This is a genomic window from Methylomonas lenta (genome assembly GCF_001644015.1).
Classification (GTDB): Bacteria; Pseudomonadota; Gammaproteobacteria; order Methylococcales; family Methylomonadaceae; genus Methylomonas; species Methylomonas lenta.
This window is the reverse complement of the sequence record NZ_LUUI01000055.1, coordinates 1-57,671: the sequence shown is the minus strand read 5'-3', so window position 1 is coordinate 57,671 and position 57,671 is coordinate 1. Positions and strand designations below refer to the sequence as shown.

Below are 57,671 nucleotides of genomic sequence, written 5' to 3'. Positions count from 1 at the left end.
TTTCGGCTTCGCAGAAAAAACCGGCTGCCTTGGTTGCGACATTGAAAACACCGATGATCTTTCCTTCCATTCGAATCGGAAACGAACTACCTGAATTCAGCTCCCATTGCTCGGGTATGCTGGGCCAGGAAGGATGACATAAATCAGACGGTGTATCCTGGTCGATAAAAAAGACTTCGGCATTAAGCGCGGATACATTGGCCTGTTGACTTGTCTCCGCTTTGTGTAACTGCTTAAGCTGGGTAACGGTCGCCATTCCGGCAGAGGCGACCGGCACCAGACCCCCATTATCCGGATTAATCAAGCCTATCCAGGCCAGCGCGAAGCCACCGTATTCGACTGCGATTCGGCAAGCCGCTATATAGATATCCTGAGAGTCTTTGGTTCGCACTATGGCTCTGTTGATATGGCTCAGCATCGCATACAGCTGATTCTGACGTTCCAGTTCGACCTGCAGCTTGTTCAATTCGTTGGGCGATTGAATAGCATCCATATTAGTCTCCCAATAGTTTGTTGATACAGGCTTGCAATGCCCAACGGTCTAGTGGTTTGGTGATGATATCGAAGACTTCGGCTGCCGCCAGACGGGCGCGGGAGCCGTCATCATCCAGCGCCGTTACCATGATGATCGGTATTTCTGCGCTGGCTGGATCGGCTTTCAGGTGTCTTACTACTTCAAAACCATCCATGCCCGGCATCATCAGATCCAGCAGGATCAGATCGGGCGGATCGAGCGCAACTTGTTCCAGGGTTGCTTGTCCCGATGCAACGCTACAGACTTGATAGCCATAGGTTTGCAACAGCGTTACTTCCAGTTTTCTATTAAGTGGGTCGTCATCTGTAACCAGAATTTTCTTGGGCATTTTCATCACCTTGCATCCTATGGGCTAGTACCAGCAGCCAAATACTGCGCCACTTCGGTCAGAAAGTTTTTGTATGCGATCGGCTTGGCGATATAACCATCGCATCCGGCGGCCATGATTTTTTCCTCGTCGCCCTTCATGGCGAAAGCGGTCAAGGCCACAATTCGAATATGCCGGGTTGCTTGGTCGGTTTTCAATAAGCGAGTCGCGGTCAATCCATCCATGCCGGGCAGCTGGATGTCCATCAAAATAAGATTGGGTTGATGGCATTGCGCCAGTGCAATAGCATCTATGGCATTGTCGGCTTGTAACACCCTATAGCCGGCTTTAACCAGTAACATGCTGACCAATTTCATATTGGCCGGCGTATCTTCTACCACCAGTATTTGCGCCGTCATATTGCTTGTTTGTTCATAATCAGCGCACGCCTGACTTCGTTGGCAAAGCGACCGTGATTGAAGCAGGATTTTTCCAGGATGGCCGCGACATTGCCGTTGAGTATGGCATGATCCTGGTCCGTCAATAGTTTAGCCGTCATGACTACGATCGGAATCATTGCCGTATCCGGATTATTCTTCAGCGCCTCCACCACATCGAAACCATTCACTTCCGGCATCATCAAATCCAGCACCAACAAATCAGGTAGTTCTCGCCGTGCTAACGTTATGCCTTCCTGACCACTGTGGGCTCGCAATACAGTATAGCCGGGCTCTAACAAATAGGCCGAGAGTAATTCAACCGCTTTGGGATCATCATCAACTATCAATACTTTCAGGGACCGGTTGTTCCGAGTCAAGCCCAGGTTTTTCAAGGTATCGATCAAGTCGGCTCTACTGACCGGCTTTTGTAGTACGGCACTGGCTCCCAATGAAAAGCCTTTTTCAGTATCGGCCACGATAGAAACGATCACCACCGGCACCCCAGTCGCTGGATCTGATTGCTTGATGCGCGACAGCAAATCCCAGCCGTCCATATCCGGTAATAAAATATCCAGAATAATCACGCTGGGCTGCCGGGTTTTCAGTAGTTCTAGCCCTGCTTCGGCATTGGCGGCAATGACTATCTCGAAGCCTTCAGGCTCCAATTGCAGACGTATTAGTTCGGCAGCGCGTTCACTGTCCTCTATCACCAACGCCAGCGGATGATCAGGTGTGTGTTCATCTGATCGCGTCGCCAGCTGTTGTTTTATCTCGAAGTCCGTTGCATCCCGCCAGGGTAACCAGACGATAAAGCGGCTACCCTGTCCCGGCTTACTAGCCAAAGCCATGCTGCCTCCGTGCAGTTTGGCCAATTTAAGCACTAGCAGCAAGCCCAGCCCGGTACCTTCCGATTGCCGGGATAGCGACGAATCCAGTTGTGAAAAGGCATGAAACAGGCGAGGGGCATCCTCGGCCGCAATCCCAATTCCACTATCTTCGACCGTGATTTGCAGAAATTCTTGGTATTCATTGATCGGCAGCGGCATACGCAAACAGGTGATTTCTGTCGTCTGCCAGTTTTCGATATCAGAGTGCCCGACCTTGCAGGCCCTCAAGCTGACACTGCCGCCTGCTGGGGTGAATTTGACGGCATTTGACAGCAGGTTATAAACAATCTGTTTGGCCTTACGCGCATCCACAGTGACATTGCCCAAGCCGGAGCCAAGATCACTATATAGTTGGATACGGTGAGCCGCTGCCTTTTCTTTGATGATGGACAGACTATTATTCAGCAACAAATCCATGTCCAGCGGTTCCAAATCCAGCGTCATTTTGCCGGCTTCGATTTTTGACAAATCCAGGATGTCGTTGATCAGTGATAGCAGATGCTGGCCACTGCCGAAGATGTCGCTCATATATTCCTGCTGCTCCGCTGATAAATCGCCTAACAGGCCATCCTTCAACACTTCGGAAAAACCGATGATCGCATTTAGCGGCGTACGCAGTTCATGCGACATATTGGCCAGAAATTTACTTTTGATGCGCGTGGATTCTTCTGCTGCCTCCTTGGCCTGCCGTAAGGCCTCTTCCGCCCGTTTACGATCGGTGATGTCAAACAAGGTTGTCCGGCTCGACAGATAATGTCCGTCCTGATCCCGGATCGCGGTGGCATTCAGCAGTATCGGTAAGGTGGAGCCGTCACGTCGTACCATCTCGAATTCCAAATCGCTAACAGAGCCCTTGGCCTTGAACAATGGAAACTCCCGCCAAAATAGATTCTGGCTGGCCGGGGTCAACAAATCCACAAAGCGCATTTTATTGACGATTTCTTCGCGTCTATAACCCAGCCAAGCCAAGTGAGTGTCGTTGATACGAACGAAACAGCCTGCCGCGTCCAGCGAATGATAGCCGCAAGGGGCTTTGTTATAAAGATCTTCGATTTCATCGGCTTGCCGGCTGCGTGCCTGGTCGCGCAACCGGCAAATACCATAAGCCAGATCGGCGGCGGCTTCATTCAGCAATTCGATTTCACCGTCGTCGAAGGCATCGACATCGCTGGCATAGATACTCACCATGCCGAGGGTCCCGTGCGAACCTATCAGCGGCAAGGCGATACAGGAATAAAAACCGCACTGCAATGCAGCTTGACGCCATAGCTTAAATTCAGGAGCCGAAGCGATGTCGCGTACCACCACAGTCCGCCCTTCAATGATTGCTGTACCGCACGCGCCGTGGCATTCGAAATCATCTCCCCAGCTGAGATTCAGATGGTCAACATAATCTCGATTCGAACCCGCATGGGCAACGGGTAAGATACTTTTTTCGGCATCCCGGCAGGCAAAGCCAACCCAGACCATACGATAACCGCCCTTGTCGACTATCATCCGACAAATATTATCCAACAAGCTCTGCTCATCCTCGGCTCGCAGCATCGCCCGGTTACCTGCGCTGAGTACCATCAGCGCCCGGTTGGCGTGCGATAGCGCTCGATCGGCTTCCAGTAAACGAGCCTCGCGCTGCTGCAGGTTGTCCGCCGTTTGGTCGAAACTCCGTGCCAACTGGCCGATTTCATCATCCGATAACGGTAAATTAGTCCGAACACTCAGGTCTCCCTCGCCCAAACGGCGCGCGGCATCGGTCAGTTTAGACATACGTCGTAGTACCAGCCAGTTGCTGCCGACCCAGGCTATGGTCCACTGCCATTAAGTTAAGGAAGAACAATCCCTTCTCCCTCCGGGAGAAGGTTAGGATGAGGGGATTAAATAAAGCTTTTTTGCCTTATTATAAATCTCCTCTCCCCAACCCTCTCCAGCAGGAGAGGGAGCTTTTTCTTAACTTAATGGCATTGAGGCTATGGTCAGCAACAGTATCGTCATGATCAGTAAAGCCGTGATGTCGCGCAGGGTGCGTGTTTCGATAGTGCCATAGACTGCGTCCTTGGGTACGCCGACACGCACATAACTACAATGTTCATCGATCCATTGCAGCGGTTCGAAGGCATACAAACGTAAGACATTATCCTGGCCCTTAAACTCCGCAAACCCTTGGCAATTACCGGCCAATAGGTCGGCTAACTCAGCACGTTCCGGTGCCGGTTGGCCTGTCCATTCATGCTTGAGATCGGGCAGGCGCGCCAAGAAAGTGCCGTTGACATCGACCATGGCCACCACGGTCCCGGCCGGCATGGTTAATGTTTTGACTGTGTCTTGCAGCCAGCCTAGATCAATGCTGGCATATAGGACTCTGAGCAACTTAGCGTCCTCGCCATAAACCGGAAACGCCATACCTAAACTGGACACCCTCGACAACCGGCCGACCAGATAATCGCCGACGGCAAAATCATGACTTTCAATGGCGCGTTGGAATTCCGGCTTATCGGCGATATTGATGGGCTTATCGAAGCCTATGCCGCTGCATAGTAAATTACCGTCGGCATCCGCCATGCCAATATTGGCGAACAACGGGTTGTGCTTGTGAATGCGGACAAGCAAGTCCCGGCAACGCGGCAATAACCCAGGCTCGGTAACGAACGGAAGAGTTGAAAGGATAACCAGCATTTGCCGCGATTCATCGATAAGGCGATTTTCCTTTTCGACTATCAAGGCGGCAAGTTCCCTGGTTTTGCGCTGGGCTTCCGTCTCGGCGGCCGCCCGCTGCTCCATGGCGGAATAAACGATCAAGCCCAAAGCCGGAGTCGCAGACAAAATTACCAGCAGCAACAGGCGGCCACGCAGACTAGCCATAAACCTCATTACAGCACTCGGGCTGGGTGGCAGTTGACAGGACTCGATCCGAAACACACCATGCTGTCTCCATGCTGGGCAGTGCTTTGATAAGTGGGATTTACCGAATGAATCAAGTCAATTAAAACAGTTGTTTTTTAACAAACTGATTCGCCTGTTGGCAGAGCACGTTACTGAAATGCTGTCTATAAAGTGCTTTCCTTAACGTTAATTCTCATGCTGACAACAATGAAATGCAAGCATTTTTTCCTTGGAAAACTTTGGTGTTTTTTTATGAGTCAGTTTTCAAAAATTGGTGGCGTCTGAAGCCCGGGGCGCCAATCCGAATAATTAGGTTAATACCTGACATCCGGGCTATACATACTAATTCTGCAGCGGCCAAATGAACGGAATCAAGCCTATCGTGGTAATGCCTACGATAATATTCATAGGAACGCCAACCCGAATAAAATCTTTGAAGTGGTAACCACCCGGCCCATAAACCATTAAATTGGTTTGATAACCCAGTGGCGTTGCAAAACTGGCCGATGCGGCCATCATGGTTGCAAATACAAAGGGTTCGGGATTTAAACTTTGATTTCCGGTAATGGCCAATACTATCGGCAGCATCAACAACGCTGCCGCATTATTGGTAATCACTTCAGTAAGCAGGGAAACGGTAATATAGGTTAATCCCAGTAATACCCATGGATTACCATCAGCAATCGACAATATATGCCGGGCAATAAAATCAGCTGCACCGCTAACTTGTAGGGCATTACCCAAAGCAAAACTTGCCGCAATACTAATTAGCACAGTCAAATCCAGGCTGCGTCTAGCCTCGTTGATACTGCAACATCCTGTTATCACCATAAGCCCGGCACCGACCAATGCGGCGTTCAACATACTGCTCACACCTGTTGTTGCCGCCAGAATGACGCCGAGTAATAGAGCCCAAGACAATTTAGCGCGTTGATGATTGGGTCGGGTTTCTGCCAAATCGTTGATCAATAAAAAGTCTTTTTGCACTCTTTGTCGAGTAATAAAAGCAGGTCTTGCTTCCAATAACAACAGGTCGCCCGCTTGCAGCTCAATTGAGCCTAAATTACCCTGAATAGCTTCCCCATCTCGGGCAACTGCCAACACGACTGCACCATATCGATCACGAAAATGGCTGTCTCGAATGGCCTTGCCAATGCTGTCGCAACTTTGTGAAACGACCGCTTCAACCAGGCAACGTTCTGGCGCATCCTTTTCTATGACTGGGGTTTGGTTATCGGATGAAACCAGTCCGTTGATACGCAAAATATCAAAAATCGCACTGGTTTCGCCAACGAACACCAAGCGATCTCCGCCTTGTAATTTTTCTTCTGAGGAAACCGCGGTGACAATACTGCCGTGTCTTTCAATTTCGACCAGATAAATGCGTTGTAAATTTCTCAACCGGGCTTTAGCAATCGTCACCCCCTCTAAAGGGCCATTATTGGCAACCGCGACTTCAAAGGTAAATTTTTTACGATCGGCAAATTGTTCGGCAGCGCTTTTATTGTTGGGCAATAGCGCAGGCAGTATTGTAATGATAAACAAAATTCCTACCAAGGCTACTGGTAAGCCAATCCAGGTAATATCAAACAGTTCAAAGCCTTTTTTACCCGTCATGGCTTGGTATTGACCATTAAGGACTAAATTAGTACTGGTACCAATCAGCGTCAAAGTGCCGCCCAGAATGGATATGTAACTAAGCGGTATCATTAATTTAGAAGGTGCAATGCCAATGCGTTTAGACCAACGGCTTACAGCCGGTATCATGGTGGCGACCACCGGAGTATTATTCAGAAACGCACTTAAGGGTATTAGTGGCAATGCCAATCTAAACAAAGCACCGCGGGTGGTTTTTGGATTACCCAGCAAATTATTGACGACAATTTCTACACCTCCGGTCGAACTAATACCGGCTGCAATAACAAACATAGCGGCTACAGTAATTAACCCCTCATTACTAAAACCCGCTAACGCTTGTTTTGCATCTAATACACCTGCCACACTCAAAATAGTGAGTGCCAGCATCAGTACCATATCCGGTGTAAACCGGGTAAAAACCAATGTCAGTAAAACACTAGCAGTCAATAAAACTGTAAGCCAGCCATGCCAATCCATATGTTCTCGCTAATTTGTGAGCCTGATTTTTTATCTTTGATTTTTTGCCTAAGAACTTTGGGTATCCAATATCAATTAGCTGGCAAGTCTGCATGCCTTTAACCTGCTTCGTCGATATCTAAATTGGGTAGGCTTACACCATTACAAACTTTACCCCAATCACTAACAACAAGGTTGCCAAGGCTGGGCGTAAAAAGTATTCAGGTATTTTGGCGCTTAAATGACTGCCTATCCAAATACCTGGCACTGACCCTAAAAGCAAGCTGCCCAATAATTGCAGATCGAAATTACCCAGGCTTAAATGCCCAAGGCCGGCCACTGCGGTTAAAGGAATGGCGTGCGCCAGGTCAGTACCGACTATTTTTAATGTGCTCATGCGTGGATATAAAAACAACAGCGCCACGGTTCCCAAGGCACCCGCACCCACAGATGATAGTGTCACCAACACCCCTAAGACGGCGCCTATAGCAACGGTAGCAATTTTTTCCCAACCCGGGGAAAAGCGCCCGCTATTGTCGGCATCGCTGATTTTATCATCCAATTGTAGTTTGGCTGCTCGATGTAACAACACACTACGTACGAATAAAGCACAAGCTGTTAGTAACAAGGCAATACCCAAAGTAAAGGTAATCATGCCGGAGATATCCTTATCCAATGCCAGAAAATTTTTCAACACATACAAAGTGATACCGGCAAACGGCAGACTGCCTAACGATAAAAAGCAGACAATCTTCCAGTCTACAGATTTGTGCTTACCATGATGAACAAATACTCCGGCTGATTTAGTAATGGCGGCGTATAACAAGTCTGTGCCTACTGCCACAGCCGGTTTAAAGCCAAACAAAAACACCAGCAAGGGGGTCATCAAAGATCCGCCGCCCACACCGGTTATGCCTACTAATAATCCCACCGCAAAACCGGATGCGGAATACAGTAAATTCATGTTTATCATTCCATCAATAAGATTAAGTTGGCGCTACTATATCAAGCAAAATTGTTAAACTTTAATGATAAAAAATTTATAAGCATCTAATTATTAGATAAATAAAGCTGGTTTGCATATATTCTGTATATCACTCGGGCTGTGGATGCCACGAAAATTATCAAGCTGGTCTGACAGAATGCATATTCGATGCCGAACAACTGCTGACGCAGGAGATTTCAGTCGACATATCAACAATGATTGAGCGCCACAAACAGGTTGATGTTAATTAACCTTAAGGAAGAAACTGCATATAACCTGGATGTGGGCTATCGCTTCAAAACCGATTGGCTGCGGGCTGAATTTGATTTATTCCACAACCGGGCCAATGATTACATCTATCAGCAACGTGACGGTGAATTCGTCAATGGCAGCGATGTGCCGCGCATGCCGCCGCTACGCTACGGCTTTCAACTGGATTACAACTGGGACAAACTCTCCAATATCTGCGTCTGACGCGTGCTGAAGACCAGCCTTATGCTGGCGAATTTGATACCTCAACAGCAGGCTATTTCCTGTTCAATGTGGGCACTAACTATCAGGTTAAAGCCTATCAAGATGCCAAACTGATGGTATTTGCCAAAGGCAACAACTTGCTGAACAAAAATATTCGAAATTCGACCTCGTACTTGCGCAACTTTGCCCCCGAGGCCGGACGCGGAGCGGAAGTAGGCTTTAGGTTGAGTTATTAAAATTGCTCGTTAAGCATCGTTGGAGTGCATATAAAAATAGTCGCAGTTGATGGTTTTTTCAGCTTGAGGTATTTAATGCGTTCGATCGGTTATTAAGCAGCCTGATAGGTGCGCTAAGTGTATACATTCATTTTTGATTGTTGCGACGCCTACCAGGTTATCGACGTAGATCCGCTCAGTATACGAAGGGAGGTTCACCGATAAATCTCGACTTCGAATACTGTTCCCTTTACCGCTACCACTTTCACTTTAGTATCTAAAGGGCAATCTTCACCTTGGACTAACCAGAGGCTATCACCGATTTTAATCTTGCCATGACCGTTTTTTATCGGCGCGACTAGAGTAAAAGTTCTGCCAATATATTGGGCACCACGTTTATTCAGAAATGGGTGATCGGTTTTCTCGACTTTTCGGGTTCGCGCATAGTGTCGCCAGCCCAATATAGACGACACTGCCAGCACGGAAAACAGAAACAACTGCACATCAAAACTAGTGGACGGAATTAGCCAATATTCCAGGCCGACGATGAATGCTGCCACCGCCAACCACAAGAAAAAGAAACCGGTGACGATGATTTCCAAGGCTAAAAAACCAACAGATATTACCCACCAATACCAGAATACGATGTCTTGCTCGGCCATGATTTATCCTTTTTTAGCTAGCGCTTCTTTAGCCAATTCACCTATGCCGCCCAATGCGCCGATCACGCTGGAAGCTTCCAGCGGCATGAAGATCAACTTGCTGTTGTTGGCGGTAGCCACATCCTTAAGCGATTCGATGTATTTTTGTGCCACGAAGTAATTGATGGCCTGCACATCGCCCTTGGCTATCGCCTCGGAGACCATCGTGGTAGCTTTGGCCTCGGCTTCCGCTAATCGTTCGCGAGCTTCAGCATCGCGGAAAGCGGCTTCTTTACGGCCTTCTGCATCCAATATTGCGCCCTGTTTCAGGCCTTCGGCTTTCAGGATTTCTGCTTGTCGCATGCCTTCTGCTTCAAGAATTTGGGCGCGTTTTTCCCGCTCTGCTTTCATTTGTCGGGCCATGGAGTCGACCAGATCTTTAGGCGGGGCAATGTCTTTGATTTCGATTCGGGTGACTTTAATTCCCCAAGGTGAAGTAGCCTCGTCGACCACATTCAACAAACGGGCGTTGATTTCATCGCGGCGTGACAGAAGTTCATCCAGATCCATAGAGCCCATCACAGTACGAATATTGGTCATAACCAGATTGATAATGGCCATATCCAGATAAGTAATCTCATAAGCCGCCTTAGCGGCATCCATGATTTGGTAAAATACTACCCCGTCGACTCGCACCATAGCATTATCTTTGGTGATGACTTCCTGTGAAGGCACATCCAATACCTGCTCCATCACATTTAATTTTCGACCTATCCTATCGATGATAGGCATGATGATACTCAAGCCCGGAGTCAGGGTGTTGGTGTATTTGCCAAAACGTTCGACAGTATATTCCATGCCTTGCGGCACCGATTTGACACTCATGAATACCATCAGTATCGCAAACACAAACAGCATAGTTACAAATAAGCCAAAGCCGCCCATAGCGCCTCCTAAATTTAATGAATTAAAATTATTGTTTATTGCAAACTGTCACACGACTCATAATAATGCATCCCTTTCAAACTTGTAGGTTACAGGACAGGATTTATGAATACCTTGATATATTACGCCTTTAACGTTTTCGTTCTTTCTTTAATTGTGCTGGGTGTCGGCATGTTTAAACCCAAATGGATTCTGCTGTGGATGGATAAGCCTACTCGTCTGCCTGTTGTGATGATCGCCGGGGTGTTTTTTATGATAGCGGCCGTCATGTTTGGTGAGGGCAATAAGCAAATGCAACAAGAAAAAGCTCAAGCCAGCAAACAACAAAGCCTGCAAAATACGGTAGAGGAAGTACCCGATCTGCATTAACTAATGCGCAGACTAGCAACACAGGCTTTTAAAGATTGCAAATCGCCTGCTACTGTATCGGCTTGGTAACGCAGACGAATAAAGAGAGTGGTGATTTGTTCAATCTGAGCCGTTAAATCCGGGCGCTGTTTTTTAGCGCGTTCGGCATAGTCTCTTGCGCCCTCACCCGATTTTTTTACGATACCCGCTTTGGCTAGCTTGGTGCAATAACGCTGGTAGTATTTAACGGCCTTATTGGTTGTGATAGATTTTTGCCTTAATAGCCACCAAGCCAGCGGTAAGCTAATCAACATAATGCTGCTGATTAGCCATTTGGCTAAGGCGGCTATGTCGTCTATTCCTAGTGAGTGCAAAAACTGCATCTGGTTGGCGCCATGGTAATTAATCACCCAGCGTTGCCAGTTGTAATCAATACTTTGCCATAGTTGCCGACTGCGTTTTAACCAGCTTAAAGTCGCAGCATCGCCGATCAACGGACTGAAATTGACTGCGCCGCTGGCAATTTGCAAATCTATGTTGACCCCGCGTTCGATGCGCTCGGGTGCGATTGCGGCGGTGGGGTCAAATCTGACCCAACCTTTATTGTCCAGCCAAACTTCGGCCCAGGCGTGCGCATCGGCCTGCCGAACTTCCAAAAACTTGCCCACTTTATTAATTTCGCCGCCTTGATAACCACCCACCACTCGGGCTGGAATTTTGGCAATTCTTAATAGGTATACAAAAGCTGTGGCGTAATGACTGCAGAACCCACTGCGGGTTTCAAACAAAAACGTATCAATTGGATCTTCCGGCATCAACGGAGGCGTCAGGGTGTAATAAAATTTTTCCTGACGAAAATGATTTAGCAAATTTTGGATGAATAGCTCTGGTTTGGCATCGAAACCGTGCAAAGTTTTAATCAATTCAAGCTGTCTTTTTGATGCGGCAACCGGCAATTGCAAGTTAGTCTTATGCTCGTCTTGGCTGATGGCACCGGTGTTATAAAAGGGTCTGGATGTGATGTTGTATTCAGCGCGTTCCGCCAACCTTTTGCTGGTTTGCAACTGGAATATGCCATTTCTACGTAAGCTGGCATCAAAGGCTTCCGCCATATCCAGGGCAAACACCCAGTTTTCTTTCTGTGGCTCCATCAGCAAGGTGTATGCATAAGCTAGCCCAGTAAAAATGGGTTCGGCAGACTGTTGAGTGTTTTTATCGTTTGCCGTCCAGCGTACACCGTCAGTTTGCGAATATACCGGTCCGCGCCAGTAGCGCAATTTTGGCGGCGGTGCTTCACCGTTAAATCGTACTCTGAATACCAGCTCTTCAGATAAGCTTAAATCGCTGATAGAACCCGGCTCCAGGGTATTACTTAGGCCTGATAAGGCTTTGTTATCATCTTGCAACCACATCCAGCGTGGCGCTTCCAGGCGTGGAAATAACACAAAAATGACAATAGTCAGTGGCAAGGCTTGCAAGATAATGCTGCTGGAGGTTTTAATTGCTGCAAGAGGTCGTGTCTGACTGGCATTTTGAGTGATTAAAGTCGCCAACAATACACTGCAAACCAGCAATATATAGCCCGCCATCAAAATGCTTTGTTCGTATAAAAATTGTGAAGCGGCAACAATAAACGCCAAATAAACGATTAAATAAACATCGCGCTTACTGTGAATTTCTAACAGCTTCAACCCCAAAGCCACCACAAACAACGTCGTACCCGCATCCCGCCCAAACAAGCCGCGATGCTGTATTACCAGCAATGAGATGCCGAACAACGTTAACAAAAAAAGCACAAATCGATTTGGCAGCCATTGATTTTGCCAGATACCTACAAAGCGCCAGCCCAGTAATACTGAGAAAAACCCGAACAACGGCAAAGGGATATGCCAGGCATGCGGTAGGGTAATCAAGCCAATTGAACTCAGCAGGAAAATCAGGCTGCGCTGGTTCAGGGTAATCTCAAGCATCAATTGGCCTAGCTCCTTGCCCATACAAATCTTTATATCCGAAGGCTACAGGTTTTTATGGTGTTCGACAATCAACTGACAATAGAAAAACGAAAATGGGTGTATTTATAGATCGGACATAAAGTAAAAAGCCCATTTGCCGCCATGGCAAATGGGCTTTTTAGATTGAGTTGGAAATAGTGAATTTATATCAACTGTGCTTCAGGCTTTTTTCGGCTTATAGCAATAAAACCAAACAGGCTAGAGCCGAAAAGCCAGAAAGCGGCAGGTAGAGGAACAGGACGGAAGGATGTTAGTGTCATTACATTGCCCAAGCCTTCGTTGGTTGCTATATGAAAATATGATCCGTCACTACTGGGCGCACCCGACCCTGCCGTAGCAAAGATATTGAAGTCCCCAGTCTCGCCATTCACGAATTCGGTACCCCAACCACCATTGCCTGTCTGTTGCCCAACGAGTTCTTGCGACAGGTCAAGTGTTACCATAGAATCCCAGCTAAACGCGTCAAAATCCGTAAGCTGGTAGCTGCTAACACTGCCTAAAATCGTATCGTACACAGTTAAGGAAAAGCTGACAATTTCGTTGCCAGGAGTAAGAAAAGCTAAACCATTGCTGGGGTTTGGAAACAACGCATTATTTATTTCCAGCGTAGCGTGGGCTTCGGCGCCATTAAACCCAAGCCAATCCAGATAAAAGCTACTGGTCTCCGGTATGGCAACAGCAGCTTGTGCCGGTATAGCAGTAAAAAACGTCAGTATGCAAAATACGCCTGCCAGCAAATTTGTAAATGTCTTTTTCATCTCTTGCTCTCATTTTTGATTGATACCGGTGTCGTCATAAATAGACTGGGCCACCGATATTGTGGTTCTGATTAAACTATCAGCAATGATCTTAAGTTAGCTGAGCTTGGCGTTTGAAACCGATCCTGGATAGCCCTAACAATGCCGACCCGAACAACCAGAAGGCAGCTGGAATGGGTACGGGTCGAAATGAGGTTAAATTTAAGATGTCTCCATTTCCCCCGTTAGTTGCTATTTGGAATGCCGCACCATTTGAATTGGGGGCGGCAGGATTCAATAACAAATTTGCGAAGAGATTGAATTCACCACCCGAGGCATCGATACTATGATTGCTGCTCCATGGTCCGCCGGTGGTTGCTTGGTTAACCAATTCATGCGCCAAATCCAATGGCCATTCAGCGGTGGTCTTTGTACTCCAGATAAAGAAATCAAAATCAGTTAATCCAAAGGTACCATTTCCTGAGCTTGCGCCAGTAATGGTAACGGAAAAATCGACGACATCTTCAAACGGAAACAGCCAGGCATCATCAGCCGAATTTGAAAATTTACTGCCCTCATCGTTATAAACGGTAAGCCAGCCATGGGCTTCCGCTTCGTTGAAGTGGGCCACCCCGCTCCAGTCCACATAAAAACTACTGGTAGTTGAAGTAGGTACCGCCATGGCCTGATTGGAGGCTAGAAATAGCAAACCGATCAGAAAAGTTCGTAATATGTCCATCATAAAGAAAAGTCCTCGCTAGTCATTATCGGAAAGCGAGGCGCACTAAGGCGCCTCGGAAATGGTTTATAGTCCGATTTCAGCACAAGAATACAAGAACATATCGGATGCATCATTAGCAGGATTTGCCGAATAGCCTGGCACTTTTCTGACTAACGGAGCATTCGCATCCGGTATAGCCGCATTTGAATTGCACTCAGCAATCATATTTCTGGCGGCCGCTTGTTGATTAAGGGCTTGGGTCAGCATGCTGGTACGCAAGGCTTTCACCGGTGCCAATTGGGCTAGTCTGAGGAAATAATCTGCTTTTTCCAGCTTTTGTACCGCACTCCAATTATTCCCCAACTTGCCTTCTTTCAGCACTTCAATCGCATCCATATTTTCCTCTTTAGCCAAGCTGACCAAATCGCGTGCAGTGGCATTGTTGCTGATCTGTTTTGCCTGATTTGCTAACTGGTTCGACATGCGGACGTTTTCGATTGCGTTAATAGTGCGTAAGAACGATGCCATTGCCACGATTTGCGTGGAATCCAGCTTGACTCTTCGGCTCTTGCCGGATGACAACGATCCAGGAGAGGTGTTGAACGCATCACTGTTATAGGCAGCAATCGCTTCTTCTAGTGTGCTGACGGCATTATTGTGGAAGTATGGCGGCGTATCGGCTGCTTCGATCAGAGGAGCGGTACTGAAGCGACCGTCACCAAAACAGTTTGCACTATCTGCATCTGGTCCACAATAGGCAGGATCGGTACCAAAACCACCGTCATAGGCCATATCCGGTTTTAACAAGCGCGCCGGATGAATTTTCATGTTTTCGACCCCTGTATTACGGGTTGGGTTAGCCTTAGTAGTTGAGCTACGCGCACCGGCATTTTGATGACAACCGTTACAATTGGCGGTTTCACCTTCTATTGGCTGACCAGAACCATCGACAGGATTGAGTTTGGTATCGAATAGTTCCTGACCGGCCCGAACCAACGGGTCTTTAAAGGTTATTTGATAAAGCGGATAATCCTTACTGCGTCCCAAGGACAGCATATACGCTTCAACATCATCCAACTCTTCGTTGGTAGGCAATCTAAAATCGGTACCGGTGATTCGTGACATGGTTTTGGGCATATGCTGATTAATCGCACCCAGGGTAAAATCACGTAAAGAGCCGGTTCCAGGTGCTCCGTCACCGCTCCAGCCGGTAGAATGAGCAAACTGGTTGTCGTTGCTAAATTCACCACCTATGCCAACGCCAAATTCTCCGCCAAGCCCAGCTTCGCCAAAATTATCCTCAGCCGGATTGTAATCGGCCGCTTTATCATTGACTTCGTGATCGATTGAAGTAAACATTGCCAAAGTGTGTGGCACACTGCGGAAAATATCTACGCTTGGACCATCCACATTGGTTTTGATCAAGGCGTGCTTGCGCATCAGAACCGGATCTTCAAGCTCAGCAAGTGCGTTATTGTTCTCCGCCACGAATAATGGATCTGATTGCGGCAGAGTCATGATGTAATTGGGGTCCAGGGTGAAGTTATTATCTTCCCGATGGCAAGTGCCGCAAGTGCGGCCATTACCGGCAAAGGTTTCATTATGAAAGATTTGTCGGCCGCGTGCGATCTTTGCGCCAAGCACCGGTGTTAAATCGGAGATGGTATCGGCCTGCGCCACTTTAGGCAGTAAAAAATCAAAAGGCGCAGTATTTTCTGGCAGAGATTGACCAACACTACCCATTGCAGTAGTCAACCAGGGTTTATCAGCATAGTAGAGTTTATGCATCAAGTCTGGCGAACCGGTGAGTATAAGGTTCTCCGCAGGCGTTTGGCCTGCTTTGGAAACGGCTAACGAATCCATGGTAAAACCCATCAGTTGGCTGCGCTCAAGGTGTGTTTCCAAATTGCCTTTGCCATCAGCCACTTCAAAACGGCCCAACTGGATCATATTGTCGCCGGATTTGGGTTTTACCGAGCCGTTTTGGCTGTCCACCAACCACAATTCGTACTGGCCGGCTTCCATTCCCTTGGCTTGAAAAGCCACGTCACCCGTTTTCAGGTTAAATTGAAAATGGCCACGACCTGTGCTGGCAGTATCAGATAAAACTTTGGACGAACCCAACGTTAACTTTAGAATTTGCGAACTACCGCCTTTCGCTTCATAACCGGTCCTCCAGTTGTTCAGCGAGGCCTTTAGGGTATTCACATCGCCGTGACCAGTACTATAAGTGGTGTTATTTGATTGACTAATGCCGTCATCAAACAAGGCATAGTTAGAATTAATCGCAAATGCCAGCGTTGAAACTGCAGCAAGTGTTGCTGATAGTTTAAAAATTCTTTTCGTAGCAACGGTGAGATTTTTTCGTCTCATTTATTTCTCCTGATTAAGTTCCTGGTTTATTCACAAAAACAAGCAGTGAAATTTCTCAATCTGCTACTTGCTTTGTTCATAACCTTGAGTCTGTAATTGTGACGCCCAATTCGTATACTCCCCGAGCAAGTGGGGTCGCCGCTAACCGTCACAGACAGTCCGGGTACGAATTCAACGTATTCTTCAACTGGATGCAGAGCAATCCGGCTCTGCCTTGCTGTTTAAGCAATTCACGGGCCAAAACAACAAGTGTTGTGCGGGTCAGGGGTTTTATAACAACAGCATTAGTAAGGTAATCTTTTGGGAGATAAAATTTGCGGCAAATAACATAGTTTGTGTCATTTGCCATATGCGTTTGCGTGGTATACCTTATTTAATATTTGTTGCATGAAAATGCGGTTTCTTATAGGAATTCTTAAAAAAACACCCTCTCAAATAAACAAATCCTAATCTGTCAGAATTAACAAAAGATAATGACATTCATGTCAGATTTTATAGGAATGTGTCAAAACACGGGGCTAAAACAGGGCCAATGCACGTAAGCAATGCTCAAAATGTTGAGTCCCGCTGTCAGGTGTCAGCTTTAAGCCTGGCAAGACCAAGCCATATCGAAACCCGGCTCGCTCAGCTTCGACTAGCCAACGACAAAGCTGACTCAATCGTTCTTCTATCTGACCGCCGGGCGTCGTATCATAATCCAGCCATAGCTCAACATTGTTTGAACCGGAGTATTGTTTGCTATGTAGTCCGCGTCCTTTGGCATAGCTTTTCCAATGTATTTGCCGGATGGCGTCACCCGCCTGATAGGATTTCAGGCCAAAAAAATCGTCGCCATTACGTCTGTTTTGACCTTGTTGGCCTTGGCCAGTATCGGTTTCCGGAAACGGTAATTCTGTTTGTGCAGGGCGAGGGTAAATTAGCGCTTTGCTATCAAAACGCAAAGGTGACCACGCTCTGAACAGGCCTAGTGGAAAAAAACTCGATAAAGTTAACGTATCCATGCTTAACCAGCCGCGTCGCTTGGTGGACTTGTACATAATGACTGGAAGTGTTTGATATGGAGCTAGATCGATTGTGCGGGTTTCCTGTAAATGGATGTCTATGGCAAATCGTGCATGGTTGTCGGGATTGTGAATAAAAAAGTTAAATTCTGCTAGATCGCCGGCAAACATGGGTTGATTATATCCGGCGCTCAGTACTAAACCAGCCAACGATTTGTAGCTATGTAATATGGTTACAAAAAAGATACTAGCCAACAAAAACCCCAGCATGTAAGCCAGGTTATTGTTGTAGACAAACGCAATCAGTAGTACTAAAGCAATCAAGCAAATAAAGCCCAATCCACCTAAGGTCGGCAAAATAAAAACGCGTCTTTGATTCAATGTGATCGGACCTGAAATAGGGTCTTCGCCATGAAAAAATCGACTTAGCTTGAAACGCTGTTTTAAGGTTAAGGGCGAAGCGTTCAATGGACGGGGACTTTTTCGAGTATGGGCGCAACGGTAGCCGCTGAATCAATGCTGGTACAACGTAGCCTATGCGCCGCCACAGCCGGCAGCACGGCTTGTACGTCTTCCGGCAACACCGCCTGTCTTTGATCCATGAATGCCCAAGCTTTTGCTGCGGCCAATAATGACAAGCCTGCGCGTGGTGATAAGCCGCAAGGATAATGCTCGGATTGGCGGGTAAATTCGATGATGGACTGTAAATAATCTAATAAAGCTGGCGCTACGAACACATTGCCGACCGCTAGCTGACATTCAGCTAATTGTTCAGGGCTTAACTGCACGGAAAGTGTTTTAATCAGGCTGTGTCGTGGTTGACCCATCAGTAGTTGCCGTTCGGCTTCTCGATCAGGGTAGCCTAATTGAATGCGCATCAAAAAACGGTCAAGTTGGGATTCAGGTAAAGAAAATGTACCAATTTGATAGGCTGGGTTTTGCGTGGCGATGACAAAAAATGGCAGGGGTAACACATAGGTTTGTCCCTCAATTGTCACCTGTCTTTCTTCCATAGCTTCCAGGAGTGCGCTTTGTGCCTTTGGAGTGGCGCGATTGATTTCATCAGCCAATATCATTTGTTTGAATAGTGGTCCTGGGTGAAAGCTAAAACTGTTTTGTTGGGCATCAAATACCGAGGAGCCTATGATGTCGGCAGGTAAAATGTCGCTGGTAAATTGTATTCGCTGATAAGCCAAACCAAATAAATGTGCCAGGGTGTGTGACAGCGTGGTTTTGCCAACGCCTGGAATGTCTTCTATCAGTAAATGACCTTTGGCCAACAAACAACAAACAGCCAAGCGAATCTGCTGCTGTTTTCCAAGAATAATACTGTTGGCAGTAGCCAGTAGCTGGTTAATTTCGGTATTCATCGTGGCACTAGGACATCATTAAACAAGCATAATTGTGGACTTAGTTGCCGTTCTAGCGCAAACCTATGGCGTTGGGCATTTACCTATAAAGCAAACTACCTATGCTAAAATCAGGCAAATGCATGAATTAGAAACCTTTAAGCTGATTGAGCGTATCAGCACTTTATTACGCTCGGAAGAACGCAAAAAATATTCAGCCATCGGTTTACAACCGGTACACGGGCAGGTATTGGAATTTCTGGCTAAGTGTAACAAATACAGTAACACACACGCCTCAGTAGCAGAATATCTTGGTTTAACCAAAGGCACGGTGTCACAGAGCATACAGATACTGGAACGCAAAAACTTTTTGCAAAAAACCATTGATAGTCAAGATGGTCGGGTCATGCATTTAAGTCTGACTGAAAAAGGTCACGTATTGATAGATGAACTAAAGCCACTGGATATTTTTAGACAAGCAGAAGCTAAAGTTGACCATTTGGAGTTTGATACTATCCAAAATGCCTTACAATCCACCTTAAGTGTATTGCAACAGGTCAATCACAGCAAAAGCTTTGGTTTATGCCGTACCTGCAGTTACTTTACTGTAGAGGCTCATCATTACCAGTGTGGTTTTACTGACGAAGCCCTGGATCGCGATGATACTGATAAAATATGCCGTGAACATACCCCAAAACCAAATCCATTCATTGACCAAGAGTAATCAACATGTTTGATCCAAAATCCATAGATAATATTGCCGATCGCATTGCTAGCGCCATACCACCTGGGCTAAACAACTTTAAAGACGATATGGAAAAAAACGTACACGCTTTGCTACAAAGCGGGTTATCCAAACTGGATCTCGTCAGCCGGGAAGAATTTGAAGTGCAAAAAGCAGTATTAGCAAAAACTCGATCTCGTTTGGAAGAACTGGAAAAACGGGTGGATGAGTTGGAAAAGCATCTAGCGCCCGAGTAATTTCATATGTCGCTGGCCGTCGTTTATAGCCGGGGTCGCTCCGGTATTGATGCGCCCCTAGTCACTGTTGAAGTCCATGTCAGTAACGGTTTGCCGGCGCTTAATATCGTCGGCTTACCAGAAGCCGCCGTTAAAGAAAGCAAAGATCGTGTGCGCGGCGCTATTATTAACTCCCATTTTGAATTTCCATTTCAACGCATTACTATCAATTTGGCGCCAGCCGATTTACCGAAAGAAGGCGGTCGGTTCGATTTGGCAATTGCTTTGGGTATCTTGGCAGCCTCTGGACAAATTCCCCAAACCAATCTGCAAGAATATGAGTGTATCGGTGAGCTTTCTCTGGGAGGTGATTTGCGCGCTATACCCGGCTCCTTACCTGTGGCGATACATTGTCGAAATGCCGATAGGCAACTGATTCTACCTGTTGATAGCGCGTCAGAAGCGGCACTGATTCGTAACGCCAAATTGCTGCCTGCGCAAAATTTATTACAAGTTTGCGCCCACCTAACAGGACAAAGTCCCCTATCTGTAGCCGTTTCAAATATTGCAATTGAACAAACGGTTTACGATATTGATTTTGCTGACGTACATGGTCAGTTTCATGTTAAACGTGCCATGGAAATTGCAGCAGCAGGCGCCCATAATCTGCTAATGCTGGGACCGCCAGGAACAGGTAAATCCATGTTGGCTGCGCGTCTTCCGACCATACTCCCAGAGTTGAGTGAACAGGAGGCTCAGGAAACCGCCGCCATAGCATCCATCAGCGATCATGGGCTAGATATCAGCAAATGGAGGCAGCCCCCATTTAGGGCTCCGCACCATACCGCCTCAGCTGCAGCTTTGGTGGGAGGCGGTAGTAATCCCAAGCCAGGGGAGATTTCCCTGTCTCATCATGGGGCATTATTTCTGGATGAACTGCCAGAGTTTGATAGAAAAGTTTTGGAAGTGTTGCGCGAACCATTGGAAACTGGACATATCACCATCTCCCGCGCTAATCGTCAGGCTGACTTTCCTGCCCGTTTTCAACTCATTGCGGCGATGAATCCCTGCCCATGCGGTTATCTGGGTGATGCATCAGGTCGATGCCATTGCACCTCGGAACAAGTGGCGCGCTATCGTGCTCGCGTATCAGGCCCACTGTTGGATAGAATTGATATGCATCTTGAAGTACCTAGAGTACCTTTGGAAGTGTTACGCAAAGGAGCTAAAGACGGCGAGGAAACTAGCAGAATTATACGGCAACGGGTAATCGAGGCCCGTGCTGTGGCCGGCAAACGTCAAGGAAAGACTAACGCGGCGCTGAGTGCCAAAGAAATCAAAATTTTTTGTGAGCTTTCCGACGCTGGACATAGGTTGCTGGAACAAGCCATGGAGAAGTTTGGCCTGTCGCATCGTGCTTATCACCGTATTTTAAAGTTAGCCCGTACGATTGCCGACTTGGCTGGCTGCAAAGACATTCAGATTGCGCATTTGAGTGAAGCGATTAGCTACCGTAAGCTGGACCGAACCCGCTAGAGGATTGGGTCCAGCTTAAATGGCTTAATGAGTGGTCAAACTACTTTTTACTACTTTTGGTGTTACAAAGATCAATAGCTCTGTCTTGTCTTCGGATACACTTTTTAAGGGTGTGAATAACCAGCCAAGGATGGGGACATCGCCAAACCAGGGCACACTATCTCTGCTGCTAAAATTCTTGGATTCGTAAACACCACCCAAAACAACGGTTTCACCATCCTCTACTTGCACTCGGGTCATGACATTTTTCTTTTCAATCGCAAGTGCCTCGCCGCCAAGGCCGGTTGGTACTGGCAGTCCAGGCGCATCCTTACTGACTTCAATGTCCATGATGATACTACCCGTTGGTGTAATTTGTGGCGTCACGTCCATCATAAGCGTTGCATCGATAAACTCGGTCGTAGGGCCTGAGTTCGCTGAAGAGGATTGATAAGGGATCTGAGAGCCTTGTTCAATATGAGCCATTTGTCTGTCTGATGTCAGTACCCTGGGGTTTGAAAGCTGTTCACCTTTCCCTTCGTTCTGCAAAGCCTCAATTTCAAGGCTCAACAAATAATTTGCGCCGGCAGCTAAGGTCATGGCCAGCGCACCGGGAGGGCTAGCCGCGGCTAAGGTATAGCCCAATTGGGCCAAACCTGCGACATCTGAGTCATTATTTTGAACCGTATTTACGCCAAACCTAACCCCCAAATCACGCGCAAAGGTGGTGCTTGCAATGACAACTCGGGCTTCGATCATGACTTGTCTAACCGGAATATCCAGCTTGGCAATCATTTTGTGTATTTCTTCAAGTTGGGTTGCGGTATCTTTGACAATCAAGACATTGGTTCTGCCATCAGCAATGACCGAGCCTCTTGCAGACAGTAATCGCATATTTTGAGTGCCGCCTGCACCCCCTGCACCACCGGACTGAGATGTTTGTGAGCCACCTGAAGAAGTCCCGCAGCTTCCTGAGCCACCTGAGCTTCCGCCAGTTGTAGAGCCACCGGAACCTGATTTACCGCTGCCTGCCATAGATGCTGACACACTGCGCCCCAGTAAAATGGCGCAGATATTTTCTGCCTTGGCGTAATTGATTTGAATATTCTCGTTTTTTAAAGGTTCCAGCTCTTCTTGAACCTTTCTGGCTTCCAGTTCTTTTTCTTCAAGAACCTTAATCTCTTCGGTAGGGCCAATCAAAATCACGTTGCCGTTTTCTCTTTTAGAGAGGCCGCGCAATTTCATCACCACATCCAAGACTTGATCCCAGGGCACATCGTTAACATGTAATGCAATTGAGCCGCCTACAGAATCGGTGGTAACAATATTAATTTCCTTACCTTCCTGAGTTTTGATGTGATCGGCAAGTATCATCAATACCGATTTAACATCGATTTGTTGAAAATTAAGCGATAACTTGCTGCCGATATAAGGTTGTCTTTCTCTAAGTTGAGCTTCTTTTTCGGCGGGTGTCAACGGTCTAAATTCTACCGTCAATAAGTTATCCTCCTGATAGGAGGAGTATTCATAATTTGGATTACTAGGTGTGATAGCGATTCTGACATTTTCTCCGAGTGGTTCAGCCTCAATTTTTTGTACTGGCGTAGCAAAATCAGCCACATCAAAACTTTTTATTAAAGAGTCAGGGATTGTGGTGTTCAGGAAGTTTAGAATCACTTTTCCGCCAACCTGTTTGGAATCGACCACAGTATTGGGTGTGGTTAAGCCTAGCATCAATCGACCTTCACCGTTTGGTCCGCGTCGAAAGTCTATGCTTTTGATAGATTGTTCCGGTAAAAAACGGCTGAGTGCGGTTTCTTTGCCAGAATTGGCTTGCGAAATTGTATTGACGGCGGCAACAGCGCCGGCGGATTTCAGCACTATATAATATTTATTTCCATCCTGCCGGGTTTGATAAGGCACCTTTTCTGTCAAATTAATAACGACCCGAGTGCGGCCTGAGGCTTCCACCACATAAACCGTATTTGCGGCACCTTGATTAATCGGGAAGCTCTTTTTGGCCAGATTGCTTTTAACGCCATCAAAATCGAGTGCTATGCGTGATGGATTATCAGTTTGGAAAATTTTCGGCTCTGCTATCGGACCACTCATGTCCAATTGGATTTGCAATTGATTGCCGGCTAGAGAAGAAAACTCCAAATTATTAATGCTAGTCTCTGCTGCATTGACCGAATAAATCGGCAATGTGAATAACATTATCAGCATCCAACGGAGCGTGAATTGACTCAGTAAAGTCTTCATCATTTTATTTTGCTTAGTGCTCATGTCTATAACCTTTTTTACTCAGCCAATGCTAATGTTGCTTGTTGTTCGCGCCAGGTTCCTGGTTTGTCTGGCACGATTTCCATCAATTCAATTCTGTCTTCAAGAATCCGCGTGATCTTGCCGTAATTTTGACCCATATGATTGCCGACTTGTACGCTATGAATAGTGCCATCTTTAGCCATGATCAATCCCCACAAGCCCTGATGGTCCTTCAAAGTACCCATCATGCGCAGAGAATCCAGTGAAAAAGCTTCCAGCTCTTCTTTCCGCCGATCGGTATCCGGTCTAATACCACCGACACCTGTTGTATCCAAGCCTGCTTCATCATTGTTTTTTTCTGATGGTTTAAAAGGATCACGCAAGCCCTGAGGTTGAAATATATAGGTTTCAACGATCTTATTTTCCGGCAGGGGTTGAATAGTGCCTTTTGGTCGAGATTTTACTTCTTGAATAAATCTATTCAGATCACTTAGGTCGTCGTTAGCACAAGCCGTAAGCAAGCTTAGTAGTGCAGAACAGAGCAAAGTAATTGAGCGATTAGCTCCTAATGATTTGAAATGAACGATCATTATTTACCTCCCCGTCTGGCTTTGACTTTGCCTTTTGGGTTCCCGGCTTGTTCAGCTTCATTGTAGGTTTTAATGACGGCAGACATGGCCATAGTCCCGCCAACTTTGCCTTTATCAGTTTTAGCGATAGGTGCTATGTTGACATTATGGACGGTTACAATCCTGGGTAAGGAGGCTAATCCACTTACAAACAAACCCAATTCTTCATATTTACCCACTACCTGAATATTAATCGGCAGTTCTGAGTAAAATTCTTTGCTTATAGGTGCGTTGGGTTGAAATAATTTAAATTCCAGTCCGCTAGCCAAACCCGTCTGTGAGATATCAACCAGGAGATTAGCCACTTCGGCTTTGGTAGGCATTTGCTTTAACATTTCACCCAGTGAAGACTCGATTTGCTCCAGCTGAGCCCGGTAATCCGGCAAATTAATGGCTTTTTTTTGTTTGTTTTCAAATGATGTCTTTAAACTGGCTTCTTCTATTTCCAATGCATCGAGTTCGTCCAACTGCGGTACAGTGATGTAATAAACATTCGCAATCACGACCAACAGTGAAACAATGGCTGCCGCTGCAATTTTGATTGGCGTAGGCCAAGCACCAGCAGCATTGATATCCCAATTGACTTCAGATAGGTTCATCGCACAGTCCCCGCTTGATCGCTATCGGGCTTTTTCCCTTGTTTGGCCTTCAAAGAAAAGTCATTCATTTCGCCGTTATTCTTACCTTGGCCTTTGATAACGCTTAGATTCGGTGAGTTTAGCCAGGCAGAATTATCTATTGCCCGCATAAAGGCGGAAACTCGGGCATTCGATTCGGCTTTGCCGTCCATCGTCAAATCAGCGTCAGTTTGTACGAACTTAGTTAAAAACACCCCATCAGGCGTTGTTTTAGCGAGTTCATCAAATAAATGTACAATTTCAGGCCTGCTTTCCTGCAATTTTTGAATTACATCAATTTTGGTCAGCAACTTATTTTTCTTTTCTTCAATGTCTTTGATTTCTGCAATTTTCTTATCAAGCACGGTTATTTCATTTTTTAACAACTGGTTTCTGCTGGTTTGATAATCTTTCATGCCTTCAATGTACATGTACACCAATAGCAAAACCAAACAGGTTGCCAAAATCGCTGCACCAATACTCGCGATAAAGTCTTGTTGCTGTTTCGCACGCAGTTCATCGCGCCAGGGAAGTAAATTAATTCTTGCCATTAATCAAAACTCCTTAACGCTAATCCACAAGCTATCATCATGGCGGGCGTATCGTTACTCAAACTCTGTGGCTTGACTCGATTGGACAGTGCCATATTGATAAAAGGATTGGCAATATACGCGGGAATCCCCAGATCGCGTTCGACTAACTTTTCCATGCCTTGGATTGAGGCGCAGCCACCGGCTAAAATTAAAGCATCTATCCCGCGATTGGCACTTGAAGACACGAAAAACTGCAAAGATCTGGCTATTTGCTGCAGCATAGCCTTTTTAAAGGGATCCAGTACATCAGGGTTATAGTTATCCGGCAGGCCGCCATGTTTTTTTGCTAAACCGGCTTCTTCATAAGAAAGCCCGTAGCGACGCTGAATTTCTTCTGTGAGTTGTTTGCCGCCAAAACCTTGTTCGCGGGTATAAATGGTTTTGCCGTTGTGCAGGATATTCAAGGCCGTCATAGTGGCGCCAATATCGGCAATAGCAACAGTTTTGCTTTCAACATTTTCCGGCAATTGATCCGCCAACAACGTAAAAGCATTTTCCATAGCAAAGGCTTCCACATCGACAATAGCGGCTTTCAATCCGGCGTGATTGAGAGCGGCAACCCGATCTTCGATATTTTCTCGCCGAGAAGCAGCCAGTAATACATCCAGCATTTCCGGGTTATTTTTTGAAATACCTTGCACTTCAAAGTCAAGATTAACTTCGTCCAGCGAGTAGGGGATATATTGATCAGCCTCAACCATGATCTGTTCTTCCATCTCGGTGTCATTCAAGGATGCCGGCATGGAAATAATTTTAGTCATAACCGATGAGCCCGCCACGGCAACACAAGCTCGCTTGGCACGAGTCCCCGATTGTTTGACAGCGGCTTTGATGGCATCACCGATGAGTTCGACATTGGTGATGTTTTTATCAATAATCGCATCCTGCGGAAGCGGCGCCACTGCATAGCTTTCTACCTTGTAGCGAGCACCGGTTTGACTTAATTCCAACAATTTAACCGCAGCTGTACTGATGTCAATACCCAGCATAGCGGACTGATTCCTGTTAAACCAGCTCATGAATGAAACCTATTGAATCGTAGTAACTTAAAATGGCTCCGCAATGCATCCAACTTGGCTTGCAGAGTCCAGCTAGTGTGGAAGTATAGTTAGGTTTTATAATTTTCACACCCTAAGCATTTTTTAAATTCAAACTTTAAGTTGTCCCTGTCTACAAAAGCAGGTATTTTGGCGGCCAATGCAATAACCAATATTATTTTTATCACCTGTGCCCATTAAGAAAGAGCCTAAGCCCAAACGGTTAATCAAATCCCTGTTCAAGTGGCTTTTCTTTATTTTTTTGACATTGTTGCTAAGCCTTTCAGTAGCTTGTTATTTCTTTATTCTCGAACTTAACAAAGAGCTGCCGGACATCGGGCAGCTTGAGCATGTTCAGTATCAAACGCCACTCAGTATATTCAGCCAAGACGGGCTTTTGATAGGCGAATACGGTGAAAAAAAACGCATTCCTATCGCAATAGATAAAGTACCTCAGCAACAAATTAACGCCTTTCTTGCAGCTGAAGATGAGCGTTTTTATACCCATCCCGGGGTAGACTATAAAGGTCTGTTACGCGCGGCAAATCAGTTACTGGCCACGGGTAAAAAGCGGCAAGGTGGCAGTACGATTACCATGCAGGTTGCGCGTAATTTTTTGCTGAGCAAGGAAAAAACTTTTTTACGTAAGCTCAAAGAAATTTTGTTGTCTTTACAAATAGAGAAGCGTTACAACAAAGAACAAATTCTTGAGTTGTATTTGAATAAAATCTATATGGGGCAGCGCGCTTATGGCTTAGCGGCAGCCGCTCAGATTTACTACGGTAAGAATTTGGATGAACTCAAACTTCATCAGCAAGCCATGATCGCCGGCTTACCCAAAGCACCGTCTATTTATAACCCTATAGTTAACCCGGAAAGAGCGGTGGAAAGACGTGATTATGTCTTGCGCCGTATGCTGGAGCTGAATTTAATACAACCCAAAGCGTATGAGCAGGCAGTTAATGCACAAGATGATGCAGCCACTCAGCCCACCAAAATTCAATTAAACGCACCTTATGTATCTGAAATGGCCCGACAAGAGTTGCTGGCAAAATACGGCGAGGATGCTTATACACTTGGACTTAAGGTCTACACCACGGTACCGGCCAGGCTGCAAATTGCTGCTGATCGTGCCGTTCAATTTGCCTTGCATGAATATGATGAACGCCATGGCTACCATGGGCTGCCGCATAAAAAGTTTACAAAAACAAGTTCGCTGAAGTCGTTGAAATCATTGGGCGATAGCCGGCAGGCTGTTGTAACCGCTCTATCTACTGTGGGTGTTGAGACCCGATTGTCAAACGGATCTTCAGTATTGATTGCGTGGAAAAATATTCCCTGGAAAAAGAGCGGCTTCAATGAAACGCATTCTAAAGATATCAATAGTTTTTATATTAAACCAAACGATATTATCTGGGTTAGGCAACTTGCCGACCAGTCGTGGGCGCTGACTCAACTCCCAGTCGCTGAAGGCGCGTTGGCTGCTATCAATCCCACTAATGGTGCCATTTTAGCGATATCCGGCGGTTTTGATTTCTATCGTAGTCGATACAATCGCGCTGTACAATCAAAGCGTCAGCCGGGATCAGGATTTAAGCCTTTCATCTATACGGCAGCCTTAGAAAAAGGTTTTACCGCTGCCAGTATGATTAACGATGCGCCTATAGTGATTGAAGATCCTTCGTTGGAAAATGACTGGCGCCCGGAAAATTACACGCGTAAGTTTTCCGGGCTAACGGCGTTGCGAGTAGCCTTACGAAAATCAATTAATCTAGTGTCCGTTCGTCTATTGCAGGATGTTGGCATTCCCTCTGCTTTAGAAACAGCCATGCGCTTTGGTTTTGATCGCGAACAATTGCCGGCGACATTGTCCTTGGCGTTGGGAAGTGGTTATGCGCCGCCTCTTAAAATGGCATCTGCCTATGCTGTATTTGCTAATGGTGGATTTTCAGTCAAACCCTATCTGATTCAGCGTATCGAAGATCATTCAGGAGCTGTTTTATTTCAGGCTAATCCGCTGTCGGTATGCCTGGATTGTAAGGAGGGCTTGAAAACTGTCAGCAATCCTGCGCCGCGGGTAATTTCAGAGCCGATTAATTTCTTGATGAACAGCTTGTTGCGCGATGTCGTTGATCTCGGTACTGCTACCTTGGCAAAGCAGTCGCTGGGTCGCAGTGATCTTGCCGGGAAAACCGGTACCACAAATGAGCAGCGTGACGCTTGGTTTAACGGTTTTACGTCGGAGATTGCTGTCTCAGCTTGGTTAGGTTTTGACAATTCGCATCCTTTAGGAAAAGGAGAGACGGGTGGCAAAGCTGCATTGCCTATCTGGATAGAGTTTATGAAAACAGCGCTGGAAGGTGTTCCGGAAAAAGCCTTAACCCCACCAGAAGGAATCGTTCAAGCTTATATCAATCCGAATGATGGATTGTTATTAAACGAAAACAATAATGCGGGAATATGGGAATATTTTACTGCAGAGACAGCGCCTAAGACGTATTCAGTGCCGAAACAACCGGAGTTTGAGTTCGACGAAGAGTGGTTTCAAGAGGCGCTATTTTAACAAGTAGGTTATATAGCCGCCTGTTGGAGCTGGCGGCTATGATAGGGCGTACAAAAAACTTATTTACCGAATCTTTTACGGAATTTATCGACGCGCCCTGCTGTATCTACTACCCGTTGTTTGCCAGTATAAAATGGATGGCAAGAGGAGCAGACCTCTATGTTTAAGTCTTTCGACAAGACGGATCCGGTTTCAAAGGTGTTGCCGCAGCCGCAAGTAACGGTAATCTGTTTATATTCAGGATGGATTTCTGGTTTCATAGTGCTCACATACCCGTTCGGGCTACATCATAAGAGAACTGCTTATGATACGACTTGCTTAAATTTACCGCAATAAAAAATTATATCCATTTAGTCGATGGTAATGCTTTTTATCGCATCATTTTCGACATTACCCTTTATTCGCATCACTAAAACCACCAAAATGATGGCGGGAACGCCGATTAAGGCGGCATAAATAAAAAAGCCGTCATAGCCATATCCACCCACAATTTCACCGGAAAAGCCACCAATCAGTTTTGCAGGTAGTGTCATCAAAGAGCTGAACAAGGCATATTGCGTTGCCGTATATGTGCTATTTGTTAAGCTGGAAAGATAGGCAATAAACACCGCCGAGGCCATGCCTCCACAGAGGTTATCTGCACTTACCACACCCGCCAGCAAATATAGATTGGGTTCCAAAACAGCTAAAACGGCAAACAATAAATTGGTTAATGCCACTATGATTGCGCCAAGTAGTAACGGCCGCATAATGCCGTATCGGACAACAAGCACGCCGCCCAGTGATGTGCCGAATATGGTCATAAAAAAACCAAACAATTTAGTAATGTCAGCAATTTCTTTTTTACTGAATCCCAAATCCAGATAAAACGGATTCGCCATCACGCCCATAGCAATATCGCTCATTTTGTAAAGGGCGATTAAGGCTAAAATTAAAAAACCACTGCGGCCATTGCGATGAAAAAACTCGATAAACGGGCTAATGACTGCATCAACAAACCAGCGCATAAAACTGGATAACAATCCAGTATCAGATTTAACTTTAAGTGAATGCTCTAGTTCTTTTTCGATGGCTGCGGCTGATCGATCGGTTCGATGTTTAGGCTCGGTAATTAACAGTGTCGACACAATTCCTATCAGCATTAATCCAGCCATTACCTGGTAGGCGACTTGCCAATTCACAAATTCCGCCAGGTACAAAGCGCCTGCTCCTGCCACCAGCAGCGCCAATCGATAGCCAAACACATACATAGCTGCCATCGCGCCTTGGAATTTTACGGCTATTATTTCAATACGATAGGCATCAATAACGATGTCTTGTGTTGCAGAACAAAAAGCCACCCAAACCGACAGCAGTGCTAATTGCTGTAATTGACTGTCGACGGGTATTTGGCTCATTTTCCAAAGGCCGATCGCAATACCAAGCTGAGATACCAGCATCCAACTACGTCGTTTGCCAAAAATGCGGGTCAAAAAAGGCAGTGGCAAGCGGTCGATAACAGGCGCCCAAAATACTTTGATGGAATAGGCGACGCCGACTAAGCTGAAATACCCGATGACGGATAGGCTGATGTGCTCATCCGCCAACCAGGCAGACAAGGTAGAAGATACTAGGATAAAAGGCAGACCGGCTGAGAAGCCCAGGAAGATCATACCCAGCACTTCTGGCTGGGTATAGACGGAGAAAGCTTGGCGCCAACTTTGTCGCGTTATCGCCAATCGCTTCCTCCTTTAGCTGTTAAATTGGCTAACAAAAGCCTCTAACCATTAACCAAATAATGAGTGAGGATACTGGCAACGTAGCCTGCTGCAATTGCAGGGGTCCATTTCAAGTGACTGAAAAATGTGTACTTGTGATTGGATTGACCCATCAATGCCACGCCTGCCGCAGAACCAATCGATAGCATGGAGCCACCCACGCCAGCCGTCAAGGTTACCAACAGCCACTGATAAAGATCCATATCCACACCCATGTTCAATACAGCAAACATAACTGGAATATTATCAACAATCGCCGAAATGATACCCACCAGAATATTGGCAGTAGTAGCCCCCAAGCCGTCATACATGCCTTCAGACATTAACTCTAGGTAACCGATGTAGCCCATACCGCCAACCGCAAACACCACACCAAAGAAGAATAACAAAGTATCCCACTCGGCATTTTTGACTTTATTGAAAATGTCGAAGCCATCGCCACCCTCAACGCTGTAACGTACATGCAGTGCATGGCCATACAGCATTAATACAGATAGGCCCAACATCATGCCCATAAACGGTGGTAAATGTAAAAATTGCTTGAAGCTGACCGCCGAAACGATAGTCAAGGCAAACAAGCCGCAAATAACAAGTGCGCCTGGCTTCATTTCAACAGCCGCTTCATTGCTGGCCTTTGGCTGTTCATCAGGAATCGCTTGCCACATGAAGAAAGCTGGTACGACATAATTTACGATTGACGGGATGAATAATTTGAAGAAATCAAAAAATTCCGCATATCCAGCCTGCCAGACCATCAGTGTGGTAATGTCACCAAACGGACAAAACGCGCCACCTGCATTAGCTGCGACAACCAGATTGACGAAGCCGATGCTTAAGAATTTTTCGTTATCAGCGCCGACCGCCAATACCACAGCGCCTACCAGTAGTGCAGAAGTCAAGTTATCAGCAACTGAGGACAAGAAAAAGGTAATGATGCCGGTGATCCAGAATAACTGCTTATAACCAAACTCTTTTCTAATCATCCAAGAACGCAGAGCTTCGAACACGTTACGCTCGGCCATGGCGTTGATGTAGGTCATGGCCACAAGCAAGAACAACATCAGCTCGGCATATTCTTTCAAATTGTGTTCGAAGACTTTGTGCAAATCTTCGTTTGACACGCCGGCTTCTTGGGCCAAAATAGCCACATGTCCCCAAATCACCGCAGCCGCAAAAATAACTGGCTTGGATTTACGCAAATGCGTAAACTCTTCGGTCATCACAAAGGCATAAGCCACAATGAATATCAAAACGGTATAAATACCGCGTTCAGTTCCAGTCAAGCCAAGGTTTTTAATTTCCTCGGCCATAGCTATTTCCGGCAAAAACAGTAACCCGGCCAAAATCAACAGTAAGCGCAACAAGACAACCCCCCAAATCTAAAAAGTTTTAGTTATTTTTAACATTATAAAAAACAGCTCGGCATGGTATCACCATACAATAAACTTTGTCATTTAAAGCCCACCAGTATATTATTCGTCGCCATATCGAAATTGCCTGCTAAACAAAAAACACTTCTAAATGTATCAATATAACGAGCAAGATCAAACGCTTATTGAAGAGCGCGTCACCCAGTTCCGAGGACAAACACAACGGTTCCTTAACGGTGAACTTGGTCCGGATGAATTCAGAGCGCTGCGCCTGATGAACGGACTTTATATTCAAACTCATGCTCCCATGCTGCGCGTGGCCATACCTTATGGATTACTAGCCTCACGGCAACTCAGGACGCTTGCCAAAGTGGCGCGTAACTATGACAAAGGGTATTGCCACTTCACCACTCGGCAAAATGTGCAATATAACTGGCCAGCGCTGGAGCAGGTACCTGACATATTGGCTGAGTTGGCAGCCGTGCAAATGCATGCGATTCAGACCAGCGGCAACTGCTTACGTAACACTACTTCAGATCATTTAGCCGGTGTTTGTGTTGATGAAATCGAAGATCCGCGTCCCTATTGTGAAATCATTCGCCAATGGACTACTTTGCACCCCGAGTTTGCCTACTTGCCGCGTAAATTTAAAATAGCTGTCAGCGGCTCCGAGCATGATCGTGCTGCCGTTCAATTGCATGATATTGGGGTTTATTTAGTTCGCAATGAAAATGGCGAAGTCGGCTTTAGAGTTCTGGCTGGTGGCGGTTTAGGTAGAACGCCCATCATTGGTCAAACTATTAAACCTTTTCTGGAAAAGAAATATTTACTGTCTTATCTAGAAGCCATTTTGCGGGTTTATAACCTGCTTGGCCGTCGTGACAACAAATATAAGGCTAGAATCAAAATTTTGCTGAAAGAAACTGGCCTAGAGAAATTTACGGCTTTAGTTGAAGAAGAGTGGTCGCGGACTCGTGATGACATACTGGTCAGTGATGAGCAAATACTAGCCATGAAAGCGCAATTCACCCCCCCGGCATATGACGCCTCAGCGGATGCCGATGCTAGTTTTGCACAACATTTGACCGCAGATAGCGAGTTTGCCAAATGGTTTAAATATAATAGCGCAGATCACAGAGTGCCAGGTTATCGGGTTGTTTTTGTTTCTTTGAAAGCCCCTGATTCGCCTCCTGGTGATATCACTGCTGAACGATTGGATGCGCTAGCGGACTTGGCTGACAAATACAGTTTTGCTGAAGTCAGAAGTACACATCGACAAAACCTGGTTTTGGCCGATGTTAAACAAGCCGACCTGTTTCCGCTTTGGCAAAAACTGGCGGCTTTAAAACTGGCCACGCCCAATATTGGGACAGTAACAGACATGATCTGCTGTCCGGGTTTGGATTTTTGTTCATTGGCAAACGCGGGTTCAATTGGCGTAGCCAAAGAAATCAATGAAGCACTCGATGACATGGATTACATTCACGACATCGGCGACATCAAAATAAACATGTCCGGTTGCATGAACGGTTGCGCCCACCAAAGCGTGGGCCACATCGGCATACTGGGCGTCGATAAAAAAGGTGAGGAATGGTATCAAATCACGTTAGGTGGTTCTTCTGAAAATGAAGCGGCCATTGGTGATCGTATGGGGCCGGCTGTAGCCAAAAACCAGATAACCCCAGCTATCATTAATATTTTGTCTGTATACGTTCAGATTCGTCTTGAAGACGAAACTTTTTTACAATCCGTCAAACGTGTCGGTCTTGAACCTTTCCGGGAAAAAGTCTATGCCAATCATTAAAGATCAACAAATTTCTGATAACACTTGGAGCTTTGTTGCCGATGATGCTCCATTGACCGACGGTAATATTACCGTTACGCTCAATCGCTGGCAGACAGAAAAGCAAGCGCTATTGCAGCGTTCAGGCAGCATTGGCATTCGACTGTCGCCTGCCGACTCGGTTGAGGCTGTCAGTGCTGACCTGGCCAGCTTTAAGCTGATCGAGCTGTATTTTTCTGTTTTTTCCGATGGCCGCAGTTTTTCTCAGGCCAGGCTGCTGAGAGCTCGTTATGGTTATCAGGGTGAAATACGCGCAGTCGGGCACTATATGACTGATCAGGTGTTTTATCTGAAACGGGTGGGTGTCGATGCCTTCGAGCTTAATAATCCCAAAGCAATTGAACATGCACAGGCTGCTTTAAACGACTTTTCAGTACGCTATCAAGCATCCAGTCTCTAAGTCTGGCATCGAATCAAGCAACTGAAGAAAAACCTGTGGGTTGTTATGCAGGTTATAGGTATTAAAGCGTGATGTCAGTATTCCAGCCCTGAACAGTTTCATGGCTGGGGGCTTTTTTTCTTAGTTCGGTTATGTCGGTAATAGCCAAACCCATTCGCCTGCGATCTCGGCGGCGCCTGTCATCTGAATGCAGGTTCCCTTGTATGCGTCTGTCATTATCGCGAAGTCTAAAGTGAAACTCGGAAATGTTGATTGGCTTGCCATTAAGGGCTTTTCGATTAAGCAGTTTAATGATGCGTTTGCCGGCCGCATTGGGATTAACCCGAATTAGTGCATTAAACTCGGTGATAGCGGTTTGATTTTCTTTGAGTGTCTGAATTGTTATGTTCTCAACTTTGCCTGGCTTGGCAAATAAACCGCCTTTCAATGCAGGAGCAACAAAGACCTCAATATCAGGAATTAGAGTAGAAGGGCTCATTCTTTTCAAAATCAGTAGCATGTTATTCACCGTTTAGCTTGGTGTAGCATCTGCTCAATACAGTATGCTGTTAACCAGTTTGCCAAGTTTAATGTAATGAATTTGCGAAAGATAACAGCTAAGCTCAGTTATGAAAATAACTTTAATCAAGTCTTAATTTTTGAGGTTGGGCGAATGGTTTTGCCCATTCGCCCGCTTGAGATTTGGCGACCTGATTATTCAGACAAGCGTTTTGTAATCCGGTGATAAGATTCTTTAAGTTCTTCACCGACAATTTTAGCTTTGCTGATGAATTCTTCTGAAGTTTCAATGGATTCGTCTGCGATTTCGGAAGCCTTGTGTTTTATCTGCTGCCACTGCTTTTCGGCGTCATCAAATTCGTCTTTCGCTTCCATGCCGGCAAGATGTAATTTTAATTGCAACTCTTCACGTTCCACGTTTAATTTGCTCATTAGAGTTTCAAATTCAGTTTTTAATGACATATCGCACCTCTTGTTGTTTAGTAGATAATTTAACAGCAACAAACTATTGCTTAACTGATTTTAGCCCCTTCTTAGGCCATTTCGTCATTATTTTTTGCAGCGTTGTTGTTTAAGCCGCGACTAGGCATTAAAGCCGACCATCAGCCAATGTAAACGTGACATATCGGTATCTGACACGACGATCTTATCTGTTGCTGTGAGCCCCATTCTTCAAGCTTTTGACAAACAAATTAATTTTAACAGTCCTCATGTTGCAAGCTACATTTCCGCTTAATTCATGCACATGATGTACCCAGATTTTACCCAAGAGCAAGTTATACCAGCAGGTTACTGAGTGAGGTTTTAGAAGTAAGGATTTAGCTTGGAATAACTTCCCGAATTGCTATTCCCATGCAAAACATCGTGGATTGCCGGAGCCCAGCAGTCATGGATGACTGAAGGCCTTCCAGAGTCAAGTCAAATCGGTAGCTGGAAGTTATTTATGACCAAACCCCAACTGCCCGGTAAGCACCGGGCAGTTGTCTGCATGATTAACGACGCTCGTCGATTTCTTCTCCGATTTCCCATTCCTCGGTAGCGGTTTCAATGATTTTACCGCTAGTCGCATCGACCTCTATTTTGGTTTCTACACCTTTGTCGTTGACGATATCGAACTCATAGGATGACGAGCCGTTTTCTTCGACTTCATATTCGACTTCTTCGATGGTACCGGGATTGGCTTTTAGCGCAATGGCGGCGGCATCTTCCTCTGTGATTTTGACATTTTTCTTGAATGCCTGACTGTTGGGGTCGGACACTTCAGATTCTTTTTCGGTCAATTTGCCGCTGTCGGCATCACAGATGAATTCCCATTCTTGCCGATTAGCGTCGCGTAATTCCAGTTCATAGGCCTCTTTCCCGGAAACGGACAGCTTTTCCAGTTTAATCAGGTCGCCTGCTTTTTCTTTTTTGACTGCTTGAATGCAGTTTTCTAGAGCTAGATCGGTCGCCAACACATTGACCGAAAGCATGCTTAAGCCGGCTATCGCGGCAAATTTGATTGATATATTGTTCATAAGTTACCTCGCTAAAAAAAGAAATATTCCCGAGCGTCGGGAATCATACCTTTTTGTGGCTGATGAGGCCATGGCATTTGGCAAAGTCCAGCATCTCTTTTCGGCTTTCGACTGCCAGTTTGAGCTTGAGCAGGGCTTGGCAGTTAGATACAGTTTTTCGGCTGATACCTAATTGTTCGCCAATGGCCTGCAAGCTGTCTCCTTCCGCCAGCATACAAAACACGTCGAATTCGCGAGAACTCAGGGCTGTAAAAGGTTCAAGCATTTTCTTGATCTGGCGAATGGCCAATATTTGCGCGATATCGTTATCCAGATAGTATTCCCCACTTAACACCAGCCGAATGACTTCAGCCAGCTGAGCTGGCGCAGGCTGCGAACAGAGAATGCCTGTAACACCTAATTGCAGACACGCAAGTACCAGGCTGGTACAGCATTCCGTTCCGACAATGATTTTACATTCCGGGCAAATGCCGCGTAATTGTTTCAGGCAAGGCAAAAGGGTTAAGGCGGTTCGACTAACAAGCAGGATAATCTCAGGACTGTCTGCCGAGATATCTGCCCAGTTGTTGGGATCGATTTGCGTGGCAGTCACTCCATGCGCAGCCATCATTTCGCTTTCGATGTTGTAAATATCGGTGTCGTATTGAAGAATCTTGAGCTTGATTGGCACGAAACCACCGCGAGTATGGAAGATGAGAGCGATATGATCCAATGAATCGCATAAAAAAGAAATTTTCCTATCCAAAACGGCCAAAAATCCGCCGGATACCACCAGCACAAAATCCATTATCGAAACCTTTAGCCCGCGTGAATTCGACGTATTCCGCTTATTGGCGCAGGGCTTGATCAACCAGAAAATCGCCGATCAGCTGTGCCTGGGGCAAAAAACAATTGCCAACTACGCCACTCAGGTCAAGAAGAAACTCAAGGTAGAAACCACAACCGAACTGGCGCACATCAAAGTCCATCCGGATTTACTGATCAAATAGCCATCGGCTGCATTCAAGTCAGCGGGATACTGGCCGTGATGGTCATACCTTGATTTGGCATGGACTGCATGACTAATTCCCCCGTTAGGGACTGTATGCGTTCTTTCATGCCGAGTAAGCCAAAACCTCTGCTAGTGCTGTTCAAATCGCAGCCTCGGCCGTCATCCTGCACTTGAAACTGCAAAGTATTTTCCGGATCATCGGCTATCTCCACGCTTATATTGACTCGACGGGCCTGGGCATGACGCACCACATTGGTCAGACATTCCTGGATCACCCGAAAAATCTGTATCGTGACATTTTTTTCCAGGTAATCCACTTCGTCGCAGCATTGCAAAGACAAACACAGTTCCGGATTACGCTCGGACCAGTGATTAACCATATCCTCCAGGGTCGCTTTCAGGCCCAGTTCAGTTAGGATCAACGGATGAAGCTGTTGCATCATGGAGCGCACCACCCCCATTAGGTGATCGCAAATATCGGTAATGGATGCCGAAATCTTACCCGGATCGGCTTTTTGATGAATGGCGGCAACCGCCATCACTTTGATGGCAGTGAGCGATTGACCTAACTCGTCATGCAGTTCCTGCGACAAGCGCTGTCTCTCATCTTCCTGAATTGCCAGGGAATGCTGAGTGAGCGAGCGATTCTGCTCTTGCGCTTTTTCCAATTCGCTGGTCATATGATTGATCGCTTTAGCGATGATATCGAACTCTGCGGTTTCGAACGTCGGTAACTGTTGTCGATATTGTCCTGTTTCTATCATGCGCAACGCATCTACAATCAAGCCAATTGATTTAAAGGATTTATTTAAGACCAGGTTTACAGTCATAAAACTGAGGGCGGTCAGTAGCGAAATCGATAGAAAAAACGCCACACTCTCCTCCCATACTTCGGTGATTTCATCCAGAGGTTGTGCTTTTATCAGCAAAGTGACTGTGTGTCCGTCGCTGGTATGAATCTGCTTTTTCACTTCCGGATACTGATCCAGAACAAAGCTAATAAACCACGCCGGCGGCATAGCCTCGGGCTGTCTGGTTGCCTGATCCTCAGTCAGTTGACGCAAATCGCCATTGGGTTTTAGCAGTTCAATCGTGAGGTGACGGGTTTGACGCAGAGCCCCTAAACGGCTGAGCTCGTCCAGCTTCAATGAGGTGTGTTCCGAACCGCCCAGCGTAATAAATTGCAAGGCAGAACTAATCGAGGCATCCACTTCTTTATTCACCGCCTGGCGCGCCTGCCAAATGGCAATCGCTCCGCCTAAAACCAGAATACAAAGCGACGACAACAAGATGCGAATGATGATTTGATAGCGAATACTCATGCCGACCATCTCCCTACTCTAGAAACTGCGTTAGGGTTTAACTGCAACGCCCCAGGGATAACGACCTACCGCAATTGATTTTGTGACTTGCTGTTTTTCCAGATCGATGATGGAAATATCGTTACTGACGCCATTGGTGGTGTACAAACGCTTTTGATCCGGCGAAAAAGCCAGATTCCAAACCCGTTGTCCCACCAAAAAGTATTTCTCCACTTCCAAGGTCTGTGCATTGATCATCGCTACACGATTCGCGGGACCCAATGCCACGTAGGCTTTTTGCCGCTGACTATCGATGACCACACCAACCGGCTGAATCAGATCTTCCGTAACCCCCGGGATTTCGAATTTAATCGTTTTGACAATTTGCCGAGTGTTCGCATCCAAGACCATCGTGGTCCCGGCCATCTCGGAGCTTACCCAAAGCTGCTGATTGTCTGCGGTAAAGCTTAGGGCGCGCGGCCTGGGGTCGACCAAGGTGTTATCGACCACCTCCAGTGTCTTGCGATCGATCCAGTGCAACATATTGGTAGCTTCGGTCGCGCTGACCAACCAGCGATCGTCCGGGCTGACTGTAATACCCTCCGGCTCGACGCCCACCTTCACTGTTTTTGTGACCTTGCCTTGTTTCAGATCGATCGCCGTAACCATGCTGTCATCTTCATTGGAGACGAACAGCGCCGTGCCGTCAGGACTCAAGGCAAAGGTCTCCGGATCTTCTCCGGACGGCAGGTTTCCAATGACTTTCATCGTCTCGCTGTCGATGACCTGAATGGTGTCGTCGTCACTGGTCGCTACATACAAGGTTTTGCCATCGGGGCTGATCGCAATGCCACGCGGACGTTGGCCTACCGGTACGGTGGACATTAAAGTGCCCGAGATAGGATCGACCACGGCCAGAGCGTTATCTTTTTCCAAGGTCACAAACACCGTTTCAGCACCGGCTGTTACGGCATGGCAAATAAGCAGTGCGCTAAGGATAGATAATTTCATTGGCGTCGAAAACAAAGATCAAAAACCAAACCTTACCATGAGCCTACTCAGCCTCAGCCGCTGCCCGTCAAAATAAGATTTTTTCCTATAGTGCGATTATTCAAGCGGTCTCAGAAGGAATTGTTCGTCCATGCAAACGGGCTTTATTCCCAATGTTTAAACATGTTTTCACTCGATAATATGACTCTTTTGACGATGTTAGGTTAACGTTATGCGAAATATGATACTCATGATAGGTCTTCTTCTGGCGAGCATGTCAACATTGGCCCATGGCCCTACGCCGCAAAAGGCCAAGGAATCCATTATCATAAATGTCGCGCCGGATAAGGTTTGGGATTTAGTGAAACGATTCGGCGATATTGCCGCATGGCATCCCGACCTCAGCAAGAGCGAAGGCGACGGCCTTAGTCAATCGGGTGGTAAACGTACTTTGACTTTCCAAAACGGTCAGACTTTAGTGGAAGAGTTGGACTATTTCAGCGAGCAAGATCGTGAATACAACTATCGATTGAAATCCGAGAATACCCAAGCCTTTCCGGCCAGTTCCTATACTGTCGAGTTGAAAGTAGCGGCAGGCGAACAAGCTAGTCAAAGCGTAGTCACCTTAAAAAGCCGGTTTTATCGTGGCGATACGGGTAATTCCCCCGCCGATTCCTTAAATGACGAAGCGGCTGTCAAAGCCATGAACCGATTCCTCACTAACGAGCTGACCGGTTTAAAAAGCAAATTGGAGCCCTGAGCTTTAAAAGCAATGACCGTCTATCGTTTGTGGCAGCCAGCCATGCCGACCGCGATTCGCAAACAAAATTCAACCCTCGGGAGCAGACATGACAAACATAAAATTAATCACAGGTTCTATCGCTGCACTATCCTTGCTGGCAAATTGCGCGCTTGCCGAAACGGTATACGAACCGGCTGAATATCAACCCCGGAACAGCTACACCGCTTCAGAATTTAAAATCACTCCCGCGAACCGGCCACACAATTCTCCGGCTGCGCCAGCAGTAGCAATAACGCAGGTCGAGCCGTCGTCTCCTCAAATACGACCGTCAGCCACTGGCGACGAAGGTAAGTCGAGCAGGTCCGACATCGCTGCGGGAACCATGGCTCAGCAGCCAGAGTTGGCAACCGGCAAAGCAAGCGCTGCAGTGGGGGCTTCGTCCAATTCGCCCAGCAATGATCTTCTCTACCCGGGTATTGTGCTGTTGGGCGTTTTGATGTTTTGGCTGGTTAGTAAAAAACGCTTACGGAATACCAGTTTGTTTACCGCAGGCAAGCCCGCCACGTCTGAATCCTGCACAACGGTCTTAACAGGGGTGGAAAGATACCTGCAAAGGTATAACTCCAAGAAAACCGGCGTGGAAAAATATTTGGAAAAACATACCAAGGCTACAAAGCCGACCGGCGTTGCAAAATATCTGGCAAAACAGGTGGTTCGAGACAAAACAACCGCATAAGTCTGAGCTGGTTGGTGCCGGGCTGGCTTTTGCCACGCCCGGCCCGTTCAACGGGAATAGCGTCTTTACCGGTCACGGTTGACTACGATTAACGATTCCGTGCCTGTTCGCCAGTAAAGCTAATTCAGACAAAGTTTTGATGCCTAATTTTTCCTTAACCGAGGTGTTGTGGTTACAAACCGTCTTATAACTTAAGCACAAACTCTCCGCCGCTTCCCGTGTACTCATGCCGGTGGCCAGCAAGCGAAAAATATCAAACTCGCGCGGCGACAAGGATTTTATTCTGGCTGATTCGTCCATCTCCGTTGCCACACTGACCGCCAACTGCTGCGCTATGCTAGGCTCGACGAAAGTACCACCCTCCGCAATCAGGCAAACGGCTGAAATCAAGGTTTCCGGCGCGCTGCTCTTAGTAATGTAACCTTTGGCACCGGCTTTTATGGCTCGAGTGACATAGACCGGCTCGTTATGGATGCTAAAAACCAAAATCTTGCAATGCGGATGTCTATTTATCAGTCTGCGTATACTCTCCAAGCCGCCAAAACCCGGCATGGAAAGATCCATAACCACCACATCCGGCTCCAGTTGGGCATAGAGCTGACAAGCAATTTCACCACGCTCTGCCTCGAATATGTCTTTTATACGTTCCGAAAGCGATAAATAGGTTTTGTAGCCGGCTCTGACTACCGCGTGGTCATCGACCAATAACACTGATATTTTTTTGGACACTTGAAGTATTTAAAAGCAAGAAATATTGACGTGTAATGCAATATATTCGGTATTGCATTACCCCTGCGTAAACTGCTTCATTGTCCTTACTTTACACCGGATTAACTACGGGATATTTTCCTTTATTTTATTTCAAATACTTGATCTTTAACGGGAAAGTTTCCTTATGCTTTTCTTGTAGAATTCCCGGCGCCTTCGTGATTTCTTCCGTAACGGTCGTGACGAGTGTTTCTATAACATGCTGGTCAGCGTGGCCTGAGCGGTTGCTTACCTGTGATGCAGTTATGATCAAGAAAGCTGATTTGCAATTAATGCTTTCAATCGGCAGTGCCACGCCTCTTTTAAAGAAAAAATACTGGAGGAAACATGCAACAACTCGATTTGCGCATAGTGGGGAAAGCTGCTGCTTTAGTGGCGGGAGGTGTCCTTAGCATGGCTCAGCCAGCGCAGGCCAACAAAGAACTGGAACAGCTCGCCAAGCAGAATACCAACTGGGTGATGCAGACCAAAGATTACAGTTCGACGCATTTCAGTGAAATGATTGACATCAATGCCAACAACGTGAAAAACCTAAAAGTGGCTTGGTCGTTCTCGACTGGGGTATTGAATGGCCATGAAGGTGGGCCGTTAGTGATTGATGGCATCATGTATGTGCACACGCCTTATCCGAATAATGTATTTGCCATCAGCCTGGATGAGCCAGACAAAATCATGTGGCAGTACAAGCCCAAGCAGAATCCGGCCGCGCGTGCTGTAGCGTGCTGTGATGTCGTCAATCGCGGCCTGGCTTATGCGCCCGCCGGCAAAGACTATCCGGCAACCATTTTTATCAATCAATTGGACGGCCATGTGGTCGCGGTTAATGCTAAAACCGGCGAATTGCTATGGAAAATGGAAAACTCGGATATCGCCATGGGTTCCACATTGACCATGGCGCCGTTCGTGGTTAAAGACAAAGTCATCGTGGGTTCGGCGGGTGCCGAGCTGGGGGTGCGCGGTTATGCCACGGCTTACAATATAAAGGACGGTAAGCAAGCCTGGCGGGTTTATGCCACAGGTCCGGATGAAGACATCAAGCTGGCAAAAGATTTCAACAGCGCCAATCCGCACTACGGACAGTTTGGCTTGGGCTTAAAAACCTGGGAAGGCGATGCCTGGAAAATAGGCGGCGGCACCAACTGGGGTTGGTATGCCTATGACAGCGACCTGGAAATGCTCTACTACGGTTCCGGCAACCCTGCGCCCTGGAACGAAACCATGCGCCCCGGCGACAATAAATGGACCATGACCATCTGGGGCCGCGACGTCAACACCGGCGAAGCCAAATTCGGCTACCAAAAAACTCCGCATGACGAGTGGGATTATGCCGGTGTCAACTACATGGGGCTGTCCGAGCAAATGGTCGATGGCAAAATGACCAAGTTGCTGACCCATCCGGATCGTAATGGTTTGGTGTATACCCTCAACCGGGAAAATGGCGATTTGGTGAACGCTTTCAAGATCGACGACACCGTCAACTGGGTGAAAAAAGTCGATTTAAAAACCGGTCTGCCAATTCGCGATCCAGAGTATTCCACACACATGGATCACCAAGCCACCGGGATCTGCCCGTCAGCGATGGGTTATCACAACCAAGGTATCGAATCCTACGATCCGAACAAGCAATTGTTTTTCATGGGTACCAACCACATCTGCATGGACTGGGAACCGTTCATGCTGCCTTACCGCGCAGGTCAGTTCTTCGTCGGCGCCACTTTGAATATGTATCCGGGACCTAAAGGCACTTTAGGTCAAGTAAAAGCCATGAATTCAGTCACTGGAAAAATGGAATGGGAAGTTCAGGAAAAATTTGCAGTCTGGGGCGGCACTATGGCCACTGCTGGCGACTTGTTGTTCTACGGCACCCTGGATGGTTATATCAAGGCGCGTAACACTCGTACTGGCGAAGAGCTATGGAAGTTCAAATTACCATCCGGCGTTATTGGTCATCCAATTACCTATAAACACAATAACAAGCAATATGTGGCGATTTACTACGGTGTCGGCGGCTGGCCCGGTGTAGGCCTGGTGTTCGATTTGGCTGATCCAACAGCAGGTCTGGGTGCTGTAGGTGCGTTTAAAGAGCTGGCGCATCATACCCAAATGGGCGGCGGTGTGATGGTGTTCTCTTTATAAAAACGTAGGTCGGGTTAGCGATAGCGTAACTCGACATTGATGATCAATTGTTGGGTTACGGCATCGCCTAACCCAACCTACAAATTAATTCAAAAAAATACCCATGAAAACAACGACGCACATTTTTACCGCTTTAACGCTGGGCTTGGGCATGGCATCCGTGCACGCCGAGCAGCCGACCCTAAAAGTTTGCACGGCGGAAAATGAAATGCCTTACTCCAACAAAGCGGGTGAAGGTTTTGAGAATAAGCTAGCGCAGTATTTGGCCGAGCAACTGGGACGTAAACTGGAAACGGTTACCTGGACTGATCCGCGCTATTTCATTCGCGACTTTGTCGATAAAGGCTTGTGCGATGTGGTGGTCGGCGTTGATCAAGGTGATCCTCGCTTATTAACCACAGTGCCTTATTACCGTTCAGGCTATGTCTTCATTACTCGGAAGGGCGATGATTTGGATCTGCAAAACTGGGATAGCGATGTTTTGCAAAAAGCCAAACGTATCGCCTTTATACCGGGCACGCCGGCGGAAACCATGTTAAGGGCCAAAGGCCGCTATAACGACATGTTCAACTACCAGCAAGAGTTGGTTGGCTTTAAGTCCAAACGTAATCAGTACATCAAGTACGACACGGAAAAACTGGTTAATGAGGTGGCATCAGGCAAAGCCGAAGTGGCTGTGTTGTGGGGGCCGGCGGCGGCGCGTTATGTTCAATCATCCACCACGCCGCTGACCATGACGGTAATTCCCGACAACAATCAACGGGCAGATGGTGAAAAAGTCGGTTTCCATTACAGCACCTCAATGGGCGTGCGCAAGGGAGACGTAGCCTTACTGGAACAGCTGAATACGTTAATCAGAAATGCAGAAGACGATTTCACCGAAATCTTGGAAGCGGAAGGTATTCCTCTGTTGGATGAGCCCGATACCGCCCTATCCATGAACTAACAGGAATGACAAAAATGACATTTAAATCTTTTATAAACGCTGCAACCCTCGGCATTGGAGTGCTGGCGATGTCTACGGCTGATGCCGACATTACCTTGCGCAATTCCATCACCGGGGAAGTACTCGATTTAAGCTACGCTAAAAAAGGCGGTAACACCGAGGTCTTCAAGGAATTTATGCAGACCGGTAAAAACCCCTACAACGGAAACGAAGAGGCGATCAAAAAAGGTGAAAGCCTGTATATGACCGGCTGTTCCGGCTGCCACGGCCATGAGGCCGAAGGTAAGTTGGGGCCAGGGCTGGCGGATGACTATTGGACTTATCCGCGTAACGCTACCGACCAGGGCTTATTCGAGATTTTGTTTGGCGGCGCCAACGGCATGATGGGGCCGCAATACGTCAACTTTAGTACAGATGAACTGTTACACATCATGGCTTTTATTCGGCATATCTATACTGGCGACCCTAAAAAAGCCGATTGGTTGAAATAATTTACCAGGAGATCAACATGAAACAAATATTGACAGTAGGTGTAGCCATATTGATGGCTGGATTGTCCTTTTCGGCTGCGGCTTATGACGGCACCAAGTGCAAAGAACCCGGTAACTGCTGGGAACCAAAACCCGGCTATCCCGATAAGGTAGCCGGTAGCAAATATGACCCCAAGCACGACTCTAACGAGTTGAACAAGCAAGCACAATCGATTAAGGAAATGGAAGAGCGGAATGCCAAACGCTCGGCTATGTTGAGCAAAACCGGCAAGTTTGTTTACGACGTGGACTCGGAATAACCCGAGCAGCGTGTTTAGTTTTTAGCTTTCAACTTGGATGATAAAAGCTAAATTTAAGCCGAATTTAGATGGCTTATGTTTCTACCGGTAGCTATAACAACGGAGCTTGTTATAGCTACCAACCGTTAAGACTAATAACCCTCACAACTCCGACAAAGCGATGCGTCGGAGTTTTTTTCTGCGTATGAATATAGAACATCAACTTAATGATTGGCGCGACAAGGCGTTGCAATTTGAACAGCAAATCAACTGTACTGTCATCGGACAAAACCAGGCTGTCCGTGAATTATTATTGGCAGTATTTGCTCGCGGTCATGTGCTGCTGGAAGGTCAGGTTGGTGTCGGAAAAACCACGTTGTTGCGTGCAATGGCGCAAGGCTTGGGTGGGCACTATCAGCGCATAGAAGGCACCATCGATCTGATGCCATCCGACTTAATTTATTACACCTATTTGAACAGCGAAGGTCGTCCCTGCGTTGATCCGGGGCCCTTATTGAAACAAGGCGAACAGTTGTCGATTTTTTTCTTCAATGAAATCAATCGCGCCCGCCCGCAAGTACATTCCTTATTGCTCAGGGTGATGGCGGAACGTAGCGTTAGCGCTTTCAACCGCGAATATCAAATGCCACATGTGCAAGTATTTGCCGATCGTAATCGGGTGGAACGCGAGGAAACCTTCGAATTACCGGCAGCGGCTCGCGACCGTTTCATGATGGAAATCAGTATCGACACGCCGACTGAAGATGCGGTGCTGGATGCCTTGATGTTCGATCCCAGATTTCATGATGTCGATACGCTGGTATCGGGCATCGACAATAGCATTGCTTATTACCAGCTCAACCAGTTGGCCGTGCAAATCCAGCAAAGCATACAGACCAGCCCGACCTTGCATCGTTATGCCTTGGCCTTGTGGAAAGCCAGCAGTAATCCAGGGCAATTCGGCATCCAGCTCAGCGATGTGGATATGGGGCAGCTGGTTCAGGCAGGCTCCAGCCCCAGAGGTATGAGTTATTTCATCCGGGCCGCTAAAGTAAGAGCCTGGTTGGCAGGCAGAGAGATGTTGTTACCTGAGGATATGCAGTCGATATTTAAGGTGACGATGGCACACAGGATTTTCTTGCATCCGATGTATGGCTATCGCAGGGAGGAGTTGATGCCGGCGTTGATAGAAGGGATTTTGCATGGAATTGCCGCGCCGTGATTTTTTGTCGAGTTGTAGGGTGGGCACGGCGTTTTGTGCCCACGCGGTAGATGGCTTTGGATGGATTGTGGGTTTGCGGTTTGGTGTCGCTATCGCGATGGCCTGGGTTTGAAATCAGGTCTCGGCCCGACGTGCAAAAAACCGTCGCGATAGCGACACCAAAATAACAAAAACAACTAAACCATTGAGCCAAAAACTCATGAATATCAAAAACCTATTACAACAAATCATCCCCAAATCCGGCCTAAACCACTACGCCGAAACCTATTTGACCTGGTGTGGCGTCGGCCTGATCGGCTCATTTATCGCCACAACCTTGGATAGCCAGGCCGATCTGGCCTACGCGGCCTATTACACCAATGCCGTTAACGATGCCGTCGGCTACAACTTCTGGGTATTGCTGGCCGCGATCGGCCTGCTGCTGTTCTGTTTATGCTTGCCGGTACTTTATTTGTCGCGCTATTTTGCGCAGGCTTCGATGCTGGCAAATCCGCTCAGACGCCTCAGTTACACGTTTTTTCTGGTCGCTTTCGATGAGGGCGGCTTGATGATAGGCATCCTGATCGCCAACTTTCTGCACACCAGCGATAAAATGGCGCTGCTGGTGGATAAGTCCTTCCTGTTCAGCGATGTCGGGCTGCTGCCGATTCTGGCGCTGGCCTTCGTCAATTCATTTTTATGGCTGCTCGGCGAAGCGATATATAACCGCGACGACAGAACCTACTCGGGAATAGTCAGCCTGATTATGGCGGCGCCGATCAAATATCTGGCGCCGGCTTATCTGAGCAGCGCCGGCGTCATGTTGTATCTGATCGTCAGCCAATAGCAGCATGAGCACAGCCATTCAATCCTTTCATTACCGGCTGGCGCACCCTGGCTATAGCGTGTTTCCCGGCGCTCATCCTGGGCAAATGGTTGGTAGCGGGCATTTGTTCAAACGACACCAACCGCTGTTGGCAAGTCCCGATCCGCGTCGCATCGATTTACGCGCCAGCGTGCTGGATCCGTTTCAACACTATCGGGTGCGGGTGTTTCAGCAGCACAGCAAATTGACTGTGTATGTGCTAGTCGATCTGTCAGCCTCAATGCATGGTCAACTGCCAGCGGTTAGCGAATTTGTGCTGTCGGCTGCGCAATCGGCCGTTCAAATGGGTGATAGCTTCGGCTTTATAGGCGGTGGACTATCGATTGATCATCAATGGATTTTACCGGCAGGACCAGCCATGCAGCCAGTTCGCGAATTGGCAGACAGATTGGCACGGTTCCGAACTGAAAACAGCGCAGAGAGTTTGTCGAAAATCGCGCCTCTTTTACCCAATAAACGTTGCTTGTTGTTTCTGGTATCGGATTATCATTTTCCGCTCGCACAATTACAGACGATTTTGCAACCGTTGACATCCCATGCTGTGGTGCCGATAGTCTGGTGGAATACCGCCGAATTTAGCAATCTGCCGGATTGGGGTTTGCTGCGTTTTAAGGACGCTGAGAGTCGCCGCAGCAAGACTTTGCTGATGCGGCCGGCGCTGAAGCAACGCATCATTCATGCGTTTGAGAATCGCCGGGTTCAATTGCGGCAGGGTTTCCGCGCTTTCGGCATGGAACCGCTTTTCTTGACTGACGGATATCGGGCTGAAACTGTGAACAACTATTTTCAGCGGCAAGCGCTATGAAACGCTGGATACTGCTATGCCTATTCTTGCAGTTTGTCAGCGGTTGTAGTGCGCTGTTGCCGTCTCCCATCACTCGCTTCGAACAGCAAACTCCACGGCCTTTTGGTTATCTGATCGGTGATGAAATCCAACATCGGATGGTCATCGAAACCCGTCAGGACGTAAAACTTAATCTCGACAGCCTGCCAAAACAAGGCGAACTAAATCGCTGGCTGAATCTAAATCGGGTAAGCGTTGTAACCGATGCTAACCCTGGTGAGACGGTAGTCGAGTTGCTGTATCAAGTCTTTTATGCCCCGAATGAAGTCAAAATGCTTAGCGTGCCCGCTTTTACTTTACGCTTCGATCAGGCTGGTAAAACCATAGAGAAGTCTGTACCGACATGGCATTTCACCTTGTCGCCGCTTAAAGAGCTGGCGGTCAGAAAAGACGAGAGCGGTCAGGATTACATGCGACCGGATGCCCTGCCGACACTGTTGTCGGACAGCAAGCAATGGGTGTCTGTCTATGCCAGCTTGAGTCTTGCATTAATGACCGGCCTGTATCTGGCTTATTTGTACGGCTTTTTCCCAGTCTGGCCAAAACAGCGGATATTCAAACATGCGCTGCGCGAGTTGTCAGGTCAGTCGCAACAGGATATGGATCGCGGTTTGGCGGTTGTTCATCACGCCTTCAATGTGCTGAATGATCAGCCCTTATTCAAGCACCACTTACCAGCGTTTTACCAAACCCATACTGAATATCAAACCGCAGCCGAGCAAATAGAGTGGTTTTTTAATTTTTCCAATGCGGTATTGTTTGCTGGCAAACAGGATGTAGACGCTGACGATTGGCATAATTTGCTGGAATTATGCCGCGTGTGCAGAGAAATTGAGTGCGGCAAGCGATGAATAATCTGGCCTTCGAAACACCTTGGGCTCTGATGGGTTTGATCCTGCTGCTGGTGCCGATATTTCGCAGCAACATGCGTGCTACGACCTACCCCTGGCTGGATATATTGCCGAACGATCCCTTGTCGGAACTGCTTAATCTCTTGATTCGTCTGTTAAGCATGGCCGCTTTGGCAGCCTTATTTTTGGGCTTATCCGGCATCTATCTCAAGGAGCAGCATGTCGAACGCATTGGCCGCGGCGCACATATCGTCATGCTGCTGGACCGCAGTAACAGCATGGATAACAGCTTTGCCGGCAAAGCCCCGAGCGGCAACGATATTTCCAAAGCCGACGCCGCCAGGCAACTATTGACTGAATTTGTCGACCACCGTCCACACGATTTGATCGGTATTGCCGAATACAGCACGTCGCCACTATTCGTGATGCCACTGACTGAAAACAAGCAGGCGATTCACGCCGCCATTGACGCTACTTCCATCCCTGCGCTGGCCTATACCAACATCAGCAAGGGTTTGAGTATGGCCTTGTCGTTTTTCGAGCATCAGCCGGTTAGCGGTTCTCGCATCATATTACTGGTTTCCGACGGCGCGGCAGTGATCGATCCCGACAGCGAGGCGGCGTTGCGGGTTTTGTTCAAACAGCAGCAAGTGCGTTTGTATTGGTTGTTTCTGCGCACCGATAACAGCCCTGGTATTTTCGCCGAGCCGGAAGACCAGCGCGACGATAATGCTCAGGCCATGCCGGAACTTTACCTGCATCGCTTTTTTTCCAGTTTGAAGATTCCCTACCATGCCTACGAAGCCGAAAATCCCGACGCCATGCAAAAAGCCATTGCAGATATCGATCGCTTGGAGAAATTGCCGTTACATTATCGGCAAGCCATTCCAAAACAGGATTTGTCAGCCGCGTTCTACGGTTGGGCAAGTTTTTTCATGCTGTTGCTGGTAGGCGTGAAGATGTGTGAGGCGCGAACAGCATGAGAGCAGTAAGGCATAAATTAATTTGGGCCGTATTACTGGCCAGCGTACTAACGGCGACTACGCAACTGTGGCGTGTTTACGCTATACACCGCGAAAATCTATGGCTAAGCCAATTGCAACAGGGGCATGAGATCAGTATCGAAAAGGTAATGGCTGCGGCGCCGGAGATTCGCTTGGCGCGTGCGGTGTATCTGCACAACAAGCAGCGTTTCAGCGAGGCGCTGGATACGCTGAGTCTGATTGTCGAACAGGGTGATCGCGAGTTTCAGGCCAAAAGCCGTTACAATCTGGGTAACATTTATCTAAGCCAGGCGCTGGCCGAGCTGGAGGCGGAACGCATCAACCAAGCCATGCCGCTGTTAATGTTAGCCAAGCAAGCTTTTCGGCAGGCGCTGCGCTTGGACAGCGGATTCTGGGACGCCAAATATAACCTGGAACTGGCAATGCGTTTGTTGCCGGAATTCGACCGTATCAGCCAAAGCCAACCTGACGACGACGCAGTCAAACCCTCGCAGCTTTGGACCACGGTGCCGGGATTTCCGCGAGGTTTGCCATGATGCGTTTCAATAGCCATGGTTTGAAAACCGTTTACTTAAAGGACTACCGCGCCTGGTGCCTACTTCTGTCACTGTTGGCCATGGCGGCCTTATTTGTCTTTCCGACCCATAAGCGGAACGCCGACATCTATAATCTGACCTTTGTCATCGACATCACCCGCAGCATGAATGCCGAGGACTACCGCATTGCAGAGCAACCGGTCAGCCGGCTGGAGTTTGTCAAACTCAGTTTGCGCGAATTTGTCCGCAGCCTGCCGTGCCAGTCTAAAGTTGGATTGGGCGTATTTACCGAACGCCGTTCTACAATTTTGTTCGAACCGATAGAGGTTTGCAACGGCTACCCGGAATTGGACAAAAGCATAGCGGCATTGGATTGGCGTATGGCATGGGCGGCAGACAGCCGTATCGCCGGTGGATTACTCGATGCAATGCAGCTACTAGAGGCCAAGGAAACCGCGCTGGTATTTATCAGCGACGGACAGGAGGCGCCACCGCTCAATCCACGCTACCGCACGGATTTTTCTGCGTTGAACGGTAAGTTAAAAGGGCTGATTCTGGGCGTCGGTGGCCTGCAGCCGGTGCCGATTCCTAAATTCGATCCTAAAGGACAGCGTATCGGCGTTTATGGTCCGGACGACGTCCCGCATCGCGCCTATTTTGGCGACTCCGACCTCAACCCTGAAAAAATCGAAGGCTACGATGCCCGCAACGCACCTTTTGGGAAACACGCCGCAGTCGGCGACGAACACATGAGCGCATTACGGGAAAGTTATTTGCAGCAATTGGCAGCGGAAACCGGGCTGAATTATCAACGCTTGCAAAACGACCGCCCGCTGATCGATATAGGCCAAAGTCCAGCGCTAGGTTCTCAGCAAAGCATCGAGTCCGATAGGCGCTACTATTTCGCGTTGTGTGCATTAGGGTTTTTCCTGGCTATCTTTCTAATTTAACCTCATTGCAAGCGTGATTAGCGTGGCTACATATTCAGACTCAAACTGGCAATAAAGCTGCTTCAGTTAAATGGTAAACTTCGATTCGTCCTGCAGCCCGGATGCCGGCAACCCAGGCCGGAAAGGCGGTTACGCATGAGTTTTTACCATTTAACTGAAACAGTTTGCTAATCAGGAAACCAAATATGAAATATAAATTGAAGTTGATTTTTGTTTTTTTGATTCTGCTATCAAGTCAACTGGCAAAATCTGATGAAAGAGTGTCTTTGGCCACTATCTATGCAGATGTGCTGATATATAGACCAATTGGATTTGCATTGACGGTAACAGGAACGGCTTTGTTTGTAGCGGTATCACCCATGCTTGCTATCGCAAACATAGCGCCCCCTCATGATGCTTTTGATGATTCATTAGAAATGTTGGTGATGACGCCTTTCAATTTTACATTTGATAGGCCACTTGGAGTGATGCGACCTGATGGCAATGGCGTTTATCAAAGGCGTTAGCCAAGCGTTGCAGTCTTATGATGACTATGAACTTTGATAAAGTGTTATCTGGGAAAAATAGCAGCACTGATCGTCAACGGTAACAACAAAGAATCCAAAGTAAAGCTGGCAAACTTGCACTGAAAAATTACTGCGACAATTTGTCACACTTTTTCTGGACAGATGATTTTTATTCCCATAGAATGCATCCTCCTTGACTGAGGTCCATACGACTCGTTAGATCGTCTTTTTGAGGGGGGGAAGCGGCCGTGTATTCGGTACAACAATAATAAGAGCGCAAGCTATTAACCTGCTGTCACTGATGGTAGGCGCCCACAAAACATAAAAATAACACCGGACGAGGCCCACTTCATGTGGGCTTTTTTATGTCTTTATTTTCTTCACCAATTTGCACTTCAAATGGGCGTGGCTCGTGATGCCGACGACCCAAACAGTCTGACCAATCAGGGCGTCGACGAGACGTCTACCAATAAAGGTCATCATTACGTTACGGTGCCTTTTCAATTGTTCCTTATTCGGCACGCATAGGACGCAATCCCAAAACCGGTGCAGCGGTCAGTGTTCCTGGCAGGCGTTCAATTCATTTTAAAACTGGATTAGAGTTGCGTGACAAGCTGAATGCAGCAAGAGTAGTTTATCCGGTAATCAAGGATTTGTAGTCGTTCCCAATTGGGAATATTCAGACGCAAAAAAAGCCTCTAACATCAGAAATGCTAGAGGCTATAGAGTGTTGCGGCCAGGAGTTGCCGCGAGTACAACGAGGAGGTCACACGTAAAGCTTAAGCACGAGCGGGTCTTACAAAATTGAGCTTACTAGTGAGCGACGCAGTGCCGAATAACAGCGTTGAAAATACAAGTTCACCGGATACAAAGCTTAGAATACCGGCGCAAAATAACAAGCCCGTCATAACGTCTCTCTGCAAGTTTTTGGATGTGTTCATAGTGGTCGCCTTCAAAGTGTCCAGTAATGATTAAGTTCGACTTCACTATAGCCCCCTGAATAAAATTTACAATCAGACGGTTATTGCATTGCTTATTTCCGATAAAGAGACAATATAGCCTAGTGTTTTTCGATAGACTTATCCGATTGCAGCAATTACTGAGGGTATTTTAAGCCGTTGCAAAAGCACCATGATGATCACTGGTAGTGATAAGCAGCAAGCAAAAAAAATCCAGCACGAAGCTGGATTTGAAGGAGGATGTTATTGCAATGAACTGAAAATCTCTGCAATGACCACATAATATCAATATTTTCTAATATAATAAATGCGGCATGTTGTCACGTAACAAATGGCCTTAATGCTGAATACGCCGCTTTTGATCTTTGTTTGTCTTGCATGCGAAGAATAATCCAAAATCTCTTGATAAATTTGCTTCGCGAGCTGTTTCCAACTTCCTTGGTTTGTATGTTCTGATTCATGATTGACTCGCTGATGCGCTCAATGTGACGTCTGAAAATGAGTTGATATTTTTTGCTAATGTAAGCAGTGAACGAGGGACGATGAACGCCAATACAGTCAATACCCAGTGCATCTATGGCTTTGTTAATGTCGCGCTGGTGATGGATCGAAGTTTGCCTGGGTTCTGGATTCGGCAATTGCTCCATGCATTACCCTACCGCGCGCGCCCATACAAGTCGACCCGCTTCCAGAAGGGTATGGCGAACATTTTGTTGTTGCTGAAGCAGCTTGATTATCAGCTATGCTTTTGACTATCTCCAGCGCTTGAGATTTTGTCAGTGATGGTTTTTGATTAACGGGTGTAAAACGATTAGCAGGGAATTTTCTAGCGATGACAATTTCTAGCGCATGAGTATGTGAGATGACAACTTGTGGTTTGAGCGCAATGAATAATGTTGGTTACGCTCAAATTAGAATTATTTTAAGCTCTTTCATTTTTCAATTCCGTAATATTTAAGCAATACTGAATTGTTAATAACAAAAATAACTTAATTTATATGTTATTTATACCATCAAAAATCGGCAATAGTAACATTATGGTGTAGTTTATTTTATTGTAAAAACCCAATCATCTGTTAGATTGAGCTCCAACGCACAAGCTTCTTTTCCACAATAGCTTTTATTGTAATTAAACTGTCTTTGCGACTGGCTAATTTCTTTATCAAAAACTATTACTATATTTTTATAGTTGGCAGAATATTTGTTTGAATTATTAAAGTTGTTAAAATTGTCTGCGAGTGCTTTAGCCGCTTTGTCATAGACAGCACTCATTTTCAATTTACCTTTGTTAGCTAATTCAGTTGAAACCTCATTTTTCAACTGCTTAAGCATTTCAGTGCAGTTTATCCCTAATAAAGTGGTAGTACATAACTCGTTTACTGTTGAGAATTCAAAAGAAACCGGAGTAGACAAATACAACTGAGGAACATGAAAGACTAAATTATCACCAATCACCGAGTATTCTAGTTCACTTAGTTTGATGTAATACTTATAATGCGCTACTAATGATATGCTTACAGACGTATCACCAATCGGTAAATCTAATAAGTATTTATACTTTTCCTTGGTAAAGCTTTCATGGCTTACTAACTGCGCAATGATGTATTCATCGGCACCCCTTAAGTCTAAAAACTGACTAACCGCTGTATTAACTTCCTTGTTGTCGATCAGTCTTACTTGCAAATAAAACCATATGAACAACCCGGCTGAGGCAAAAATCAAAATACTAATCAGCGGCGTTTTTATTCCATTTATTAACATTTTGAGCATAAAATTAGTTGCATTAATAACATATTAGAAATATTGAGATCAAATAGATCATGGGCTTTGTATCCTAAGCTTTCACTAATTCTCATACAGAGGTGGGTGAAAGCCAATATTTCACGTTCTCGTTCTAACGTTCCGCCATGTTCCAAAAATTCGGTTAAAGCTTGGATCACAGACTTGTCGCCGCAAATACAAATTCGGACCTTTGCATCGTTGAGCCGCGCCAATTCGTGGGGATCGTTTTCGGTATTGCCTAGTCGCCTAGCGGCGATTATCTTGGATGCAGAATTTATAAAATCCGAATACGCTTTCAATTTCTGTTCTGTTAACTCTTCACGTCGTTTGCGCCTGTCCGACAAATAATGGGTTGCAAGCAGACCGAGAAGTGCGCCAATCAGTGAGAGCAAGCCAGACGTTATTGCTGTCATCAATGGGTAGGTTTCGAACATTGCAGACCCTATCTAATCCTTAGCTTGAGGAATACTGTCAAAAATCACCTTAGACAAAACCGCAAACGCCGCATCTTCAAACGCTCTATCGTCCATGTATCGCGTAACGATCTTATCGTTCTCGTTCATTCTTTTAATCATCAGGTCTTCCAGCACTTGGCGTAAGCCTAGCTGAAACTTATCAAACGGATTTGCTTGTCGTAGCTGAATTATCTCCGGCGTGTTGGTGGCCTTTTCCTTGATTTGCTCGAAGAACAAGCGGTCTTCTTCGGTAAAATTCGTTCCAAAACGGGTGTTCAATAGTTCGATGATTTCAGACAGCGGGGCTTTTTCGTCCTTGGCTTTGCCGGTGCCGACATCAGTCGGGCTTTTTACCGTGTATTCGCCTTGTTCATCCGCCAGATCGATAGCGCCTGAAAACACCCGTTGCAACCGGTAATACTGCAAATCGACTTCGTTACCCAACTTGACGTTGGTGTTATCCCTATCCAGCGGCAAATGCGGCAATAAAAAGCGGCTAAAGCTATACAGCATTTCCAGATCTGGATCGGCATAGGGCATGATCTGGCTTAAAAAGGCATAGACGTTGACATAGCCGCATAACTTGTCTCGAAACACAGAACGCTGCTCTTCGTCGCACATCGCCTTGAACCGGTCCACCGCTGGCTGTAAATGGCGCTGTAGATGAGCGTGATCGGCTGGATTTTGTTTATTGGGCGAACGGTAGAAAATACGCGCAAACGCTTCCACTTCGTTCCAGTGATAAACCTGCATACTGTCCAAGTCATGTTTGACCTGTTCCAGCAAAGCCGGGTCGGAGGTTTCCTGCAAGCTGGTGGCGTCGTAATAAGGTTTAAACGCCCGGTAAATGTCTTCAGCTTCGTTGACAAAATCCAGCACAAACGGTGCTTCTTTACCGGGCAGCATGCGATTCAGGCGAGACAGTGTTTGCACCGCCTGTACGCCATCCAAACGCTTATCGACATACATCGCCAGCAACTTCGGCTGATCGAAACCAGTCTGGTACTTATTGGCAACCAGCAGCACTTGATAATCGGGTGAATTAAAGCGCTCCGGCAATTGTTTTTCGCTGATCGATTTACCCGTAACGCTATCGGTGTTCATACCCGGTTCCGTGTATTCCTGGCCACTGTCGGGATCGAGTACCGTGCCGCTAAACGCTACCAGGGGCTGCACATCGTGGTAACCGTGTTGCTCGATATAAGCCTGAAATGCCTGCATGTATTTGACGGCTTGCAAACGGGTACTGGTCACCACCATGGCCTTGGCTTGGCCGCCCAAATGATTACGGACATGACTGCGAAAGTGCTCAACAATGATCTCGATTTTTTGCGAAATATTGGTCGGATGCAGCACCAAGAATTTGGCCAATGCTCGCGCTGCCTTTTTCTTCGGTAGATTCGGATCATCCTGCATGGCTTTGACCAATTTGAAATAGGTTTTATAGGTCGTGTAATTCTGCAACACGTCCAGAATAAATCCTTCCTCGATGGCTTGCCGCATACTGTACAGATGAAACGGCTCGGGCTTGCCTGTGGGGCCGACGCGGCCGAACAGCTCCAGGGTTTTACCCTTGGGGGTGGCGGTATAGGCGAAAAAACTGATGTTGGGCTGGCGGCCGCGCGAGGCCATCACTTGATTCAAGCGGTCTTCCCAGTCCGGTTCTTGTGTTTCAGCTGAATCCCGTTTACCCGAGCCATACGAGACGGTTCCTTCTCCCTCCGGGAGAAGGTTAGGATGAGGGGATATAAAACTAGACGTTGGCTGGTTGTTACCCCTCACCCCATATATGGACTCCTCCCCAATTGCAAGC

General features: G+C 46.9%; 61 protein-coding genes (1 of these 61 running past the window's edge). 27 read left to right on the top strand and 34 right to left on the bottom strand.

The window, feature by feature from the left end; all coding sequences use genetic code 11:
• The 7 genes from A1359_RS04060 to A1359_RS04030 all read right to left on the bottom strand — a co-directional run.
• The coding region annotated (locus A1359_RS04060; protein WP_066978388.1) for an EAL domain-containing protein crosses the window boundary (this coding region is incomplete at its 3' end): on the bottom strand, positions 1-493 show 493 of its 2,212 nt. The annotated region extends 1,719 nt beyond the left edge of the window.
• Between the two features lies 1 nt (position 494).
• The gene (locus A1359_RS04055; RefSeq protein ID WP_232322102.1) at positions 495-863 is read right to left on the bottom strand and encodes a response regulator; all 369 of its coding nucleotides are present in this window, start codon (positions 861-863) and stop codon (positions 495-497) included.
• A gap of 17 nt (positions 864-880) precedes the next feature.
• Positions 881-1,261, bottom strand: coding sequence for a response regulator (locus A1359_RS04050; RefSeq protein WP_083960482.1), 381 nt, complete (start codon positions 1,259-1,261; stop codon positions 881-883).
• Positions 1,258-3,948 carry a response regulator gene (locus A1359_RS04045; RefSeq protein WP_269747878.1) on the bottom strand — a complete coding sequence of 897 codons (2,691 nt, stop codon included), beginning with the start codon at positions 3,946-3,948 and terminating at the stop codon, positions 1,258-1,260. The genes A1359_RS04050 and A1359_RS04045 overlap by 4 nt, the downstream gene beginning before the upstream one ends.
• 165 nt (positions 3,949-4,113) lie before the next feature.
• Positions 4,114-5,034, bottom strand: a complete 921-nt coding sequence (locus tag A1359_RS04040; protein ID WP_083960481.1) for a cache domain-containing protein — start codon at positions 5,032-5,034, stop codon at positions 4,114-4,116.
• Between the two features lie 354 nt (positions 5,035-5,388).
• Positions 5,389-7,161 (bottom strand): SLC13 family permease, encoded by a 1,773-nt coding sequence (locus A1359_RS04035; RefSeq protein ID WP_066978376.1) that lies wholly within the window; start codon positions 7,159-7,161, stop codon positions 5,389-5,391.
• A 133-nt stretch (positions 7,162-7,294) separates the two neighbouring features.
• Positions 7,295-8,104, bottom strand: coding sequence for a sulfite exporter TauE/SafE family protein (locus tag A1359_RS04030; protein ID WP_066978373.1), 810 nt, complete (start codon positions 8,102-8,104; stop codon positions 7,295-7,297).
• 261 nt (positions 8,105-8,365) lie between these two features.
• Here A1359_RS04030 and A1359_RS23025 point away from each other — a divergent pair, with 261 nt between their 5' ends.
• The gene (locus A1359_RS23025) at positions 8,366-8,599 is read left to right on the top strand and encodes a TonB-dependent receptor domain-containing protein (protein WP_232322101.1); all 234 of its coding nucleotides are present in this window, start codon (positions 8,366-8,368) and stop codon (positions 8,597-8,599) included.
• Positions 8,600-8,667: 68 nt separating this feature from the next.
• Positions 8,668-8,835: a hypothetical protein gene (locus A1359_RS23020; protein ID WP_332310060.1), complete on the top strand. Its 168-nt coding sequence runs from the start codon at positions 8,668-8,670 to the stop codon at positions 8,833-8,835.
• A 194-nt stretch (positions 8,836-9,029) separates the two neighbouring features.
• Here the strand turns inward: A1359_RS23020 and A1359_RS04020 are convergent, their stop codons facing one another.
• Positions 9,030-9,476, bottom strand: coding sequence for an NfeD family protein (locus A1359_RS04020; RefSeq protein WP_066978368.1), 447 nt, complete (start codon positions 9,474-9,476; stop codon positions 9,030-9,032).
• A gap of 3 nt (positions 9,477-9,479) precedes the next feature.
• A complete protein-coding gene (locus A1359_RS04015; RefSeq protein ID WP_066978365.1) occupies positions 9,480-10,400 on the bottom strand; it encodes an SPFH domain-containing protein in 921 nt (306 codons plus the stop codon).
• Positions 10,401-10,505: 105 nt separating this feature from the next.
• Between A1359_RS04015 and A1359_RS04010 the strand changes: the two genes are divergently transcribed.
• Positions 10,506-10,769 (top strand): hypothetical protein, encoded by a 264-nt coding sequence (locus A1359_RS04010; protein ID WP_066978362.1) that lies wholly within the window; start codon positions 10,506-10,508, stop codon positions 10,767-10,769.
• On the opposite strand, the gene A1359_RS04005 is transcribed toward A1359_RS04010, so the two are convergent.
• From A1359_RS04005 to A1359_RS03980, 6 genes are all read right to left on the bottom strand, one after another.
• Positions 10,766-12,742 carry a transglutaminase TgpA family protein gene (locus A1359_RS04005; protein ID WP_232322100.1) on the bottom strand — a complete coding sequence of 659 codons (1,977 nt, stop codon included), beginning with the start codon at positions 12,740-12,742 and terminating at the stop codon, positions 10,766-10,768. The genes A1359_RS04010 and A1359_RS04005 overlap by 4 nt on opposite strands.
• A 161-nt stretch (positions 12,743-12,903) precedes the next feature.
• The gene (locus A1359_RS04000) at positions 12,904-13,518 is read right to left on the bottom strand and encodes a hypothetical protein (RefSeq protein ID WP_066978360.1); all 615 of its coding nucleotides are present in this window, start codon (positions 13,516-13,518) and stop codon (positions 12,904-12,906) included.
• A gap of 91 nt (positions 13,519-13,609) precedes the next feature.
• On the bottom strand, positions 13,610-14,239 hold the full coding sequence (locus tag A1359_RS03995; protein WP_066978357.1) for a hypothetical protein: 630 nt from the start codon (positions 14,237-14,239) through the stop codon (positions 13,610-13,612).
• A gap of 63 nt (positions 14,240-14,302) precedes the next feature.
• Positions 14,303-16,591: a hypothetical protein gene (locus A1359_RS03990; RefSeq protein ID WP_066978354.1), complete on the bottom strand. Its 2,289-nt coding sequence runs from the start codon at positions 16,589-16,591 to the stop codon at positions 14,303-14,305.
• A gap of 518 nt (positions 16,592-17,109) precedes the next feature.
• A complete protein-coding gene (locus A1359_RS03985; RefSeq protein ID WP_332310059.1) occupies positions 17,110-17,973 on the bottom strand; it encodes a DUF58 domain-containing protein in 864 nt (287 codons plus the stop codon).
• A gap of 83 nt (positions 17,974-18,056) precedes the next feature.
• Complete coding sequence (locus A1359_RS03980; RefSeq protein ID WP_066978350.1) at positions 18,057-18,962, bottom strand: AAA family ATPase; 906 nt, start codon at positions 18,960-18,962, stop codon at positions 18,057-18,059.
• Between the two features lie 34 nt (positions 18,963-18,996).
• Between A1359_RS03980 and A1359_RS03975 the strand changes: the two genes are divergently transcribed.
• From A1359_RS03975 to A1359_RS03965, 3 genes are read left to right on the top strand one after another with little or no spacing between them, the layout of a single operon-like run.
• Entirely contained in the window at positions 18,997-19,665 is a 669-nt protein-coding gene (locus tag A1359_RS03975) for a MarR family winged helix-turn-helix transcriptional regulator (protein WP_232322099.1), read from the top strand.
• A 5-nt stretch (positions 19,666-19,670) separates the two neighbouring features.
• Positions 19,671-19,922: a ubiquinone biosynthesis accessory factor UbiK gene (ubiK, locus tag A1359_RS03970; protein ID WP_066978347.1), complete on the top strand. Its 252-nt coding sequence runs from the start codon at positions 19,671-19,673 to the stop codon at positions 19,920-19,922.
• 6 nt (positions 19,923-19,928) lie between these two features.
• Positions 19,929-21,437, top strand: coding sequence for a YifB family Mg chelatase-like AAA ATPase (locus tag A1359_RS03965; protein ID WP_066978345.1), 1,509 nt, complete (start codon positions 19,929-19,931; stop codon positions 21,435-21,437).
• 24 nt (positions 21,438-21,461) lie between these two features.
• Here the strand turns inward: A1359_RS03965 and pilQ are convergent, their stop codons facing one another.
• Genes pilQ through A1359_RS03940 form a run of 5 tightly spaced genes read right to left on the bottom strand, consistent with a single transcriptional unit; the run spans position 21,462 to position 26,539 of the window.
• The gene (pilQ, locus tag A1359_RS03960; RefSeq protein WP_066978343.1) at positions 21,462-23,702 is read right to left on the bottom strand and encodes a type IV pilus secretin family protein; all 2,241 of its coding nucleotides are present in this window, start codon (positions 23,700-23,702) and stop codon (positions 21,462-21,464) included.
• A 14-nt stretch (positions 23,703-23,716) separates the two neighbouring features.
• Complete coding sequence (locus A1359_RS03955) at positions 23,717-24,271, bottom strand: pilus assembly protein PilP (protein WP_066978341.1); 555 nt, start codon at positions 24,269-24,271, stop codon at positions 23,717-23,719.
• Positions 24,271-24,909: a type IV pilus inner membrane component PilO gene (locus A1359_RS03950; RefSeq protein ID WP_066978339.1), complete on the bottom strand. Its 639-nt coding sequence runs from the start codon at positions 24,907-24,909 to the stop codon at positions 24,271-24,273. Before A1359_RS03950 ends, A1359_RS03955 begins: the two co-directional genes overlap by 1 nt.
• Positions 24,906-25,478: a PilN domain-containing protein gene (locus tag A1359_RS03945; protein WP_066978336.1), complete on the bottom strand. Its 573-nt coding sequence runs from the start codon at positions 25,476-25,478 to the stop codon at positions 24,906-24,908. Before A1359_RS03945 ends, A1359_RS03950 begins: the two co-directional genes overlap by 4 nt.
• Complete coding sequence (locus A1359_RS03940; RefSeq protein WP_066978334.1) at positions 25,478-26,539, bottom strand: pilus assembly protein PilM; 1,062 nt, start codon at positions 26,537-26,539, stop codon at positions 25,478-25,480. Before A1359_RS03940 ends, A1359_RS03945 begins: the two co-directional genes overlap by 1 nt.
• A 208-nt stretch (positions 26,540-26,747) precedes the next feature.
• Between A1359_RS03940 and A1359_RS03935 the strand changes: the two genes are divergently transcribed.
• A complete protein-coding gene (locus tag A1359_RS03935; protein WP_066978331.1) occupies positions 26,748-29,120 on the top strand; it encodes a penicillin-binding protein 1A in 2,373 nt (790 codons plus the stop codon).
• A 59-nt stretch (positions 29,121-29,179) separates the two neighbouring features.
• Here A1359_RS03935 and rpmE read toward each other — a convergent pair whose 3' ends face one another.
• From rpmE to nhaD, 3 genes are all read right to left on the bottom strand, one after another.
• Positions 29,180-29,380 carry a 50S ribosomal protein L31 gene (rpmE, locus tag A1359_RS21790; RefSeq protein WP_083960480.1) on the bottom strand — a complete coding sequence of 67 codons (201 nt, stop codon included), beginning with the start codon at positions 29,378-29,380 and terminating at the stop codon, positions 29,180-29,182.
• A gap of 90 nt (positions 29,381-29,470) precedes the next feature.
• Positions 29,471-30,838: an AmpG family muropeptide MFS transporter gene (locus tag A1359_RS03930; protein ID WP_066978330.1), complete on the bottom strand. Its 1,368-nt coding sequence runs from the start codon at positions 30,836-30,838 to the stop codon at positions 29,471-29,473.
• 41 nt (positions 30,839-30,879) lie between these two features.
• Positions 30,880-32,187, bottom strand: a complete 1,308-nt coding sequence (gene nhaD, locus A1359_RS03925) for a sodium:proton antiporter NhaD (RefSeq protein ID WP_232322103.1) — start codon at positions 32,185-32,187, stop codon at positions 30,880-30,882.
• A gap of 211 nt (positions 32,188-32,398) precedes the next feature.
• On the opposite strand from nhaD, the gene A1359_RS03920 reads away from it, so the two are divergent.
• On the top strand, positions 32,399-34,051 hold the full coding sequence (locus A1359_RS03920; protein ID WP_066978324.1) for a nitrite/sulfite reductase: 1,653 nt from the start codon (positions 32,399-32,401) through the stop codon (positions 34,049-34,051).
• Positions 34,038-34,490, top strand: coding sequence for a DUF934 domain-containing protein (locus tag A1359_RS03915; protein ID WP_066978321.1), 453 nt, complete (start codon positions 34,038-34,040; stop codon positions 34,488-34,490). Before A1359_RS03920 ends, A1359_RS03915 begins: the two co-directional genes overlap by 14 nt.
• 61 nt (positions 34,491-34,551) lie before the next feature.
• Here the strand turns inward: A1359_RS03915 and A1359_RS03910 are convergent, their stop codons facing one another.
• The 4 genes from A1359_RS03910 to A1359_RS03895 form a co-directional block, all read right to left on the bottom strand.
• Positions 34,552-34,989 (bottom strand): hypothetical protein, encoded by a 438-nt coding sequence (locus A1359_RS03910; RefSeq protein WP_066978318.1) that lies wholly within the window; start codon positions 34,987-34,989, stop codon positions 34,552-34,554.
• Positions 34,990-35,183: 194 nt separating this feature from the next.
• Entirely contained in the window at positions 35,184-35,450 is a 267-nt protein-coding gene (locus A1359_RS03905) for a hypothetical protein (RefSeq protein ID WP_066978316.1), read from the bottom strand.
• 530 nt (positions 35,451-35,980) lie between these two features.
• On the bottom strand, positions 35,981-36,505 hold the full coding sequence (locus A1359_RS03900) for a PepSY domain-containing protein (RefSeq protein ID WP_066978313.1): 525 nt from the start codon (positions 36,503-36,505) through the stop codon (positions 35,981-35,983).
• Positions 36,506-36,548: 43 nt separating this feature from the next.
• On the bottom strand, positions 36,549-37,292 hold the full coding sequence (locus tag A1359_RS03895; RefSeq protein ID WP_066978310.1) for a LuxR C-terminal-related transcriptional regulator: 744 nt from the start codon (positions 37,290-37,292) through the stop codon (positions 36,549-36,551).
• On the opposite strand from A1359_RS03895, the gene A1359_RS23015 reads away from it, so the two are divergent.
• Positions 37,237-37,494, top strand: coding sequence for a response regulator transcription factor (locus A1359_RS23015; protein ID WP_083960479.1), 258 nt, complete (start codon positions 37,237-37,239; stop codon positions 37,492-37,494). The two genes, A1359_RS03895 and A1359_RS23015, sit on opposite strands and share 56 nt — an antisense overlap.
• A gap of 13 nt (positions 37,495-37,507) precedes the next feature.
• On the opposite strand, the gene A1359_RS03890 is transcribed toward A1359_RS23015, so the two are convergent.
• Both A1359_RS03890 and A1359_RS03885 read right to left on the bottom strand, forming a co-directional pair.
• Complete coding sequence (locus A1359_RS03890; RefSeq protein WP_066978394.1) at positions 37,508-38,818, bottom strand: sensor histidine kinase; 1,311 nt, start codon at positions 38,816-38,818, stop codon at positions 37,508-37,510.
• Positions 38,819-38,848: 30 nt separating this feature from the next.
• Positions 38,849-39,808: a PQQ-dependent catabolism-associated beta-propeller protein gene (locus tag A1359_RS03885; RefSeq protein ID WP_066978308.1), complete on the bottom strand. Its 960-nt coding sequence runs from the start codon at positions 39,806-39,808 to the stop codon at positions 38,849-38,851.
• Between the two features lie 253 nt (positions 39,809-40,061).
• Between A1359_RS03885 and A1359_RS03880 the strand changes: the two genes are divergently transcribed.
• Together A1359_RS03880 and A1359_RS03875 are read left to right on the top strand one after the other, a co-directional pair.
• Positions 40,062-40,547, top strand: coding sequence for an SRPBCC family protein (locus A1359_RS03880; protein WP_232322097.1), 486 nt, complete (start codon positions 40,062-40,064; stop codon positions 40,545-40,547).
• A gap of 88 nt (positions 40,548-40,635) precedes the next feature.
• Positions 40,636-41,265, top strand: a complete 630-nt coding sequence (locus A1359_RS03875) for a hypothetical protein (protein ID WP_066978302.1) — start codon at positions 40,636-40,638, stop codon at positions 41,263-41,265.
• Positions 41,266-41,337: 72 nt separating this feature from the next.
• Here the strand turns inward: A1359_RS03875 and A1359_RS03870 are convergent, their stop codons facing one another.
• Complete coding sequence (locus A1359_RS03870; protein WP_066978300.1) at positions 41,338-41,994, bottom strand: response regulator; 657 nt, start codon at positions 41,992-41,994, stop codon at positions 41,338-41,340.
• Positions 41,995-42,360: 366 nt separating this feature from the next.
• Here A1359_RS03870 and A1359_RS03865 point away from each other — a divergent pair, with 366 nt between their 5' ends.
• The 14 genes from A1359_RS03865 to A1359_RS23590 all read left to right on the top strand — a co-directional run bounded on the left by A1359_RS03865 (position 42,361) and on the right by A1359_RS23590 (position 53,321).
• On the top strand, positions 42,361-44,169 hold the full coding sequence (locus A1359_RS03865; RefSeq protein WP_066978297.1) for a methanol/ethanol family PQQ-dependent dehydrogenase: 1,809 nt from the start codon (positions 42,361-42,363) through the stop codon (positions 44,167-44,169).
• A gap of 103 nt (positions 44,170-44,272) precedes the next feature.
• Positions 44,273-45,115 carry a methanol oxidation system protein MoxJ gene (gene moxJ, locus A1359_RS03860; RefSeq protein ID WP_066978294.1) on the top strand — a complete coding sequence of 281 codons (843 nt, stop codon included), beginning with the start codon at positions 44,273-44,275 and terminating at the stop codon, positions 45,113-45,115.
• Between the two features lie 14 nt (positions 45,116-45,129).
• Positions 45,130-45,606 (top strand): cytochrome c(L), periplasmic, encoded by a 477-nt coding sequence (gene moxG, locus A1359_RS03855; RefSeq protein WP_066978292.1) that lies wholly within the window; start codon positions 45,130-45,132, stop codon positions 45,604-45,606.
• A 17-nt stretch (positions 45,607-45,623) separates the two neighbouring features.
• Positions 45,624-45,905, top strand: a complete 282-nt coding sequence (locus A1359_RS03850; protein WP_066978289.1) for a methanol dehydrogenase [cytochrome c] subunit — start codon at positions 45,624-45,626, stop codon at positions 45,903-45,905.
• A 184-nt stretch (positions 45,906-46,089) separates the two neighbouring features.
• Positions 46,090-47,106, top strand: a complete 1,017-nt coding sequence (locus tag A1359_RS03845; RefSeq protein WP_066978286.1) for an AAA family ATPase — start codon at positions 46,090-46,092, stop codon at positions 47,104-47,106.
• A 199-nt stretch (positions 47,107-47,305) separates the two neighbouring features.
• Positions 47,306-47,932, top strand: a complete 627-nt coding sequence (locus A1359_RS03840) for an MxaP protein (RefSeq protein WP_066978283.1) — start codon at positions 47,306-47,308, stop codon at positions 47,930-47,932.
• A gap of 4 nt (positions 47,933-47,936) precedes the next feature.
• The gene (locus A1359_RS03835) at positions 47,937-48,776 is read left to right on the top strand and encodes a DUF58 domain-containing protein (RefSeq protein WP_066978280.1); all 840 of its coding nucleotides are present in this window, start codon (positions 47,937-47,939) and stop codon (positions 48,774-48,776) included.
• Positions 48,773-49,666: a nonribosomal peptide synthetase MxaA gene (locus A1359_RS03830; protein WP_066978277.1), complete on the top strand. Its 894-nt coding sequence runs from the start codon at positions 48,773-48,775 to the stop codon at positions 49,664-49,666. Before A1359_RS03835 ends, A1359_RS03830 begins: the two co-directional genes overlap by 4 nt.
• Complete coding sequence (locus A1359_RS03825) at positions 49,663-50,649, top strand: vWA domain-containing protein (RefSeq protein ID WP_066978274.1); 987 nt, start codon at positions 49,663-49,665, stop codon at positions 50,647-50,649. Before A1359_RS03830 ends, A1359_RS03825 begins: the two co-directional genes overlap by 4 nt.
• Entirely contained in the window at positions 50,646-51,206 is a 561-nt protein-coding gene (locus A1359_RS03820) for a tetratricopeptide repeat protein (protein WP_066978271.1), read from the top strand. Before A1359_RS03825 ends, A1359_RS03820 begins: the two co-directional genes overlap by 4 nt.
• Entirely contained in the window at positions 51,203-52,156 is a 954-nt protein-coding gene (locus tag A1359_RS03815; RefSeq protein WP_232322096.1) for a VWA domain-containing protein, read from the top strand. The genes A1359_RS03820 and A1359_RS03815 overlap by 4 nt, the downstream gene beginning before the upstream one ends.
• A 185-nt stretch (positions 52,157-52,341) precedes the next feature.
• Positions 52,342-52,662 (top strand): hypothetical protein, encoded by a 321-nt coding sequence (locus A1359_RS03810; protein WP_066978265.1) that lies wholly within the window; start codon positions 52,342-52,344, stop codon positions 52,660-52,662.
• Positions 52,663-53,061: 399 nt separating this feature from the next.
• On the top strand, positions 53,062-53,190 hold the full coding sequence (locus A1359_RS23415) for a hypothetical protein (RefSeq protein ID WP_269747876.1): 129 nt from the start codon (positions 53,062-53,064) through the stop codon (positions 53,188-53,190).
• Complete coding sequence (locus tag A1359_RS23590; RefSeq protein ID WP_083960483.1) at positions 53,166-53,321, top strand: HU family DNA-binding protein; 156 nt, start codon at positions 53,166-53,168, stop codon at positions 53,319-53,321. Before A1359_RS23415 ends, A1359_RS23590 begins: the two co-directional genes overlap by 25 nt.
• A gap of 120 nt (positions 53,322-53,441) precedes the next feature.
• Here A1359_RS23590 and A1359_RS22685 read toward each other — a convergent pair whose 3' ends face one another.
• On the bottom strand, positions 53,442-53,603 hold the full coding sequence (locus tag A1359_RS22685; protein WP_198159266.1) for a hypothetical protein: 162 nt from the start codon (positions 53,601-53,603) through the stop codon (positions 53,442-53,444).
• Between the two features lie 560 nt (positions 53,604-54,163).
• On the opposite strand from A1359_RS22685, the gene A1359_RS22230 reads away from it, so the two are divergent.
• Positions 54,164-54,373 (top strand): hypothetical protein, encoded by a 210-nt coding sequence (locus A1359_RS22230; RefSeq protein WP_157200455.1) that lies wholly within the window; start codon positions 54,164-54,166, stop codon positions 54,371-54,373.
• Between the two features lie 295 nt (positions 54,374-54,668).
• On the opposite strand, the gene A1359_RS03800 is transcribed toward A1359_RS22230, so the two are convergent.
• From A1359_RS03800 to A1359_RS03790, 3 genes are all read right to left on the bottom strand, one after another.
• Positions 54,669-55,391 carry a hypothetical protein gene (locus A1359_RS03800; RefSeq protein WP_066978260.1) on the bottom strand — a complete coding sequence of 241 codons (723 nt, stop codon included), beginning with the start codon at positions 55,389-55,391 and terminating at the stop codon, positions 54,669-54,671.
• Positions 55,376-55,837 (bottom strand): hypothetical protein, encoded by a 462-nt coding sequence (locus A1359_RS03795; RefSeq protein WP_083960478.1) that lies wholly within the window; start codon positions 55,835-55,837, stop codon positions 55,376-55,378. The genes A1359_RS03800 and A1359_RS03795 overlap by 16 nt, the downstream gene beginning before the upstream one ends.
• Before the next feature lie 12 nt (positions 55,838-55,849).
• Positions 55,850-57,671: type I restriction enzyme subunit R domain-containing protein (locus A1359_RS03790; RefSeq protein WP_408606523.1), on the bottom strand; the 1,822-nt coding region annotated here is incomplete at its 5' end.

Bases quoted from the DNA above. Each gene is read 5' to 3' on its own strand.
- A1359_RS04030 (WP_066978373.1), bottom strand. From the start codon at position 8,104: ATGAATTTACTGTATTCCGCATCCGGTTTTGCGGTGGGATTATTAGTA.
- moxJ (WP_066978294.1), top strand. From the start codon at position 44,273: ATGAAAACAACGACGCACATTTTTACCGCTTTAACGCTGGGCTTGGGC.
- A1359_RS04035 (WP_066978376.1), bottom strand. From the start codon at position 7,161: ATGGATTGGCATGGCTGGCTTACAGTTTTATTGACTGCTAGTGTTTTA.
- A1359_RS03800 (WP_066978260.1), bottom strand. From the start codon at position 55,391: ATGCTCAAAATGTTAATAAATGGAATAAAAACGCCGCTGATTAGTATT.
- A1359_RS03830 (WP_066978277.1), top strand. From the start codon at position 48,773: ATGAAACGCTGGATACTGCTATGCCTATTCTTGCAGTTTGTCAGCGGT.
- A1359_RS03850 (WP_066978289.1), top strand. From the start codon at position 45,624: ATGAAACAAATATTGACAGTAGGTGTAGCCATATTGATGGCTGGATTG.
- A1359_RS03890 (WP_066978394.1), bottom strand. From the start codon at position 38,818: ATGAGTATTCGCTATCAAATCATCATTCGCATCTTGTTGTCGTCGCTT.
- A1359_RS03895 (WP_066978310.1), bottom strand. From the start codon at position 37,292: ATGGATTTTGTGCTGGTGGTATCCGGCGGATTTTTGGCCGTTTTGGAT.
- A1359_RS22685 (WP_198159266.1), bottom strand. From the start codon at position 53,603: ATGAACACATCCAAAAACTTGCAGAGAGACGTTATGACGGGCTTGTTA.
- A1359_RS03955 (WP_066978341.1), bottom strand. From the start codon at position 24,271: ATGATCGTTCATTTCAAATCATTAGGAGCTAATCGCTCAATTACTTTG.
- A1359_RS03945 (WP_066978336.1), bottom strand. From the start codon at position 25,478: ATGGCAAGAATTAATTTACTTCCCTGGCGCGATGAACTGCGTGCGAAA.
- A1359_RS22230 (WP_157200455.1), top strand. From the start codon at position 54,164: ATGAACGCCAATACAGTCAATACCCAGTGCATCTATGGCTTTGTTAAT.
- A1359_RS04055 (WP_232322102.1), bottom strand. From the start codon at position 863: ATGCCCAAGAAAATTCTGGTTACAGATGACGACCCACTTAATAGAAAA.
- A1359_RS03885 (WP_066978308.1), bottom strand. From the start codon at position 39,808: ATGAAATTATCTATCCTTAGCGCACTGCTTATTTGCCATGCCGTAACA.
- pilQ (WP_066978343.1), bottom strand. From the start codon at position 23,702: ATGAGCACTAAGCAAAATAAAATGATGAAGACTTTACTGAGTCAATTC.
- A1359_RS04040 (WP_083960481.1), bottom strand. From the start codon at position 5,034: ATGAGGTTTATGGCTAGTCTGCGTGGCCGCCTGTTGCTGCTGGTAATT.
- A1359_RS03950 (WP_066978339.1), bottom strand. From the start codon at position 24,909: ATGAACCTATCTGAAGTCAATTGGGATATCAATGCTGCTGGTGCTTGG.
- A1359_RS04050 (WP_083960482.1), bottom strand. From the start codon at position 1,261: ATGACGGCGCAAATACTGGTGGTAGAAGATACGCCGGCCAATATGAAA.
- A1359_RS03820 (WP_066978271.1), top strand. From the start codon at position 50,646: ATGAGAGCAGTAAGGCATAAATTAATTTGGGCCGTATTACTGGCCAGC.
- ubiK (WP_066978347.1), top strand. From the start codon at position 19,671: ATGTTTGATCCAAAATCCATAGATAATATTGCCGATCGCATTGCTAGC.
- A1359_RS03815 (WP_232322096.1), top strand. From the start codon at position 51,203: ATGATGCGTTTCAATAGCCATGGTTTGAAAACCGTTTACTTAAAGGAC.
- A1359_RS03990 (WP_066978354.1), bottom strand. From the start codon at position 16,591: ATGAGACGAAAAAATCTCACCGTTGCTACGAAAAGAATTTTTAAACTA.
- A1359_RS03880 (WP_232322097.1), top strand. From the start codon at position 40,062: ATGTCAACATTGGCCCATGGCCCTACGCCGCAAAAGGCCAAGGAATCC.
- A1359_RS03840 (WP_066978283.1), top strand. From the start codon at position 47,306: ATGAATATCAAAAACCTATTACAACAAATCATCCCCAAATCCGGCCTA.
- A1359_RS04000 (WP_066978360.1), bottom strand. From the start codon at position 13,518: ATGAAAAAGACATTTACAAATTTGCTGGCAGGCGTATTTTGCATACTG.
- A1359_RS03875 (WP_066978302.1), top strand. From the start codon at position 40,636: ATGACAAACATAAAATTAATCACAGGTTCTATCGCTGCACTATCCTTG.
- A1359_RS03900 (WP_066978313.1), bottom strand. From the start codon at position 36,505: ATGAACAATATATCAATCAAATTTGCCGCGATAGCCGGCTTAAGCATG.
- A1359_RS03965 (WP_066978345.1), top strand. From the start codon at position 19,929: ATGTCGCTGGCCGTCGTTTATAGCCGGGGTCGCTCCGGTATTGATGCG.
- A1359_RS23415 (WP_269747876.1), top strand. From the start codon at position 53,062: ATGGGCGTGGCTCGTGATGCCGACGACCCAAACAGTCTGACCAATCAG.
- A1359_RS04020 (WP_066978368.1), bottom strand. From the start codon at position 9,476: ATGGCCGAGCAAGACATCGTATTCTGGTATTGGTGGGTAATATCTGTT.
- A1359_RS03920 (WP_066978324.1), top strand. From the start codon at position 32,399: ATGTATCAATATAACGAGCAAGATCAAACGCTTATTGAAGAGCGCGTC.
- A1359_RS03825 (WP_066978274.1), top strand. From the start codon at position 49,663: ATGAATAATCTGGCCTTCGAAACACCTTGGGCTCTGATGGGTTTGATC.
- A1359_RS03940 (WP_066978334.1), bottom strand. From the start codon at position 26,539: ATGAGCTGGTTTAACAGGAATCAGTCCGCTATGCTGGGTATTGACATC.
- A1359_RS04015 (WP_066978365.1), bottom strand. From the start codon at position 10,400: ATGGGCGGCTTTGGCTTATTTGTAACTATGCTGTTTGTGTTTGCGATA.
- A1359_RS03905 (WP_066978316.1), bottom strand. From the start codon at position 35,450: ATGTCATTAAAAACTGAATTTGAAACTCTAATGAGCAAATTAAACGTG.
- A1359_RS03865 (WP_066978297.1), top strand. From the start codon at position 42,361: ATGCAACAACTCGATTTGCGCATAGTGGGGAAAGCTGCTGCTTTAGTG.
- A1359_RS03845 (WP_066978286.1), top strand. From the start codon at position 46,090: ATGAATATAGAACATCAACTTAATGATTGGCGCGACAAGGCGTTGCAA.
- A1359_RS03995 (WP_066978357.1), bottom strand. From the start codon at position 14,239: ATGATGGACATATTACGAACTTTTCTGATCGGTTTGCTATTTCTAGCC.
- A1359_RS04005 (WP_232322100.1), bottom strand. From the start codon at position 12,742: ATGGGCAAGGAGCTAGGCCAATTGATGCTTGAGATTACCCTGAACCAG.
- A1359_RS03835 (WP_066978280.1), top strand. From the start codon at position 47,937: ATGAGCACAGCCATTCAATCCTTTCATTACCGGCTGGCGCACCCTGGC.
- A1359_RS03795 (WP_083960478.1), bottom strand. From the start codon at position 55,837: ATGTTCGAAACCTACCCATTGATGACAGCAATAACGTCTGGCTTGCTC.
- rpmE (WP_083960480.1), bottom strand. From the start codon at position 29,380: ATGAAACCAGAAATCCATCCTGAATATAAACAGATTACCGTTACTTGC.
- A1359_RS03810 (WP_066978265.1), top strand. From the start codon at position 52,342: ATGAAATATAAATTGAAGTTGATTTTTGTTTTTTTGATTCTGCTATCA.
- A1359_RS23025 (WP_232322101.1), top strand. From the start codon at position 8,366: ATGTTAATTAACCTTAAGGAAGAAACTGCATATAACCTGGATGTGGGC.
- nhaD (WP_232322103.1), bottom strand. From the start codon at position 32,187: ATGGCCGAGGAAATTAAAAACCTTGGCTTGACTGGAACTGAACGCGGT.
- A1359_RS03980 (WP_066978350.1), bottom strand. From the start codon at position 18,962: ATGAATACCGAAATTAACCAGCTACTGGCTACTGCCAACAGTATTATT.
- A1359_RS04010 (WP_066978362.1), top strand. From the start codon at position 10,506: ATGAATACCTTGATATATTACGCCTTTAACGTTTTCGTTCTTTCTTTA.
- moxG (WP_066978292.1), top strand. From the start codon at position 45,130: ATGACATTTAAATCTTTTATAAACGCTGCAACCCTCGGCATTGGAGTG.
- A1359_RS03915 (WP_066978321.1), top strand. From the start codon at position 34,038: ATGCCAATCATTAAAGATCAACAAATTTCTGATAACACTTGGAGCTTT.
- A1359_RS03910 (WP_066978318.1), bottom strand. From the start codon at position 34,989: ATGCTACTGATTTTGAAAAGAATGAGCCCTTCTACTCTAATTCCTGAT.